We start from the raw sequence: 57,671 nt of genomic DNA, 5'->3' as shown, positions 1-57,671 counted from the left end.
TTTACGGAGAATACAATACCTCTGACAACAAGAACCCAGCAGGGAACAAAGTCGGTATTTACAGAGTGAATCGAGGCGGCGCCTACAACGATTTCGGAAAGCACCTTCGCTCCGCATACCGTTCCGCAACAAATCCTCTGGATCATGACCAGAATCTCGGTTTTAGAATTGCCCGAAACGATGAAAAGGGAACCGGAGTTGTAGAAACAAAATACGACGCGAAAATCGCTTCAATCACAATTCCAAAAAATCCAAAAATCCTGATTCCCTATTTCTCTTATTCCGGGAACACGGAAAGCGCCGCAAAATACATTTCAAAAGTTCTCAAGGCAAAGTTCGGCAAGGCAAACGTCGACCTTGTTGAAATCGAAATGGTCAAACCGTATCGCGGCGGAATTTACGAAGTCACCCAGAAAGACTTGAATGCAGAAGCCCGCCCGCCTCTTAAAACAAAAATCGCAGATATGAAAAAGTACAACGTGGTATTGCTCGGTTACCCCACCTGGTGGGCGACCTTACCCATGCCAGTGATGACATTTTTGGAGTCCTACGATTTTTCAGGAAAAACAATTATTAGTTTTTCTAGCCACGGAGGCACCCGTTACGGCGACAGCGTATCTGACTTAGGAAAGAAGGTGCAGAATTCTTACCTGGGTCTGCCTTTTGAATTTTTCTACGGCGGCGGAAGCGACCTGGAAAAACGCATTGACCAATGGTTAGCAAACAGCGGACTTTAACAGCAGACTTTAATGATGGCAAAAATTAAGCTGATAAAAATCATCCTGGACTGTTTCATGTACGGGGATTTCATCTTCCTCATGAGTCACGGGACTGTGCGTAATCTCGGGTTTCACGCATACGCCGGGATTGCACTTTTTATCTTGTTTATTGCCCATCATCTTTTGAACATCTGGTTTTATAAAACAACGTTCAAAGGAAAGTACACCGCCAAAAGAATTCTGCTGTCTGCCACAGACTGGATCTTATTTGCACTAATGATTCTAATGGCAGCAAGTTCCGTTTTTGCGACAGGTGCTGTTTTTGAATGGTCACCCATGCGCTTTAATCAAAGCTGGAGAACCATCCATTTGATGAGCACCAGCTGGGCTTATATGGTCATGAGTTTTCATCTCGCCTTGCACCTTCACGCTACACTTAAAAAGCTGAACAGCAAGGCAAAAACAAAAGCCAGCAAGATTCTTTTATACGCAGCCTACGTTCTTGCGATTCTTGCAGGATGTTTCGCGTTCTACGACACGCAAATTTACTACTACCTGTTCAACACCAACAACTGGAAAATGGCCGCCCCCAACATGGGCATCGCAATCCTGGAATATGTGGGGATCACCGCCGGGATTTGCGCCGCGGTGCAAATGCTGCGCCGCAATAAATTATCCCCTTAATCCATCTTCCAATTCCTTGATAGAAGGTAGACTGCTCTTGAAATCCTTCGGGTAAATCTTGGCCAGTTCAAATTCCGAAATGGCAATGGGATTGACTATTCCTTCCAAAGAATACTGCGCAAGAATTTCGTCCTTGTCCTTGCACACCAAAATACCAAGCGTGGGATTGTCTTCCGCGACCAAGTTCCATCATGAACATTTCAATATTCCTGAGCAGAGCATCTTTCAGTTCCCGCTCCTCAAAATCGCCACGAATTCCCACAAAATCAAAGCAATACGGGTCTCGAGTCAAATCACGAGCTAAATCCCCCTGCGCCTTGGGTAAAGTCGTGGTGAAGTTAGTAACGGCACGTCCCTCACGCTCATACAAGTCCGTATCAAGAAACATGAGCAACATGGAACGGGACCAGTTGTTTTCAATGGTCTTTTTTACAAAGAATAGAGCCTTTTTTGGAGATCCTTTGCAAGAATCAATAATAAAGCGATGATGCCCCCAAGGAATTTTCTTCAAATCGTCCACAAGTTGTGGACGATTTCGACCGTCCAAATCGTCCGCAAGCTGCGGACGATTTTGTCCATCCACAAAATCCTTGTACAAGTCGTAAAAATACACTGCATATTTCAGAGTCGTAGGTGAAAACCCCTTGGCATTTGGAATTTCACGGCGCAAATCGTCGCTAAGTTTTTTATAGAAACCGCTGCCATAAGTATTTTGGAATTGTTTCTGCTGGATATCGCGTCCCAGACTGTAGTAAAAACCAATCAGTTCGCCGTTGACGGCAATGGATGCCTTGATTTGCGACTGGGTATAACGCTTCTTGAGTTCGCAAACCCAAGAGGTGTAATCTTGTGGCAGAATATTGGGATTTTTTCTGGGCATAGTATCTCCTTTAAGTTTTTGAAAAAAACATAAGGTGAGTGCCGCGCAAGAATGTTTACATTCTGGCATGGTCGAACCGAAGTTTTTTATGAAAAAACAAAAAACACCTGAATTTTTATCAGGTGTTCAGGAGACATTTCGTAACGCTCGGGATGAAGTATAGAATCTGTCTAAAAATTGGCAAGGTGGGAAGTGTTAAAGATTTGTAATTTCTTGGAATTACGTTTCATTAAATTACACCTTACTAACAGCCTTTTCTCGACTCCTTACAATCTTTTTCATGTTCTGCGAAGCCCAGGTGATCAGCTCCTGGATGATGGGGAGCAGAGTTTCGCCACGCTTTGAGATGGAGTATTCTACGCGAGGGGGAACTTCGGGATAAGCGTGGCGATCGATAATTCCGTCAGCCTCAAGAGTCTTGAGGGTGGACGTGAGCATCTTTTGGGAAATGTCGGGAATGCTGCGCTGCAGTTGGTTAAAACGGCTCACATCCTGTTGCGAAAGCGTATAAAGAACCAGAATCGACCACTTGTCTCCTATGCGGCTTAATACGTTTCGAATGGGGCAATCCGGGAAGTTTTCATCTTTCAGAACAATCTTTGACATGGCTTTACTCACTTTTTGATACTTACTTTAAAAAAGTAATAAAAAATTTTTCAGAAAGCAACCGCGGAAATTTTCAGAATTTACCAATGGTTACCAAAAGGTAACTACGGCACTTTTTTGTGCCTTCTTGTTTTTTGAAAAACCTCTTTTTATCTTATTGGTGTCTTAAAGAGAGATACTCTCTAAAAGAGAGTTTAAACAAGTACAAAACTCATAACAAAAGGACTCAATATGAAGAACTATGCAGTAAAGAATTTCAACGGCTGGAATAATGTAGAAGGTAAGATTTTCCTTGGCCAGGAACTTGCAATGACCGGTGCAGAAGCCTCCTTGCAGCGCTTGGCCGCAGGTGAAGACGCTCCTTTCTATCACACTCACAAGACTCACGAAGAAATCTACGTGATTATTTCGGGCAAGGGCGAATACGAAGTGGATGGCGAAAAGTTCCTCGTCAGCGAAGGCAGCATTATTCGTGTGGCTCCTGCAGGCGTCCGTGCATTGCGCAACACCTCCGAAGCTGAAATGATTATGATGTGCATCCAGTACGAAGCAAAACCTATTACTAGCTTTATGGACGACGCAAACATCATTCCTATTGAGAAGTAGCTTGGAGAATTTTTATTTTATTTCCCATGATTAACATTCGTTCTGCAAAAATTGAAGATGCGTCCGCGCTGCTGGCTATCTACAAGCCCTATGTAGAAAACACCGCCATCACCTTCGAGTATGACGTGCCTACCGTAGAGGAATTTGCAGGACGAATTCAGAAGACTCTGGAAAAGTTCCCCTATCTTGTGATTGAACGAATCGCCGACGCGGATGGCGCGAAAGCCAACGCGGACTCAAACTGCGCCGCGCGCGAGCCCGCCTGCGAAATTCTTGGTTATTGTTACGCGGGCGTGTTCAAGCCACGCGCCGCCTACAACCACTGCGTAGAAACATCCATCTACATCAAGATGGGCGAACATGGCAAAGGTTACGGCCGCGCCCTCTATAGCGCATTGGAGCGCGAACTCAAAAACCATGGCATTCTTAACGCATACGCATGTATCGCATCGCCTAAAATTGAGGTGCCTCGCCTAGACAAGAGCAGCCAAAAGTTTCATGAGAAATTAGGCTACACGCTGGTAGGTACCTTCCACGATTGCGGTTACAAATTCGGGGAATGGTTCAACATGATTTGGATGGAAAAGATGCTTGGAGAACATCTCTAGATTTATTTCACACGCACAACGGATTGGCGGATAGCCTTTCCGTTTTTCATAACGCGCTTTAGATAACAGCCAGCCTGACGGGGAGTGGAACCAAGAACATTGCCGTTCATGTCAAAATACTGAATTGATGTTTTTGACATGTCCAAAATGCCCTGGTGCAGCAGAGCGATTGCTGAGGGAATGGTATCCGTGCCATCGCTTGAGCTACTAGAAGAATCATCCACAGGCACATCGTCACCCGCAATGGTTATGGCAATAACAAAGGTCACCTGCTTACTGCCGTAAACCAAGGCCTGCTTGACGGTAAACTTGTCACCCGCGTCCACCAGATTGGGCATATGGCCAACCTTCGTTGTCATGGTGCTTAAATCCACATTGGAGAAAACGATGCTGGGGCCATTCGTATTCCAGGCGGCAACAGTGCCCTTGGAATCAAACCAGTGGCCAGTCCCCTCGCCAGTGGTATTGCTGTTCAGAGAGCCATCAGGTTCTACGGCGTAGAAGCTAGCCTTCGTAGAAATTTCACTTTGCTTTAAGCCAAGAGATTCTGCGACTTTCGTACCCTGCAGGTCAACGACGACAGGAGTGTAATTATCGCTGATAGGCAATTGCACCGCGAGGCTTATGGATTCCTCGACTGCGCTCGGAATGACAGAAGAGGAGGAGTTCGGAATGATTGAAGAGGAAGAGTTCGAATTAACAGAGGAAGAAGAAGTCGCAGCGACGGAAGAGGAACTCTGCGCGACCACGGAACTTGACGATTCGACAGCAGTGCTTGAACAATCGCCACCGAGGCAGAAGCTTAACGCGCTTCCGCTAACGCTTACATCCGTAAATTTTAAACCAGTTTCTGCGCCGCTATACCAGCGGATTGCCGGATAGAGTGCATCAGAGAATGCATTATAGGATCCGCTAAAGAATGCGCCTGAGCGGCTTCCCGGAGAAGGCCACTGGTCATTTTCCGGATCGCTATTCTTGCCCTTGGAATCTGCATGGACGATTCGCAAGCCCAACTCATCTGCAGCAGAATTTCCATCGATGGAAAAATCATAATGCTGCATCAAGATGCCACTTCCCTTAAGGACCGCATCGCGGCCAGAGTTCTTCACGTAGGACCAAACCAAACCTTCCTTATCCGGCCGGCTGGGATTTTTAAAGCGATAGCACTTCTCCCCCGCTTCCGTAGAGACCTTGCCTAAGTCACTGGCGGATACATCTTCGAAGGGAATCCATCCCTGGTCCGCACGATAGAAATCGTTAATGGCTACTGGATTCCAGTCGTCGGCGCGGTTGCCCATGGTGCAGTAGTCACCATACCAATACAAGTCTGGCCAACCGAAAACCATGTGCCCATTTTCATGAACGAATACATAGATAGAGAATTTACCCGGCATGTCGGTCATCTGATGTTTCTGCAAAAGTACGCCATCGCGCCTTTCGTTGGACCAACCCGCATGAGGCCACAAGCCCTGTCCCCATGTTTGGCCGGCTCCCGCATACACAACGTTGATAGCTTCAGTCACACCGTCCTTGTCGTTATCATAGCGGGAGAAATCTACCTGAGAATCAAAGTACTCAAACACTTCTTTCATGAGCACATCGGAACCAGAATAACCATCCAGCCCTTCGTAATATGACTTGGGATATTTAGCGCGATACCAGCCAAAGACTTCGTTAGTGAAATCCAGCTGGCCATTGGAAACATCCAGATAATAATCGCGGACAGAGCCCTTGCAGCCATCCCGATTGAAACCTTCCTTATTCAGCCAATCAGAAATTTCATCAACTGTTACAGGAGCCTGCTGGTCGGAAAAATCCACCAGCATGGTAAGGCCATAGATTTTGCCCTTAGGTGCGGAATAGTGACTTTTTTCAGTGGCTGCGGGAGCTCGCAACATTCCCGGAGCTCGCAATGCGCCGCGAGTATTATCGAACTTTGTGATTGCGTCGCTAGGCCAAGCCTGCACACGCTTACCCTGATAAACAATATCAGCAAAAGAATTGCTGGCTAGAGCACATACCAAACCGCCAAAAAACATCTTTTTGAAAAAAGCCATACACACCTCTGCGTGTAATATATATCCAAAGAGGAAAGTGCGTTTGTAAAAAAATGGGGCAGGATTTTAAATGTCTAGGATTTAAAAGATTTTTTCTAGAATTTCTGGCAGTTCGTTCAAATTCTGGATTACAGCATCGGGATTTTCCGCAGTTCCGAATCCGTATGCGGCATGGATAAAGGGAATGCCGGCTGCGCGAGCGGCAGTTTCGTCACCAACGGTGTCCCCGATGTAGACGCTGTTTTGACATCCATTACGTTCCATAACAGCCTTGATGTTTTCGCCTTTACTTTTGCCAGTGCGGCCGGACATTTCGTAATCTTTGAAGCACTTCTGCAGGTTTTGACTTTCAAGGAAAGCTTCGATGTATCCGCAAGGGCAATTGCTGACGATGAACAATTCGTACTTTGCGGCCAGCTGTTCCATAAACGATTTTTCAAAAAACAAGGGTGCGCCGTGTTCTTTCAAGTAAGCGCAATGGGCTACCGCACATTGAGAGAAAATATCTGCACGACGTTCTTCAGCCATATCGGGAAAATAGATTCTGCCAATTTCCTGAAGGTTCTTGCCCATCACATTTCGAAGGTCATCCTCGGAAATCACCTTGCCGGTGTTATTCCTCTCAAACACTTGATTCCAGATGAGAGTCAAGGGAGCAACAGTATCCCAGAGGGTTCCATCCAGATCGAAAATAAGGGCGTTAGGCATAGTGCAAATTTAGGCTTTCTTCTTGTCCATCTTGGCAAAGATTCCCGCCAAAACGGTTCCGCTAATGGAATGGTAAGCGCAACTGATAGCGCAGGGAACAACGCAGAGAGCTGCTTCAGGATGTGCCGCAATATTTTCGGGATTGGCGAAGAAACCTGCAGCAAGAACCGTAGCCATACCTGCATTCTGCACGCCCACTTCAATAGCAATGGTACGCTTTTTTGCCGTAGTGAATTTCAGGCCGCGGCCAACACTATAACCTAGCACATAACCAAGCGCATTATGGCAGAACACCACCGCAAGCACCAGGAACAAAAGGCCCAAACCGTTTGCCAGCAAATGAGGGCGCACCGTCACGATAACGCCACCCACAATCAGAGCCAAACCAATGACGCTGACGGAGGGCATATTGGATTGAATTTCCTTGAAGGCCGCGCGCTTTCCAAAGAAGTAATTGCAAAGGAATCCGACCATGACGGGGCCGATAGTCACGTAAAGAATGTTCAGGAACATTCCCACCGCATTCACGTTAATGCTGGTATCCGCAAGCCACAAAACAAGCAGCGGAGTCATGATGGGCGCGAGCAAGGTACTCACCGTCGTCATACCCACGGAGAATGCCACGTCGCCCTTTGCCAAATAACTCATCACATTGCTGGAGACGCCGCCAGGGCAGCAGCCCACCAGAATAATACCTACGGCCAAATAAGGATCCAGCCCGAAAACCTTCGTCAAGACGAATGCCACCAACGGCATAATCGTATACTGGGCTAGAGCTCCCGCGCAAATATCCAAAGGACGCTTCGCCAGGTTCTTAAAATCTTCCACCCGTAAGGTCAAGCCCATGGAAAGCATGATAATTCCAAGAATCACGGAAGAAACATTTCCGCGGACCCAGCCAAATGCAGGCGGCAGGAAGAAGGCAACGACAGCACAGCCGATTACGAAGAGGGATGTGTAGGAAGAAAGAAAACGGGTTATGCCACGGATGATTTTAAGCATGTCCCAAATATAGGAAACTACAACTGCTGTCCAATTAGATTATAAATCTTCTCGTTTTTATAAAACCCAGAATTCACATCGTTACGGAGGATACTGCGACGCACCGGCTTGATGGATTCAGTGTCGGACTCACCAGCAGAAGCTCCCTCCCCACCTGCGGAAGGCTTTGCAGTCATAACAGCAATAGAATCCGTCGATACAACAAAGTTATCATAACGTACAAACACATCCTTGGTCGGAGCCCAGGTGGTATCGCTTCCACCGTGGAATGTGGAGAGATAGAACTCGTCAATTTTCTGGTTTGTAGAATCGCGCAAACGCAAAGTATCCAAGTCCAGGGAAAGTTCACCATCGAACCAACTCTGCACAACGCCGTTCTTATCGCCGGTTCCTTCTGTGGTTACAGAATTCAAAACCACGCGGGTCACCACGCGATGCCACTGCCCCGGCACAAACTGCTTTTGTTCCGCAGTTCCATTCAGGTTCCATAAGGCGTCATCGCCGTATGTTCCTGCCTGATCCACGAAATAGAGGTACTGCACCACATTGCCGTCCTTGCGCCACATGATGCGGGCGCTCCAGCCGTCACCTACCGAGGGGCGATTTCCGCCAGTGTAGCACTTGCCACCGCAAAGGCCTGGCAGCTTACCGCCTTTCACAAATTCAAAACCTTCTTCGAACTGAATGTCGTAAGCCACCCACATTTCCTCGGCGCTTACCTGGAGAGGTTGCTTCACTTGTCCCGCACAAGCTGGGATTCCTTCTTCGGACTTGTCGTTGGGCCCTACGCATCCCTTGGGATATTTCAGTTGCAGAACCATGCCATGTTCATCGCCATCACGTACAATTTTTGCATTCTCGCCATTGTTCTGTTCCATGGCATACCAACTGGACGCACCCTGACGCTTGGGAAAATCTTCCTTTGCCATGTCATTGGTATACTGGCCTTCTGCACGATTTTCAAAATCAACAGAAACCACCACGTCAGCAAAAGCAGACGATGCGAAAGCAACAATCAAAAGGGTAAGTTGGCGAACAAACTTCATAACACCTCGATGAACGAGTACCTTATTGAAAATACAACTTTTTTAGAAATAACGATTTACGCTGTTGTCTTTAGACAATTCCCAAGGATTACTCTTTCTTTAAAAGGTCACAAGGCCTTGTTCTTTTAAATGTACATTGACTTGACAGAGCCTTGCAATTAGTGTACATTTGTACATATGAAAGAAACCCGTCCTGAAGATAATTCCTTCTTGTTGTATAAAGACGAAAACGGCAAAACAAACGTTTCTGTCCGCTTTGCCGATGAAGATGTTTGGGTAACCCAGGTCCAGCTCGCCGAACTATACGAAACCACTCGTCAAAATGTAGGCCAGCATATTGAAAATATCTACAAAGACGAGGAATTACCCAAAGAGGCAACTATAAAGAAATTCTTTATAGTTCAAAAGGAAGGCTCTCGAGATGTCCGCAGGGAATTAGATCATTATAATCTCGACGTCATCATCGCCATCGGCTACAGGGTACAATCTCCCGTAGCAACTCGCTTTAGAAAATGGGCAACAACTCGTCTTCATGAATTCATCCAGAAAGGTTTTACCCTCGACGACGAACGCCTAAAGAATGGGCGTAATCGTTACTTCAAGGAACTTCTCCAGCGCATCCGTGACATTCGTTCTTCTGAACGTAATTTCTACCAGCAGGTGACAGACATTTACGCCACTGCCATAGATTACGATCCCCGAAAAAAGATTACGCTAGATTTCTTTGCCACCGTGCAAAACAAATTGCATTACGCAGTACACGAACACACTGCCGCAGAACTTATATACGAACGCGTTGATAGCGACAAGCCGTTTGTGGGCATGACAAACTTCAAGGGCAATTATGTAACCGAAGACGATGTAAAAATCGCCAAGAATTACTTGTCAGAAAAAGAACTGCAGCGCCTAAACCTGATGGTTTCTCAATTCCTGGATTTCGCAGAATTACAAGCCTTGGATGAAAAGCAAATGCGCATGCAGGACTGGATAGACGCACTCGATAATCAGATTGTCATGAGTCAGCGGCAGCTGCTCGAAGGGAACGGCAAGATTTCTCACGACGAGGCCATGGAAAAAGCCGAGCGCGAATATAAACTTTTCAAGCAGAAAGAACTCGAAAATTTGAAAAGCGACTTCGACAATTTCCTGGAACTTCGCGATAAGATTGCCACATATAAGGCAGATGCACACTGATACACCCAACTATTCGAAATTTCCGAATAGTTCAATATAATGGTGACGGGAGTTTACCTTAGATAGGTTTTTCGCTTTTTGATAACAATCTACGTTTATGTTATGGATACCATGGCTGACTGAGAAGCTGGATCAGGGCAAGTTTCTTCATATCTTGATTTAGTCCCTTAGGCAACGGACAGAGTAACCGTAATCCTTACTGCCGTAGCCACGGCTAACGAACTCGACGTTGTAGTGGAAGTACCAGGTGTACGCGTAGCCGCTATCGATCTCCGTAGAACTCCAGAAGCTCGCAAGGCTGCCGGCATTGCTGAAATCGCCACTGTCGTAGCGGTCGCCCGCAGGCAATACCCCGAAGCCGAAGGAATCAGTTCCGTTGCCGCTATCATTCCACCCACTGGTAGATTTGAGTTTTATATTAGCGGAGCCACCTACTGTAGAAATCAGGGTACCCCATTCGTCCTTGTTTGGCAGGAGCCAACCCTCGGGGCAGACCCCTCGCACAGTTCCGCTGGATTCACAGGTCGTACCAAAGCCATAGCCGCAGCCCTTGCCTGCGGTGCTAAATACTGCAGCGCTATCCATGGCTGCAGACCACAAATACAGGCGACCGTACTTGGCACAGGAATCGGCACTGTTGTTGTAGCAGAAGCTGGAGGAATCCAATCTTGATGTAGGTTCGTTGTAGGCGTAGTTCAAGTTTTGAGCCATCCATATCTGCTCGCCGATGGTCACTGTCTTGTAGACCTGGTTATCGCGAGTGTCCAAGAGCTCGCCGTAAGCAATGTCCGGATTCAAATGTTCTGTAGGTGCGTAGGTGCAGGTTTTGCCGGAGGGGCATTCCGTTGTATAAGGAATGAGTTGCACCACTTCGGAGGAACTGCTATTGACACTGGAGGAAGACTTCGCAACGGAGCTGCTGCTCTTCGCAGAACTGCTAGATTCCCGGTCGTGGCCGGGAATGACACTACTGGAGCAGCTAGAAGATTCGTCATCCTTGACGCTGGTGCCGGAATCGCCACCGCAAGCCCAAAAAGCCAGGGGGGCGCAGATCAACGGGAGCATCCAAAATAGTCTTGTACGCATAATATTCCTCCATAACTGTAACGGCATCCAATTTAGATAATCTATGCGCAATGGGTCTACAAAACAGAAAGTCTTTGCCACTTGACCAAACGAGTGCATTGGCTTGACAGAGCCTTATGTTTAGTGTATTTTTGTGCAGTAGATAAAAAAGGATTTTTTTTGCCCCGCGCACGTAACAAAGAAGACCTGCTGAAATTCGCTTCGGACAACTATAACAAACTGAAAGAGATTATCGTGGGAATGAGCGAGAACCAGCTGAACACGGAATTTGATTTTTCCGATATGGAAAAGTCCGAGGCGCATTGGAGCCGCGACAAAAACCTACGGGACATCTTGATTCATCTGTACGAATGGCACCAGCTGCTGCTCTCCTTTGTGAAGAACAACGCCAAATGCACCGATGCAAAGAATGCCATCCAGTTTCTGCCACCGGAATATTCCTGGAAGACCTACGGCGCTATGAACATCATGTTCTGGCAAAGAAACCAGTCGACCTCTCTTGATGTTGCAAAAAAGCAGCTGGAAAAAAGTCACGCGCAGGTCATGAAGCTTGCAGATAGTTTCTCCAACGAAGAACTGTTCACCAAGAAATATTTCAAGTGGACAGGCACAACGGATTTGGGAAGTTATTTCGTTAGCGCTTCCGCTAGTCATTATGACTGGGCCATCAAAAAGTTGAAACTTCACTGCAAAAAGGTGAAGTAAGGAATGCCTACATAGCAAAAGAGGAATTGCATGAAAACAATCTATGTATACGTGATGGATACCATGGCCGACTGGGAAGCAGGCAATGTCATGGCGGAGCTGAACTCCAAACGATTTTTCAAGGCTGGCGCCCCTGAGGTTGTCCTAAAAACAGTGAGTGCCACGAAGGACTCCATCAAGACAATGGGCGGACTCACAGTTACGCCGGACTGTGCATTAGACGAAATTGAAATCAGCAAGGACAATATGCTGATTTTGCCTGGTTCCGACGCATGGGCAGACCCGAAGAATTTTGCAATCGTCGGCAAGGCAAAGGATTTTCTGGACGCAGGCGCTGATGTTTGCGCCATTTGCGGAGCAACCGTGGCCCTATCAAGCGCTGGAATTTTGGACAACATCAAACATACCAGCAACGGCGTCGGCTTTTTAGATATGTTCTGCCCCACTTACAAGGGCAAGGAATTCTACGTGGATGAAGCGGCCGTCATGGCAACTGCACCTAACAACGCGCACCTCTTTACCGCCAGCGCGACAAGCGGGCTGCTTTGGGCAAAACTTATTATTGAACACCTTGGCGTTTTTGCTCCCGATGCACTCACTGCCTGGTACGAATACTTTAGCACCGGAAAAGCAGAAGCGTTCTTTGCATTGATGAACGCAGTACAAGCTAGTCGTGCATAGCAACCTCATATAGGTGAAACGCGCAGAATAATCATGCCTAAGCGTACCGGTGTAGCCAACTTGCCTTTGCATACGGGGACGGTTCCCCGTTGGCTTGCCGACCGTATGCGAGATTTAGGCAGGCTTATAGCCGAATCCATCGTGGAGAATTACGGCAAGAGGGAATTCCTGGTACGTTTAAGCGATCCGCTGTGGTTTCAATCCTTCGGTGCGGTCATGGGCATGGATTGGCATTCCTCGGGAATTACCACCAGCGTGATGTACGCATTGAAGCGTGGGCTGAACCCGATTGCACGCGACTTGGGGATTTACGTGTGCGGCGGCCGCGGAAAATTTTCGCGGGAAACACCCACGGAACTGCTGCAGATTGCGGATAAAACTGGCGTGGACGGATATTACCTGAAGCGCACCAGCTGTCTTTGCGCCAAGGTAGACAACACTGCGGTCCAAGACGGTTTCCAACTATACCAGCACAATTTTATAGTTACTGACGAAGGGGATTGGGCAGTTGTTCAGCAGGGCATGAACACCGATGCAAAACTGGCCCGACGTTATCACTGGTGTTCCTCCAACTTGCGATCTTTTGTGGAAGAGCCCCACGCAGGTGTGGTGGGCGAAAACCGCGGACAGATTCTGAATTTGACCCATCAAGACGCGCGCAATACGCGAAACTCCATTCTGGAATTGACTCACGAAAATCCCGACAGGATGATGCGCGAAATCCAGCAGATTGTGGCACCCAATTCTTCTGTGATTGTTTCACCGCAAATGGATTTGTTTGCGCCTATTATCGCAAATTCTTCTCGCGATTGCACTATGCCGAACCGCCATGATGTCCACGCAGAAGATGTGGACTTAAAACGCCTGGGTGGAGTTCTTGCAACCGCCTACGAATCCGACCCGAAAGATTTTGAAAGCCTTTTGCTTACGCCAGGACTTGGCCCCCGCACTTTGCAATCCTTGACTCTCGTCAGTGAAGTCATCAACGGAACGCCTTCCCGCTTCAGGGACCCTGCCCGCTATTCCTTCGCCCACGGCGGAAAAGATGGCCATCCCTTCCCTGTTCCTACATACGTTTATGACGAATCCATTCGCGTATTACAAGGCGCCATCGAGCACGCCAAAATTGGCGACCGCGAAAAAATGGATTGTCTCAACCGCCTTCACGCAACGCAATTAGCCATCGAAAGAGACTGCGAACCTCTCGCAGATTTCGAAAAAACACTTGAGCATGAAAAAGCCCACTCGCAAGAGTGGGGCGGCAAGACGGTTTAAAAAGCAGGCGCTAAATCAAATCCATCAATTCATAAAATACGTACAGCGTATTTCTTTTTTGTTGATTACTAAACACAAGATTAAATTCTACGAGCTTATCTAGCGCACGATTAATGGCGGTATTCGAAAGCCCCGTTTCTTTTGCAATGGACTTAGTAGTGTGTATAGGCATCTTGAAGAAGCATTCAAAGACTTGTTTAGCAATCTTTGACGAACACTTCTCATCAATCACCTGAGTACTACGAGCATACAATTTTTCAATCTTGGCGATATTTTCGCTATACTTGACACTTTGCTTATCCACGATATCCAGGAAGAACTTCACCCATTCATTCCAGGCCCCATTACTGCGGATATCGTTCAACAACTTGTAATACCTGTACTTTTCCTTTTCAATAGCCTCGCTCAAAAACAAATACAAGCGATCTATTTCATGAGTGTAAAAAAGGTACAGAACAATAATCATTCTGCCGATACGTCCGTTACCATCCTCAAATGGATGAATAGTTTCGAATTGCGCATGAATCAAAGCCGCATTCACAAGGTTACGTTGCTTAGGAGACGGATTGTTCATATAGCCAATAAGGTTATCCATCAGCTTCTTGACATTTGCCGGTGCAGGAGGCGTAAACGAAACATCCTTGGTCGCCTCATCCTTGATGTAATTTTGCTTTGTTCGATATCGGCCTGTATTTTCCGAAGTTTTGTGCACATCACCACTAAGCAAGATCCGATGCATTTCAAGAATCATTTCTTCACTGAATCTGCCATCACGAATCAAATAGGATACGCCTCTATTCAAGGCGTTGGTATAATTTTCCAAGTCCCTATTATTCGTGCTAGTCTCGTTCGCAGCCTTATTTTCTAAGGATTCCTCAAGGCTAGTGCAAGTACCCTCCATGCTGGTGGAATGAAAGTTTTCTTTCCAGAGCATAGAACGAGTGCAGGATTCCTCGGCAATAGACCTTTTCAAAGCCGTCAAATAAATACCCATATGAGACGTAGCATCAATAAGCTCGTCAAAGTATTCCCGCTTGTCCAGCTTTTCCAACGCAGACTCAATAAACTCGGCTTTAAAGGGCTCTTTCATAGTAAATACAAAAATACATTAAATTGTATTTTAAAGAAAGTGAACATATTTACACTCACTTTCCAATAAGGCAGGATTTATCCACATTCAAGTAATTAAAAACAGAAGACAACCCCTCAATAAAAGCAGGGTCTTTCATTTTTTTATCTAGGTACTTTTGCCTTTGTTCCTGCTGAATCTTCATCTGACGTTTTCTCGATGGTCCCGAGCCCCAGTCCGCACGTATTTTAAATTCACAATGAACAATGTGAGGACGTTCGTCTCCCTCCTCCCTAGAATATTCCGCAGCAGGATCATTATTCAGGATCAGGACAGCCAATGAGTCCTGGGTACCTGGTTCTAGAATAAAAATCTTCGGATAAACATAAAGACTACGATCCCCCGAAATAGTCATCATTACGTCCTTAACCAAAAGATAATCATATCCTGAAAATTGAAGGTGAACCATGTCGGCCTCTTTACCTGCAGGCACATCAAGGGCTTTGTATTTACTTTCACTCTCATACTTGTAAAAAAGACGATTGAGAACCTTTTTATAAAGGCCCTCCTCATCAATAATCTCAACGACCTTCAAATCACCAAATTCATGTACGGTTACAGATTCAGATAAAAAGTGGTCCAGAGCCAGATTTCTCCAGACCACCAATTCATAAGAAGCATAAACAACAACAATTGTAACTGCAATAATAGGGTATTTAATCCATCCCCAATTCATGAAAAAGCTCCCTCTGAATCCTTTGTATAAACGCTTTTTTTGCCACATCTACAAAAATCGGGTTCACCGTCGGAGTGATAGGAAAGAAAAAGTGCGAATTCACTTTATCCACAAAGTTCTTCCAGCTTCCGTACGAATGAACGAACAAGTTAAATCTACCAAATTTTTGATTACGGTAGTAATCGTTCATCGCCTCGTACGGCGACCGACCTCGTTTTATAAGATGGGCAACGTTGCGAGCATCAACATCTGCATAGAAATCTTTTGAGCCAAAACTTTGACTTAAGGAGTCGTCGTCTCCCCCAATGTATTTATTGGCTATGGCCCTAACACTATCCATCGGAATTTTGGCGATGTCTTGAATATATTGCAAGCGCCTCGCATACGTAAACATATCCCCAGCCCAGCTGGCCCATTCCGAAGGAATAATTGCATCATCGTTGGCATCATCCAGATACTTGCTTATGGCTGCGTTAAAATGCGGGACATCTAACACAATGCTTGTTCCAGGAAGCTGCATATTTTCAAATTTTCCTCCGCGGGAAAAACTAGATGGGTAAGAGGAATGTTTTAGACGTATATTATAATTCAATAACCTATTAGCAGCCCCCGAAGTCAGCATCCAACTAAGACCATCGTAGCCACCATAATCACGAAGAACCTTAAACAACTCCAAGCCCTTCTTCCGCTGCCAATCTTTTTCCCACGAATATACTACCGGCAATTTTTCCATTTCTTGAATGGATTGCAAATACTGGTCAAACACAGGCTTTTCCGGTACAGGGAGATAACGAGCCAACGAACAAGAAGGTGAAAGTCTTCCAACTCCTTGAGACGGACGAAACCCACTGACGTAAGTGACGTCACTTGGTACGGGAGAACTTGTTGAAGGAAATAAAGAACCATAATCTGCCATTGCAGACTCCTTTGCAAGCAAACCGGTGACTGCAATCGCCGGTTTGCTTTTTTAATGACAGAGCGAAGCACTCGCTCAAATGCAAATATAACATTTTTCCACAAAGAGTAAATACAATTTTTGCAAAAATTGTATTTACAAATTATTTTTTATCCAATTTTCAACGATTCAGCATCATTTCCAATCAAAATGAATGTAAAAGGCCCCAAAGAGTGGGGCGGCAAGACGGTTTAAGGAGTTACAGTTTAAACTTCACACCACCAGCGAACATGCCGGCCTGGCCTACGCCTAGTTCGCAGAAGAACGAAATATCGTCACCGAATTCAAATCCCAGCAAAGACGCGTGAAACATAAACGCAGTATCGTCATTAATTTCTAATGAGGAAGAACCCTTCTGATCACTTCCTAAGAAGAACATGGCACCTAATGCTATTTGAGAATAGAAGCGATAATCCGTTTTGTTAATCCAATTGAATTTACCCTTGGGCATCACAGTGATGGTGTGAATATCATGCCCATCCGCTATATAGGTGTAAGAAAGAATTCCACCTACTTCGAACAAATCCGTCAGTTCAAATCCATAAGCGATATTGAAGGAACTAGCTGATAGACGTCCCACTTTTTCATCCGGTTCTTCAACACCAAATATACTTGCAGCAGCTTTCCCGAAAGCAACAGACCAGCTATAGGCATTCATGACACCATAGCTTACGCTTATGCTATGCCCATCAGCAGCCCATAGACTCGCTGAAGCAAATAGCAAAACTAATAAGAACTTCTTCATTATTCATCCTTCACGCAGCGGACAGACAGCCCGAAGTCTTTTGCGTAAGGGTAAACGGAAACGTCCTTGCGGCCAGCCATCATGTGGACGCCGATAGCCTTTTTTGCGGCAGACTTCTGCGGTGCGGCAACGTTCTCGCCCTGCGCGGCTCCCGATAAACTTGCACCATCTTCCGTGGCACTCCACAAGTATGCGTACATGGTCTGGCGATCGAAGCGGCCGCGGTAATCGCGGAAGCCCGAGGGAGTCCCGTTGAAGCCGAAGTCATCGGAGCCGTTTCCGTAATGGCTCCAGCCCTCAGTAGATTTCAACTTGACGGCAGCGGAATCGCGACCGCCTACGTCTGCAAAAAGTTGTTCAAATTCTGCGGCAGTGGGCAGGTGCCAGCCAGCGGGGCACACGTCCTTCGCAACGTCCCAGTTATAGAAACGCCCGTACTTGCGGCAGTCATAATTAAAGCGAGTGTAGCACCAGCTTTCTTCGGCGGCGTAACTCAAGTTTTCAGCCATCCAAACCTGCGCGCCAATTCGTACAGTCTTGTATTCCTGATTATCGCGGGAATCTTTCAAGACGTCCTGCGCAAATACGTGCAGACACATCAGGAGGACCATAAAAAAAGATGTACGAAGTTTGAGCATCGTACATCAATATAAAAATTTACTTCAAACGGACGATTTGCTTGATACCGTCTGCGGATTGCAGCAGGTAAACGCCCTTGTCGTATCCAGCGGATTTAAGGCCAGTTTCGTAGGCGCCACCAGCCACATTCACAGATCCAAGAACCTTGCCCATCATATTGAACACGCGGTAATCCTTGAGAGCCGTAGAATTCAGCGCAACACCACGGGTAATTCCATCGCCGGTTTCAACAGAATCGACAGGAGGAACAGGATCAATCGGATCATCAGGCAGGGCAAACGTGATGTAGTCGATGTCCATCCAGCTGCCGGTAACAGTGAAGCGGAGGATGTGTTCGCCTTCTGTGAGGTTCACCTTGGCGGTCACTTTACTAAAGTCATCGTAATTATTTTCCCCTTCGTTCTTGGGCACTGCGATAGACTCGGTAATATCCTTGCCATCCATGGAGAGTTTAAAACTGGAGGTATTGTTTGCGGAAGCTACAGATGCATACATGTTGTATTCGCCAGTTTCAGCCACCTTCACGGTGTATTCCAGCCATTCGCCTTCCTGGTTGTAGCCCACCACAATCTTGTCGCCCTTCTGGTAAAGGTCAACGCCTGTATCCTTGCGGTAGTCGCTGTCGCCGTTGTTCTTAGAATCATTTTCCTTGTAGGAATCATTGCCACTGCCTACGCCCGGAATGTCGAAATCTTCCATTTCGATTTTACCCGGAATGGAGGCAGCCTCACCCTTAAACGGAGTCTGAGGTTCAGGCACAACAGGAGCGCGGTTAATGGCCTTGAGCATCTGTTCTGCATAACGCTTACCGATAGTCACATAGGCGTCATGGCCAAAGTGATAGCGATCCACTCCGTTACCTTCCAAACCTTCAGAAGATGCAAAGTAGGTATTGTCCATGGTGTTGGAAAGCTTGGAAACGCGATCGGAATAGCAGCAGCCCGTGCGCAGCAATTCGCCAGCGACAAAGGGAACGGAATCAGAGCTCATGCCCAGAGCGGAGAGGAAATCGTCGCGAGTCTTCTTGACGATTTTCGGCCAGTCGGAATAGCCGCCATCGGTTTCGCCCTGATGGAATATAATGCCCTTGATGACGCCCACTTCCTGGGCCTTCTTTGCCAAATCAATAATCGCCTGCGGAACATTTCCGCTGGGTTCATATTCCTTGGCATAATTCTGCAACCAGCTTTCCGCAGTGGAAAGATAGGAGGCGTACTGATCCTTGTCGAATAACTTGATGGAGGCGCCCCCCACAGCTACAGGCACGATACCGATAGTCACATCCGGCATGCTATCCGCCATGGTACGGCCAAACCAGTCCGCCACAGAAATGGTGTTGCCGCAGTTGAACAGGGACGGCACAGCGGGATAAACTTCGCCAAGAGTGTTGCGACCCTTACCGGAACACTTCTGGGAAGCGATGATCTTGAAACGGGGATGTTCCACCTTATCAGAAGCCTGAGCGTCTGCGGTGCCGCCCATATTGGATTGACCATAGGCCAGATAAATGTGGAAATTAGGATCGGGAGCGGCGCTAGCCACGGAAGCGGCAAGTCCCAGACCCGCGAGAATCGAGAAAAACTGTTTTTTCATATTATTACCCATACAACGTACCATAAGTATACCCCTTTTTAGGGCCAAATGTTCCATATATATGGATACTTCTTTTGACAATTTGTCAACGGGCTTTCGGTTGAACTAGGCGACCAATGATATCGTAAGCCCGGCCTTTACCTAATTTTAACGGATAACCCACATTTTTTCTCTGAACGGCAATTCTGGTAGGTTCCTCGGGAGCCATAGTTTCCAGCATTTTCAAAGCATAGCGTTTGCCAAATTCCACCACGGCATTTCGATTGAAATGGTATTCATCCTGCCCTTCTAGCCCCTCAGAAGAAACTACGTAAGCATTTCTCATAACGCGAGGAAGTCTATCAACTTGACCGGGATACGCAATACCGCTGCGCAAGAGTTGGCCTGCAATAAAGGGAACCGAATCCGCACTTAACCCCAGCGCCTCCAAAAGATCGTAACGAGTTTTTCGAACCGTCTCGAGCCAATCAGGATTCATCCCATCGGTTTCACCCTGATGGAAAATGAAACCCTTGATGACACCTAATTCCTGGGCTTTCTTGCCAAGATCCACGAGAAGCTGGGGTATATTTCCATCTTCTGCGTACAGCCTCACTCGCCTTTGGAAATCCTGATCTTCGGTGGGAATATAATCGGCGTACTGGTCCTTATCGAACAACTTAATGGAGGCGCCCCCTACAGCCACCGGGACAATCCCGATGGTCACATCAGGAAGACTATCCACCAGAGTGCGGCCAAACCAATCCGCAATGGATACACCATTGCCGCATTTAAACAAGCTCGGAATAGCAGGATACACGTCCCCAATCACGTCGCGATTAAGCCTACTGCATGTTTGGGTGGCAAACATCTTGAAGCGGGGATGTTCAATTTCATCTTCTTCTACGGGAGAACCGCAGCCTTCCATATTGGATTGGCCATAGGCAATATAGATGTGAAAATTCGGGTCAGGCTCAGCCCACACCGCAGACACAGCGGCAATCGCAGCGAAAACGATCAATTTCATCATCCTGACCATGCTTTAAATATACCTTAAAAAAAGTTTACGAACGTTGATTTTTATAATTACGCAGGATGAAAATACAAGTGTTGATCGATAACCTTAAATCCGCAGGGGAATCCTGTGAGGTTTTGCAGCCGGAATGGGGCCTCTCCGCTTTCATTGAGTTTAACGGCAAGAGGATCTTGCTGGATACTGGAGCCTCGGCTGCATTCGCAGCCAACGCAGGCGCCATGAAGGTAGACTTGTCCACTGTGGACGTTGGAGTGTTAAGTCACGCCCACTTCGATCATTCCAACGGGATGGAAAAATTCTTCGAGGCAAATTCCCACGCCCCATTTTATTTGCGGGAAAGCGCCGGCGAGAACTGTTACCACACACACAAGTTTTTGAAGTTCTTCACCTATCAGGAATACATCGGCATACGCCGCGGCTGGCTCAAGCGTTACGCAGGACGCATCAAGTTTGCAAGCGGCACCGCAGAAATCCTACCAGGCGTATTTCTAGTGGGTCATAATGATTTTGTTTTTAGTGCCGAGGACCGCGCAGAAATCGCAGCACGTAACGGGCTCTCCGTCAAAGTGAACGGCAAGTACCGTCCCGATAGTTTTAACCACGAGCAAAGTCTTGTATTTGACACTCCCCGCGGTTTATTCATCATGAACAGCTGCAGTCACGGTGGCGCAGACAACATCGTGAAGGAAATTGAAGTCGCATTTCCCGGCAAGAAGATTTACGCCATGTTGGGCGGGTTCCACTTGTACCGCACATCGGATTCTCAAGTGCGGGCCTTCGCAGAACGCCTCCGCGAATTAGACGTTCAAAAAATCTACACCGGCCACTGCACCGGCGATCACGCCTACGAAATTCTCCACGAAGTCCTAGGCGACCGCGCAGAGCAAATGTACACCGGCATGGAAATTGAGGTTTGAAAAAGGAAAAGAAATGAACAAAGAAAGTATCTCTCTCGACAATCTTGAAAATATCAAGGGTAACCCCAAGGCCCTTTTACCAATCGCAGTATTCCTGGTCCTTTATCTGGGCATGGGTATCACTTTTGAATATGTTCTAAAAGTGCCCATGGGATTCTACAACATCCCCATTGTGGCGGCTTTCTTGGTGGCCATCTTTGTGGCGTGCATCCAGAACCGCAAACTGAATTTCGACAAGAAGATGAACGTGATGGCAGGCGCCCTGGGCGATCGCAACATCTTCCTCATGATTTTGATTTTCCTGTGCGCCGGTATTTTCGCAGGCATCCTGGGGCGCTCTAGCGCAAGTGCCGCTGCTTACCTGCTTCTGGACTTTATCCCGTCGCAGTTTGCAGTGGTAGTCTTGTTCGTGGTGGCAGCCTTCGTTTCTACCGCCATGGGAACTTCCGTAGGCACTATCGCAGTGGTCTCCCCCATTGCTATTGAAGTGGCGGGTGCTGCAGGCTTCGGCATTCCCTTCTGCGTAGCTTCCGTCATTGGCGGCGCCATGTTCGGCGACAATCTTTCCTTTATTTCTGACACCACCATCGCGGCAACATCCACACAGGGCTGCGCCATGAAGGACAAATTCAAGGTGAACTTCTGGATCGCACTGCCTGCGGCCCTGGCAGCCATTGTGATCATCACCGCCATCTCTTTCGCGACGGACGCCCACGCGGTCGTTACCGGTGACTACAACTTGATCCAGCTGGTACCCTACGTTTTGGTTCTTGCATTGGCTCTGGCCGGCATCAATGTTTTTGCAGTTTTGCTGGTGGGCATCGTTGCCGCAGCCGTCATTATGGTGGGCAGCGGAAACCTGAATTTCGTGGGCCTGCTGGGAAACATCGGCAACGGTATTTCCGGCATGTACGAAACCATCATGGTAGCAGTTCTCGTAAGCGCCCTTTGCGGACTCATCCGAATTCACGGAGGCTTTGCCGCATTGCTGGATTTTATCCATAAGGTTTTCAAGGGCCATAAGAGCGGCCAGTTGGGCGTAGGCCTTCTGGTAAGCGCCATGGATATCGCCACCGCAAACAACACCGTAGCCATCGTTATGGCGGCTCCCATCGCCAAGCAGATGAGTGACGAGTACAGAATCTCTCCCCAAAAGACCGCTTCGCTCCTGGACATCTTCGGATGCATCGTGCAGGGCCTGCTCCCTTATGGCGCCCAAATGCTAGTGGCCCTCTCCGCAGTAGCTACCGCTGCAGCCGCTCAGGCCGCCGCCGGCGTCACCGTGCAAAACATCAGCGCCTTCGACATCATCCCCTACATGTTCTACCCATTCTTGCTCTTGATCAGCGTGCTGGGATTCATCGCCATTTCACCCAAGAGGAAGAAGAAGTAAGATAGAACGCAAACAATTGTTACAGTTTCACCCTGTTTTCAGTTCTTTTCGGTTCCAGGCCTCTGAAAAAAAGCGATTTTTACGGGGTTAAGTTTATACTTACGATGGGATTGGTGTGTTCGCACACTAATTAGAGGATGTTTGATGAAACACATTATTGGTTCGCTTACTTTGGCGACGTGCATGAGCGCATACGCTGCAAGCGTTGTTGGTCCCGTTAGTCAATACGGCCAGCTGATTACCGGCAAGAATTCCAGCGGCAAGGGCCAGATCTACGGCTCCTGCGAAGGTGTCAAGGACGGCAAGGAAGTTCAGGTCCGCGGCATGAGCCTATACTGGAGCCTGATTCCCGAAGCAGTTGAATACTGGAGCGCCGCAGGCGTTTCCACCATGGTGAAGGATATGAAGATCCAGATTGTCCGCGCAGCCATGGCAACGGGCGATGAATACTGGAATTCCTCCTGGGAAGGCCACAAACTGCAGGGCTACCAGAACGATCCCGATTTCCAGAAGAACTTGATGAATACTGTGGTGCAGGCCGCCATCGACAACGACATCTACGTGATTATCGACTGGCATTCCCATGTGGCACACACCCAGACTGCAAGCGCAAAGCAGTTCTTTGGTGAAATGGCCCAGAAGTGGGGCAAGTACGACAACGTGATTTTCGAAGTGTTCAACGAACCGCAGGATATTTCCTGGGACTTGATCAAGAACTATGCCAACGAAATCGTGGCCGAAATTCGCAAGTACTCCGACAATCTGATTCTGGTGGGAAACCGCAAGTGGGACCAGAATCCTAGCGACGCCATCGGCAGCGAAGTCACTGGCAGTAACGTTGCCTACACCATGCATTATTACGCAAATTCCCATTGCTACGAAGGCAGTCACAGCACCTTCGCCGACCACAACGGACAAACCTGGGATGAAGATTGCGAAGGCACCAAGACCGTCAAGGCCATGAACGCAGGTCTCTCCGTTTTCGTATCTGAATGGGGTACCGGCAATTCCGACGGTAAGGGAACTCCCGGTTCCAACAACGCGGGCTGGCAAACCTTCCTGAACACCCATAAGCTTTCCTGGGCAAACTGGAGCGCAAGCCACTTCGACGAAGGCACCGCAGCATTCGCTAACGGCTCTAACAAGAATGCTCTACAATATACCGCATCGGGCTCTCTAGTCAAGGGTTACTTGGCAAGCAATCCCACCAGCTACACCAAGTGCTCTACTACACCTTCTGTTAATCCGGGCAATGACACCAAGTCCTCTAGCTCTGTTCAGCAGCCCGCTTCTAGTAGCTCCGTGAACCCGGTTTCCTCCAGCAGCGCTGCGACAGTCTCTTCCAGCAGCCAGCAGCAAGCAAGCTCCAGCAATTCCGTGCAACCCGCCTCTTCCAATAGCCAGCAGAATGGATCTTGCGATGGTCAGTGCTACGACAAGTTTACTGGCAAGTGCGTTGCCTACTACAACGGGATCCAAGCTTCCGATGGCAGCAGCTATGCCTACGACAACACTTGCAAGCTGACCATCCACTATGACGCAGGTAACGGATTCTTCGATGGTCCGGGAATTACTCCCAGCTCCAGCTCTGCCGTTCCGGGCAACACTCCGGAATCCAGCAGCGCAACGCTCGCCTTGAAGGATGTTGCAAGTGCAAACTTCAACGTCAGTGTTCACGGCAAGATGCTGCAGATCTCAGGCGCCACCGCCAACGTGGATGTCTTTGACATGCAGGGTCGTCCCATGATGAGCCTCCGCAACATTAGCGGTACCGCATCTCTTGAAGCACTTTCCAATGGCAAGTACATCGTTCGAATCAAGGCAGGCTCCAAGAGCATGGTAAAGCACATCGCCTTGAAGTAAGCTTCAATTCCATCTTGGAATAATGATTTACGGCTCAACCTCTTGACCATAGCGGGTTTGAGCCGTATATTATACACATAGACCGGATGTAAACCGGAACGCAGGACCTGCGGGTCCCGCAGAGATAGAAACGAGTCGGCCCTCTTTGGAGCGCCGACCGTTTTTTTGTTTAAAGCTCTGCTAGGCGTAAACGTGCGCTTAGCAGAGCTTTAAAATATATATTTGAATTATCGGGGTTAGTTTATGAAAAAGTTCTACGTCAAATTTGCAATGTCTTGTGCATGTCTGTTCTGCTTTGTGGCGAACAGCAGTGCTCAACTTGTATTCCATCCAAGTCAAGTCTCGGAAGATTCGATTTCAAACTTTGGACATAATTCTGAAACGCCCTTTTATTTCGAAAAGAATCCCTTAATTGCCAAAGCGCAGAATGCAGGACTTGACGACATAATTGCAGACGTTGATACTGTAGGTGCAGAAAAATTTTATGTGGGGAAGGATTCCCTAACCATGTATTGTAAGACAACGGAGGTTCAGGGCCGCAAGGGGAAAAAGGATAAACGCCATTGCTGGATTCCAGATGCTCCCGAAGCTGTGCAAAAACCTGTGAAGATTTATAGCTGTACCGATGATTGCCCCATTACCGAGGCTAGCTGGGACCGTGAACAGAAAATGAAGGAACGTAAAAAGGATAAGCGGGATCCTCATGAAAAAGATATGGACCGGGAACGGAATGCTCTACCGAGACAATTTATTAATGTTTTGGAAACCACTATAGAAGTCCTTAATACAGTAGAAAAAATTACCACTCCTTTTGTGTATATGGGAACCGCCGTCTATGAAGCGGGTAAGTCCATCTACAAAGGTGTATCAAAATAGCAAGCTATATTCTAGCAGAGCTTTATTTAAAGAAGAGTCTTTTCGAATTCAGCCAGGAGCTTGCGGCCTTGCTCCCATTCGCCTAGATTTGACTTGGCGTTAATGTGGCCCAGGCAGCCTACGCTTTCGATGTGTGCGCCCCAGGCGTTGGCAAAGAACTTGGAACGCTCCATGGTCACAAAAGGATCGTCCTCGCTAGCGATCACCCAAGCGGGGACAGGCAACTTTTTCAAGGGCATGGGAGCGAAATTGTTGATAATCTCGATATTGTCCGCATCGCTGGGCGAAACCAGGAAGGCGCCCTTGATGAAATGAGCCTTGGGATTTGCAGCGGCACCTGTGCGTCCAAAAATTTCTGTGAGCCAGAGAACGGTGGTCACCACGCCCAGACTGTGGGAAATAAAAATGGTGTCGGATTCCAGCTTGGAAACAGCCTCGTCCAAAGTTTCAATCCATTCAGATTTCTGAGGGGCATCCCAATTGCGCTGGACAACACGGCTTGCATCTTCTAGGCTCTTTGCCCAGAAACTTTGCCAATGGGTGGGACCGGAATTATTTAAACCAGGGACAATCAGATGATGCATTTTTGCTAGATCCTTCGACTACGCTGCGCTCCGCTCAGGATGACATGCAGGATTATTTCTTCTTCTTTTTCTTGGCGGCCTTGACGTCGTTGAGGGCGGCTTTCAGAGCTTCTTTCTTGGCCTGTTCTTCTTCGGGAGTGGGCTTGGTGTCTTCCAGCAGGCGATCGGCCCACTCGTCCCAGAACTTGCAACGTTCACCATCAAGCTTCATCTTGGCGAACTTTACCGGTTCCGTTTCTACAGCCAGCGTGATAACAGATTCCTTGTAAGCCTGCGGCAGGCCAGAAACCTGGGACATACGCTGCTTGAGCTGAGCCACGGTAGCATCCAGAATATCAACGCTAAAGCGACGTTCGATGTAACGGCGGGCAATGACGCCAACACCCATAAAGTAGCTGGCTTGATCGCCCATTGCAAGATAATTCTTACCGCGGAGTTCCTTAAGGGCAAGAACCGCTTCTTCGTAAGGCGGCAACTGGGGAGCGGCACCCACCTTGCGGAATTTGTGATGAAGGAACATGCCCAGGAGAATAAGGATGATGGCGCCCAAAACGATGGAGGCTACAATCACCCACTGAGGCATGCGCGGATCATCCAGAGGATCTTCCACCTCGATAATGTCTTCTTCTTCGCCAGTGGTACGAGTGGCGACCTTCACGGCAACAGGATCCGTATTGGTGCGTACCGTGTCGGAGCCCACCACGGCAGTGACCTGCTGGGGCGCAATCATAAAGTCGCCGCTAATGAACGTATTGAGAGTTGCTTGCCAAACAAACTTCGCAGTCCCCTTGGGCATGCCTTCGGTAATACGGTCGTTGACGATTTCCTTTACTTCGAAGCTACCCAGGTTCCCCACGAAACTGGGCAGGTCCACAATGGCATCTTCCGGAGCAGTCACGGCGATTTCGTAATTGAAACGGTCACCGATAAAAACCTGGGCGTTGTCCACCTTGGCATTGACACTAACATCAAAGGCCCCAGCGGCGGAAACAAGAGCTAGAATTAAAAGGCAATAAATTTTCGTAAGGGAACAAAGTCTGTGAGACATAAAAACCTCTTTGCCCAAGGAATATACAAATTTCACCATCTAAAAATCTGTCCGCTTCGGCTATGCTCAGCGAACTTACTTGAGATGCAGTTTCTTCTGGCGGAGGGCGGCGGTGGGATGTTCGCGGTAGATTAAAGCGAAAAGCTTTGTGTGGGGGATTTCGCAAGCAGTCAGTTCCCGCAGGGCATTCTTCGCGATTTTCTTTTCCAGCTGGCGGAAAGCGTAGGTATCCGCTTCGTATTCCTGATTCCAGCAGAAGCCATGGAATAACATCCTGCCGGGAATGGCCACCACATGCAGCCACAGGAAGGCTTCCCAGAGGGGGCAGGCAAACTGGAAGGTGACGAATACAATCCAGCCTAAAGCCAGAAGGAGCAGCAACACCTTGAGGGTATTGCGTAAAGTGGCGTGATGGAGCTTCTGGTGGCCTTCTTCGTGAAGTTTCACGAAGTTGCCTACCACGGGCTCCCTGCGGTTTTCCGGCAGCGGGACCAAATCGTTTACCAGCGGGATGATTCGCAGGACCATCCAGAAACCACCACCCTGCTGTGTCAGGCGGCACTCTCTCACTTCCAGGACGATACGTCCCAGAACTTCAACCAAAAGCAAAAAAGATAACCAGACTATGGAATCCATCAGACGCTTTCAGGTTTAGCGCCCTTCGCTACGGAAGTAAGCTTACGGAACTTTTCTTCCACACGGGCCTTCTCCCATTCGGTAAAGCCCTTGTCAATAGGATGAGCGTCATCGTAGTCGTCAAAGATCTTGCGACCGCGATCGTTGTCCTTGTCCAGACCGTGGGACACACGTTCGAACCAGTCCTTTTCCAGCTGGCGGTAACGCTTGACCAGATCCTCAAAACTATCGGACAGCGGCACCACGCGAACCACATCCTTATTCAGTTCAGTAGTAATCAAGCGGCGCAGTTCCTTCACAGGCTGGGCAAGCAAGTTCACGTCGTTTACCACCATGGTGATAATACTTTCCAGCACGTAGCGTTCCAGATATTCGGAGTACGTGTGGAGCGCTTGCTGACGGACGCGTTCACGCAAGAAGTTTTCGCCCAGGCCGTCAATGTGTTCCTTGGTATACACGTCACGAATGGTTGCCACCTGCAGGCGGCAGTAGGCATCGTAAACACAACGCACGGTTTCAGGATTGAAGATGTTGAAGAACGTAGCAGGCACCACGCCCTTACCGCGGACAGAATACTTGTAGGCGTTGCGATCCAGAGCGTAAGCATTGCAGGCGTAATTCCACCCCGGTACAATTTCGTTCAGTCGAGCAGGAACGCCATTGAGCTGCGGGTCACCGGGGCGCACCAGAGAGAAGGGGAACTTCAAACGCTGGGGCATGGTGGTAACACCAGTTGCTATCAAGGTGAAGGGAGACTCGCGGTAGTTGGCAGGGAACTTGATGTTTACGCCCAGGCCAAAGAACATGGCCTGTCCCGGCATCACTTCCTGGTCCGGCATACGTCCCGTGTGGTTACTACCCACGTTGGCGCCATAACCCAGGTTGCCGCATCCTTCGGGCCACAGGGCTGCAATGAGCAGAGAGTGATGATGCATCTGGGTCATAGGTCCCATATAGGAACTGTTCACTTCACCTTCTTCAATATGACAGCAGGGTGCAATAACAGAAGACTTCACAATAGCCTTGCAGCAAACCTTGGTGCGGGTCATGAGGACAGAGCCCTGAACTTCTGCGCCGGTGTGAATCTTCACGCCCATCTGCACATTGGAATTTTCAAGAATCACGGAATCGTAGACATGGGTGGATTCTTCCAGAGAGCTCATGACCACAGAGTTACGAATCTTGGAGGCCCCCTCAATACGGGCATGGGCGCCAATCCAGCTGTTACGAATGATGTTGGTGTTGGATACTACCGCACCCTTCCCCACAATACCGAAGGGCAAGGCCATTTCATCGCGATAAATTTTCAGCTGTTCTGCAAAAGCATTCCCCACTTCAGCATCAGCCTTATGGAAAAGCTGGAGGTCCACCAACTCCGTAGTCAATTCCGGGAACACCAGGATGGAACGACCGCCCATCTCGTTACCCACGTTCATGGAGGTGCCAATCATGTAGTTGATCTTGCCGGAGCTCACCAGGGAACCTACGTTATGCACCACAGCGCCACAGCGAATCAGTTCGTTGGACAGCATGGATACACGATAGATAAGAGCGTTTTCCACAATGCTGTTGTGAACAAGACTTTCATAGATGCCGGTGGGATAAGACACGTCACCGGGCAGAAGCAAAGTACCGAAGAATCGGGGCAGGTAAACTTCACCTGCGAAAGTGGAGCGATGAATTCGATTAGCATCAAAATCCTGTTCCACAAAAACTCTGGACCATGATTCCGAACGGTTCCCATTCTTTTCAAGAACCTGGATTTCTTCGGCCGTCAGAGCACGATACTTGGAGGTCGCCGCCTTGATTGCCTTGAAATTTTCCACGGAGGCAGCCAAAACACTATTCTTCAATACTTTTTTCAACTTCAGCAGTCTTTGCATGCCTCAAAAATAGACTAAATTCTATGCGTATGAAAGAAATGCTTTTCAATTTGATAGGAAAAGGCAAGTATAATATTTCCATCTACACCGAGGAAATATTTGAAAGACGCTGCCAGGAAGAAATTATCCGCAGTGATGAGGACACCAGCTCCTTCGTGTACGTTGAGCTGGACTTTGAAGCCATCAAGAACGCCATGGGTTCCGAGGAAGACAACCTGAAATTCTGGAGCATCTTCCTGGCATCCCTGCACAAGAGCAACCGCGGTAGCGACATTATCGGATTCCTGGAAAACCAGGCCGGTATCGGCATGCTGCTGCTGGACTCCAAGATCGAGGGCTGGGAACGAGTCCGTGGACGTATTCTGCAGATGGCAAAGACCGAAGGCTTTGAAAAGGCCGACGACTTCCTGATGAATTCTATCAAGCCTATTCTCTACCCCGCCTGCATCCAGAATGCTGGACTCGGCGACTTGGTACAGCCCATTCTCTAAGATGGTCCAAAAAGTTCTGGTCATTGGATCGGTATATCCCCGCTTCCATGAGGATGCGGAAGTACCTTGGCTGCGCGCCTCCATCGCCCACCTGAAGAAAGCGGGCATTGATGTACAGGTTTTAGCCCCCACCTACAAGGGCTTAAAGAGCCACGTTATTGACGGCGTCCCCGTGAACCGTTTCCGCTATGCACCAGCAAGCTTGGAAATGCTCACTCACGAAGAAGGCGCCCCCAGCAAGATGGCCTCGAAGCCTTGGCTGCAGCTCCTGGCAATTCCCTACATCATCAACGGATTTTTCCAGTGCATCCGACTGTGCCGCAAGTGGAAGCCGGACGTCATTCACGCCCACTGGCCCTTCCCTCATGCATACATCGCATTAGGCGCCGCAAAACTTTTCCGAATTCCTCTGGTGCTGAATTTCCACGGAGCGGAACTGCTCCTGATTCGAAAGAAGAAATGGGTACGTCCCTTATTGAAATTCGCCATAGGTCAAGCGCAAGGGATTTTTGCGAACAGCAGTTTTACCGCAGGTAAGATCAAGGCCCTTCGCGACGTGAACGTAGAGTGGAGCCCCTATGGAACTACCCTAGGCAGTGATGCATCCATATGTCATCCTGAGCGTAGCGCAGCGGAGTCGAAAGCTTGTCCTGAGCTTGTCGAAGGAGATCTAGCATCGCGAATGCATCCGGTGAATGGCAAGTTCAAGATCCTCTTTGTAGGCCGTCACATCGAACGTAAGGGCATCTGCTATCTCATTGAAGCAGCCAAGTACCTGCCTGTCGATAAATTCGAGATCCGCATCGTTGGCGTGGGCGACCTGACGGAAGACCTGAAGAAACAGGCCCGCGAAGTCATGGCCTCCGACGAATTCGAAAATCCATGTCATCCCGAGCGGAGCGAAGCGGAGTCGAGGGAACTGGGTCCCTGCGAAATCATCTTTACGGGAAAGCTTTCTCCGGAAGAACTGGAAGCGGAATACAGGAACGCCAACGTCTTTACGCTGCCCGCCATTGTGGACCATAAGGGAGACACGGAAGGCTTGGGCGTTGTGCTCATTGAGGCTATGGAACTGAACCTCCCCATCGTGGCAAGTAACGTGGGCGGCATTCCCGACGTGGTCGTAGATGGTCAGTCCGGCATCCTGGTTCCCGAGAAGGATCCTAAGGCTTTAGCAGATGCATTCAAGCGTCTAGCTGATGACCCCGCCCTGGTGGAAAGCCTGCTGGCAGGTTCCCGCAAGAGAATTGCAGAATGCTTTACCTGGGACGGAATCATTGAACGTCAGATTGCAGTTTACAACAAAGTCTGCAAAAAATAAACCATCCGGATTTAGAAAAGGCTTCGCTGATGCGAAGCCTTTTTCAATACTAGCAGATACTACTGGCGGTATGTCATCTTCTTTTTCAGCTTACCGTTTTCGTGGTATTCGTTCCACAGGCCCACTCGCTTGCCCTGGACGTAATTGCCCTGAAGCTTCAGCTGACCATTGGGATAAAATTCCTCGTACTGTCCGTTAGGAAAACCTTCATCGAAAACCACATGGCTTTCCAGCTTGCCGTTTTCATAGTAGGTTTCCCAGTTGCCGTAAAGCTTGTTGTGTTTGCAGGAACCCTTGGACTTGATCTTGCCATTTTCGTAATAGGCTTCGGATACACCTTCACGAAGGCCGTGAATGTAGGCCAGCTTTTCCTTGGGATTTCCGTTGGGATAGAACACCTCGAAAATGCCCTCCAGAATACCTTCCACGTAATTGGCCTTGGCAGCCACCTTGCCGTTGGAGTAGTAAGTTTCCCACACGCCTTCGCGGGTGCCCTCATCCACATACTTGTGAGCGCGGCTAACGTCATTACTCTTGATGAAAATGGAAGAAATAGTATCCGCAATAGGTTCCATGTCTACGCCGATGGTATCCACAGCGGCAGTGTCTACAGGAGCGACCTTTGCATCCATAGTGGGAATCTTGGGTACATCATTATTCTTAATGCCCGGGGTAGACTTCTGGGGGCCAGCGCAGGCCACAAGGAACAACCCAGCAAGAGACAAGTGTACGAGAGGTAATAAAATTTTCTTCATGTGGTCGTCTCCTACAGTCCAAAGAATCCAAGAGATTTGTTAGGGGCGTAAGAGCCCTTGGAACGAACCTTGCCAGTGCTGTAGTAGGATTCGTAGGCACCTTCACGCTTGCCGTTCTTGTAGGTGCATTTTTCCTTCAGCTTGCCGGTGCTGTAATAAGCTTCGTAGGCGCCTTCCATACGACCATTCTGGAAACTGCCCTTGCTTTCCAGCTGGCCATTGTCGTAATAACTCTCCCAGATACCTTCTTCACGGTCGTCCTTGTAGGCGCCCTTCTTTTTCAGCTTGCCATTCTGGAAATATTCTTCGTACAGCCCCTCGCGAGAATCGCTACTGTAGGTGACCTTGGACTGTACATTTCCATTTTCATAGAAAAATTCAAACAGGCCCTGCTTGCGGCCATTGTCAAAGACGCCCTTACTCTGCTGCTTTCCATTCTTGTAGAAGGATTCGAACAGACCGTTCATCTTGTTGTCGGAATAGACGCCCTTATTTTCGATAGCGCCGTTGTCATAGTAAGTTTCCCAGATTCCTTCCTTGACTCCGGACTCGCGCCAGGAATCGCCTTCGGGAATGAGGGATTCTGCCTGACACCACGCAGCAAGAGCGAAGCATCCAGCAATAAGCAATTTTTTCATATTTTCTCCTATAGGAAAAGGGCGCCGATAACTGCGGCAAAGACAATCATCTTGATGGGGCCGATTTTTATTTTGCGATTTCCAACCGCAATACCCTTCGTCAGGGCAAAAGTCACGACGAACAACACCAGCCCCACAAGGAACTGCTTCGTCTGCGCAGGATCGCCACCCATGGGGCGGCCAAACAATTCCACAAAGGGATTGCCGAAATTTTCCGCATTCATCAGCACGAGGGTTGCGGCAAGCAACAGGCCCACTACCGCGGGGCGCAAGCCATCGAACACGGCGCGTACCTTAGGATGATCGGCGTACTTCATAAAGAAGCGGCTAATGAGAAGCATTAAAATGAGGGAGGGCAACACCAGAGAGAAGGTGGCCACCGCACTTCCCAAGATGCAAGTGAGCGGATCCGCGCCAGTATTCTGTAAAGCCGTGTAGCCGGCGTAAGTGGCGGAATTGATTCCGATGGGACCGGGGGTCATCTGGCTAATAGCCACAATGTCCGTGAAGTCTGCAGAACTCATCCAGGGATGCTTTACAACCACATCCTGCTGAATCAGGGAAAGCATGCCGTAGCCGCCCCCAAAGCCGAACAGCCCAATCTTAAAGAACGTAACGAATAGCTGGAAAAAGATCATTTTTCTTCCTCCACGCTTTCTTCAGCCTTACGTTGTTCATCCATGATCTTGGCCACTTCATGGGCCTTGCGAGTACCGCGGCGACCAACCAGATACCCCACAACACCCGCGGCAATGATAATGAGGACGGGAGAAACACCCAACAGCCAAATGAGCAAGGCGCTTACGATGGGAACCCAGAAGGTATAACGATTCAGTTTTGCCTTTTTCGCCAGGTTGAAAGTAGGTACCGCAATGAGGGCAACAACAGCAGGGCGAATGCCTCGGAATGCTGCTGCCACAATCTCGTTATCCTTAAACTGATGGAAGAACAATGCGATCAGCAAAATGATAATGAAGGAGGGCAGCGCCGTCCCCATACAGCACAAAACAGCGCCCCTCACTTTTCGCAGACGATAACCGATAAAGATGGAAATGTTAATGGCAAACACGCCGGGACAACTCTGGGCGACGGCCATCAGGTCCAGGAATTCTTCCTTCCCTACCCACTTCTTCTTCTCGATGATTTCCGCCTCGATCAGCGGAATCATGGCGTATCCACCACCAATAGTGAATAGCCCGATCTTAAAGAAGGTCAGGAACATGTCCAAGTAGACGTTCACTTGCTCAAATCCTTATTGGTCATAGCGCAGACGCAGGAATCACTCCACACGTTTTCTGCAGTTTCAATCATGTCGATGATAGCATACAGCGGAAGGATTACACCCATGACACCGATATTGGCGTTCATGCCCACCATCAGGGAGAGGGTCAGGAAATAGCAGCCCATGGGAACACCTGCGTTACCTACTGCGGAAAGTACAGAGATGAACACCCAGGTAATCATGGTGCCGAGGGTCAGTTCCACACCGCTATTCTGCATCACGAAAAGGCTGGTCACCAGAATGAAAGCAGCGCAACCGTTCATGTTGATGGTAGTGCAAATGGGGAGCACAAAGCGGGAAACTTCCGGATTCACCTTCAGGTTATCTTCGGCGGACTGCATGGTCACAGGAAGTGTGGCAGCGGAGCTCTTGGTGAAGAAAGCCATCATGACAGCGGGACTCATCTTCTTGAGAACGTGAATGGGATTCAGGCCGCGAGCCAGCAGGAACAGGGGCAGCACAATGAGGAACTGCACGGCGTTACCGCCCATGACCACCGCAAGATACTTACCCAGGGAGCCAACCACAACGCCGGCACTCACCTGTGCGGAAAGCTGGGCAGCGAAAGCCACAACGCCAAGGGGCAAAGCCCACACAAGAGCACGAATCAAGGTGAACAGCAATTCGCGAAGGCCAAGCACCACCTTCATGAGGGCATGCTTGTTTTCGGATTCCGGCATGAATGCAAGACCAAGGCCCACTGCGGCAGCCACCATCAAAATACCCAGCACATTACCGCTAAGGAAAGGCTGCACCACATTGTTGGGAACAACGCTCAAGAAGTGATCGTAGTAACTCATGGCGCTCAAGTTCTGAGGAACTTCGGCAGCGCCGCCACTGACCAGATCCATGGGCAAGTTTGCAGGACCGATAATCTTGTATAGGAGAAGACCCACAAATGCGGCCGCAAAGGTGGTCAGCAAGGTGTAAATGATGGTACGTCCAAAAATCCTGCCCGTATTCTTCTGCACGCCAAGAGCAGAAAGAGTAGTCATGAGGGCAAGTGCGATGGTAGGTACCGCCACAAACTGGAACAGGCGAGTATAAACAGAAGCAATGAAGTTAATCAGGTTCTGGAGACCTTCGGACTGAATCAGCCCCAAGAGGGCACCCACAATCAGGGCAACGATCCAGACAATGACCTGCGTTTTCTTAACGGACTTGACCTTCTTTGTTTCGGAATTTTGCGTCATGCTAACCTCGCTAATTTTGGGAGGAAATTTAGAAAGATTAGTTGACAGTTTACCCGACAATCCCGATAGAGATAAGAAGAAACAACCGAGGACCCTATGCCAATTACACTTGTCAGCCATTACACCTTGCGAAACATTCCCTGGGAAGTGCTCATTTCCAAATGTTTAAGCCCATGGTGCAAGCAGCTGGATCGCCAATGCCGATGGCCCCTTCTGGAAAGGGTCCGCAAATTCCTACAGGCCGATGGGCTATGCCAGCAACAACAATATGAATATTCGGAAGGAATCATCCGGAGCATTCTCAACCAGGAGCATACAGAGGAAATCCCTCTGGACTTCTTGGGACTGGACCGGAATTTCAATCAGAAGGACGGAAGCGTCGTCAACCTGAGATTCATGGCAACCCGTCTTCCGGAGGGGAACATCCAGGCGGATATATTCACGACGCTGGACCTTGCATACGGCGGTAAAATGGAGGGCACGTACCTTTCCCTCCACCACCAGCTTCAGGAATTCTCCACGGAAGATTCCGCCACATGTCCCAAGCTCCACTTTGGCGAAATTCCCCAGAGCGTCTACCTGAGAGGAGCCCGAGGCGCCCTGTGGGATCGAATTGCCAGGAACGAAACGAACCTAAGGATTTCCATCGTGGAACAATCCGTAGGGGAACAATCAACAAAAGAACAATTGCCGGAAGAACATTCCTTGCAGGAGCAATCCGCGGCGGACAATTCCACTTTGGAATGTTCCTCCGACCAATATCCCGCTATCCAACATTCGCCCACCGAATATTTCCCCAATGATTATTCACCCAATGAATATTCCGCAGGCGATTATTCCGCCAGCGATTATTCTAAACTGCAGGCCAGAATTAAAGAACTGGAAGAAAGTCTCGAGGAAACCCTCTGCGAGAACAACGCACTGTCCGACCGTCTGGAAGAATCCCAGCGCTTGAATCGTGAACAGCAAAATGGCAAAAAGACTCTCATCAAGTCCAATAACGAACTGAAGGACAAAATTGACCGTCTCAAGAAGCGCATGAAGCAGGCCGATAAGCGGGCCAACATGAATGCCGACGAAAAGTTCACCAAGTTCTGCGAAGATTTCGACAAGGAGAACGACGAACTTCGCGCCGCCTGCGCCAAGATCCAGGATGAGCGAGATTGCCTCCAGTTAAAACTGCAGGAAGCCGAGGGAAAGGTCATCTCCCTGAAGGGGCGCTTGGGCAAGGCAAGCAACGGCATGTCCGGCGGCCTCCTTACCGCCCCCAGCGAGAACGAGAAATTTGAAGATGAATTTGTGATTGCCATTTTCAGCGCAATCCACAAGGCCATCGAGAAAACGCCCAGCAAGAGCAATTCCTATGGCAATCGCTCCATCGACCTATGGACCGCCATCATCAAGGCAAATCCCGACGCAGAGCGCGCCTTCCAGAATTATAAGGAACTAAAGGCAGATCTCATGAACGCCATGAAGAGCAACGATCTGGAAAGAAACCTGGACCTGTTCGCCCCACTAGGGATGAAGTATTCCTCCCACACCAATAATCACTGGAAGTTCAATTTTGCAGACGGGGATCGTCGTTACAACGCCACCCACGCCTCTACCCCCAGCGAAACTTCCTCAGGCCCAAGCAACAGCGCCAAGGATCTAAAGAACGCATTTTTGTACCCGACTTAAAGTTTGCGCAAGACGGCTTAAGAACTTGAACCAGTGCTGATGCGGGATATCACGTATATCCGCATGAATTTCAGAATACGCGACCAGAGGCCTCCACAGCTTCAATTTGCTTTTGGGCGAATGTATCCGCTTCTGCATCCTTGAGTAAATCACGGCTAGCGTAGTCCACATTCTTTAGGAACATTTCTTTCTTGCCATGCAACAGAATGTGTCCTAGTTCGTGGAAGAAAGTGTACCAGAAACCACCATCCGTCTCGAAGCCATCGTGAAGCTGGATTACGGCGATATCCTTGTACCAGCGGGAGGCTCCATGAACCGGAGCGGTCTTGAAGTTTTCTACATAAAGCAACTTGATGTTCGCCTTGGCGCAGAGGGACTGCAACTTTTTCTTGGTCTTTAAAAACTCCGGAGCTTTTACTGACGGAGATTTTTGGGCAAGAGCGATAAACTCTGGAAGCATGTTCTTGATATTGGAGCGGACGGTCTTATCGGGAATCTCTTCCATCTGGATTTCGTCCGCCAATATTTCACCACGGCGAAGCCATACAGACATGGCATAGGGATCGCGAGATTCCGCCAATGAAATACGGAAAGCGACCTTCAGCTGCTGCTTATAGTAATAGTTCTCCCAGGCCTTGGATGAACATAAGGCGAAGAACTTGAACAAAGGCTGCACCTTGTCGGCTGGGGCCTGCAGGGCACTAATCCACTTGCGTTTTAACATGTCGGCCAGGGGAAAATTCTTCATCCATTCAAGGACGGACGGTAGACCCTTTTCTCGTTTTTTACCTGCTAAAAAATTGCTATAGCTATATTGTCTGCGCATCCAATACTCCGCAGAAATACCTGTAACGCATTCCAAGTCCATTGCGACGTCGAGAGACAATGAACATTTGCCCTTTAAAATTTCATTGATGGTTTTTGGAGTACGCCCAATACGAGAAGCCAAATCATTGGCGTCCATTTTCATTTCTTCAAGTTTCTCCGCCAAATCTTCTCCTGGCGGGTAAATAACTGCAGGTGCAAAATCTTTAATTATTTCAGACATACGGCCTCCTATTTGTGGTAATCCACTATTTCTAAAATTTCTGCACTGGTAATCTCAATCCATATTTTACCATCTGCATTTTCGCCGGCTCGAAACACTAGGCGATAAGGCTGATCCAAGTCACAAGCCCATTCGCTAGCGCGATTTCCTGTTAGTTCGTGAAAGTGACCAGGAAGCGAACGCAAACTTTCAAAATTTTCAGACTGCCGAATATTATCCAACCTTCGCCAAAACAACTTACTTCGAGATGCACCAAGTTTTCTTAAACCATAACTGGCATCTAATGCACATCTCTCTAGTTCTTTATCCTTGAAAGAAACTTCCAAGTCCCCCCTCCATCGTTGTATTTATTTTAAATATATAATAAATTTTCAACTAAAGCAAGAGGTTAATTAAATTATAATAAACATAAAGAGTTAATCAAAAAAAACTCTTTGCTATAAACAGGAAGAAAACTTAAAAACTTTTTAATGCCCTAGAGGACAGGAATTTGAACGTTGCTTAGCTTCCGATTTGTCTAGATTTTCCTGACATTCCCAATGAGTAATCTGATTAGCGCAAACTTCAGCAATGGTAGCATCACCGGAATCGTCTTCACAGGCATTCATGCACATCACCATCATTAAATACTCGTCTATAATTGGATATCTTTCACAACTTAATTTTTTTTGAACAACAGGAATCGCTACTGTGGCAACAGCAGCAGCAACAATCCCCACCTCTTTGGGATGATCCTGCACGAATTCCTTACTCTTGTTAAAGGCTGCTCTTCCTTTCTTTTTGATACTTCCCCACCATCCGGAATTTTGTTCCTCTTGAGAATAGTCTTCTTCATTTACCGTTTCTACAACTGGGTTCTCAGCTGGCTTTTCCTTGGGAATCAACGTAGTCCCTTCAGTCACCTTTCCTTCTTTTTCACCATCGAAGTCAGGAATTTCATAAACATCTTCCTGAGCAATAGCAACGGGTTCTTCACGAACAGAAGCGACGGAATCCATCTGAACCTCCTGCACGGAATCTACAGAATTTTCTGCCATAGGCAGGACTTCAGAATCCCCCTCGTCACCGCCATCACTTTCAACAACAACAGAAAGAATCGCTCTCAAGGAATCAATTTCAGAATGCAGTTTTTTCGTTTCGGAAAGCATGGAATCAATTTGTGCATTCTGATACGATGACTCCGATGTCTTTTTCGCTCTTTGCGCCTCAGATTCATTTGAAGTTATTCCGTCAAGGCAATCCGACAGTGTTTCCTTAAAATCCTTATTACAGGAGGTAAGTATTAGCAGAATAAATAATATGACCAAATTTTTCATCATACACCTTTAAAAATCAAACTCGTCTTTGCCATCGGCATCTTTTTTAGGCTTGTACCTACGATCTTCCAAAAACTTCTTGACCTCGCCAATAACGTTCATTCTAAAACGGCTAACAAATTCCAATCCTCTTCGCGTAATCAGAAGCTGCTCAGGATTACTCGAAGTCTGCTGAGAAAGGAACTTTTTGAGTTTCTTCAAAAATACAATGGCAGCCACTATTCTTTTCTGTTCTGGGAAATCAGTTTCCTTCTGCGCATCCGTCTTTGGAGGCTCTTTCCAATACTTGCGTTCAATGCAGTTGACGTAATTGAATTCTCCATCATCAGCTCTCTTCTTCTTTTCGCCATCCTTCGGATAAGTCTTGAAATATTCCTTTACCACATCGGAATACTTCTTATCGCGACCCTCCAACATTCGTGCAATATCGTCACGAAGGGACTGCCATATTTTAATATCGGCATCATCAGCCATAAAAATTCCCTTTTTTCGCACAAAAACGCCATTCACGTTTGACCCATTTTGACCCACGAGCTGGTTCTAAAATTGTTGTCATGAAGGGGCGATCCCCCTCAAGTAATAGAAAAACTCATCGCATTAGCGACACACCTTTGCCAAGCCACCGAGCTTGTGCAGCAGCTTGACATCACCGGTATTTGGGCTTTTTACAAAAATAACACCAAAACAATCATTTTCAAAATAAAAAAGGAGTCAAATATGACATATGTATCTGCAAACAAAGAAATCAACGATTTCTGCAACAATCTTCTGGCAACCAACTTGTGGATCATTGATCACAGGAGCAAGCACATCGTGCTTCGCCATATCGCCATAGGCGCCAACAAGATTATCCCCATTCCCTGTACACCTAGCGACATCAATGCTTTCAAGAATCTCAAACACAGGTACAAACGCTACCTGCGCGAGTACTTCAAACAAATCGGGCTGATCATCAATAAACAAATGAATATCCAATAAAGGAGCCACATTATGTGCACCACAAAGAATTACCTTCACGCTCTTGAAAAAGAAATCGAACTCCGTCTTAACGGATTCCAAACCTCCATCGCTGACGTAAACTTCATCAAACGGGACGAAAGAGGATTCATGTACGAATTGATTGAATCCGATCGCACAAACTCACCCTTTGAAGATATCGCCTACAACTTTAGCAATGCAACCCAATGTTATCAGGTTCCTGAAAGCGCCGTTCCCAAGGCGAAGCTCCTTCCAGAGAATATGCTGGTAGTCTGCGGCTTTGGCACACAGGTCACCCCAGACAACAACAAGAGATACTTTATCTGGCTGAGTGGAAAAGTTAAGGCTCAGCACCTTCTCTGCACGCCACCTAGCACCATCCAAATTGCTGCTGAAATTTCCGCCATGGAACACATCAGCAACGTCAAGGGAAACCTGAGCCTTCAGGCCCGTGGCGAAGTAGACAACTTTGAAGAACGTTACGCAATCCCTCGAGTAATTCCTAAAGCCCTCTCCAGTCTCCTCCAAGGCGAGGAACTGAACCTGCCTTCCTTTGAAACAAAGGAAATTCCAGAAGAGGAATACGTTATCCTCAAGGACAACAATCGCCCTGGCAATAGCGAACAACGTCAGTTTGTTTGCAACGCCCTTTCTACTCCCGATTTCACCATCAAGGTCGGCCCTCCAGGCTCAGGCAAGACCACTTCCGTCGTGGAACTGATTATTCAACTGGTAAAGCGCGGCAAGCGCATTCTGCTAGTGGCTTCTACCAACGTAGCCATCGACAATATTCTGGAAAAATTGAAGGATCATCTCGACAAGGTTTGCGTTAAGCGCTACGGCAAGACCGATAACGACAAAATCAGCACCGAAGCAAAGAAATTCATCACAAAGGATCCGTTCAAAAAAATGGAAGCCTATTCTTTGAAAAAACGTTTGCAAAATATCCCAGAGGATGAACGTTCCGCCATACAGAACAGCCTTCTTGATAATTGCAGTGTCAAAGACAATAAACTGCTCTATGAAATCATTGAAGAAAATGCCCCCATCGTGGCAGGTACCACTTTCGGAGCCGCCTTGGAAGAAATGAAGAAGCTGATGGCCAAAGGAGAAATAGAGCCGCCCTTTGATTACCTCATTCTTGATGAATCATCCAAGACAACCATCCAGGAATTCTTGGTTCCCGCCTGTCTTTGCAAGCACTGGATTGTGGTAGGCGATACTCAACAGCTTCCGCCTTACGTCAGCGATGACGATCTGGCAGAGAATCTGCAAATCTGCTATCCCGACGACAAGAGCAAGGAGAAGGAATATACGGTAGCCTCCGATTCTCTCCTGGCTGCTGCAGGCTGCAATTTCCGTCAGACAGTCCTGTTGGTGGAAAAGGAATCCGAGATGGATGCCTACTGGTACAGTAAATACGCAAAGAAGAACGACATTCTTTTTGCCGACGCCGATAAGATCGAAGAATACGAAAAGGTTCTTCCCTTCGCTACGATCATCGTTGGTTCCGTAGAGTCTTTCCGCAAGAATCGCCACCTGATTGCTCCGCGCATCACTACAGTGCGTCTCGCCCGCGACAAGGATACAGGACGCATCTTGCACGAAGAGGATATGCAGGAATGGGTAAGCATCGCCCGCTATAACCGCGAAAACCTTCTGGACCGTTTTGACGAAAACGACCCTAAGGAATGGCATGACGAAGTGGCATGGCGTTTGATCCGCATGTTTGAACAACGCGATAACGATGTGAACGTAGACCGTAGTACTTTGGCTCGCCTCAAGGACGAAATCAACGCCTTGATTCCTGTAGGGGATGCAGAAGCCTGCAAGAAGAGCATCCATGTCTTCGAACAGATTTACCTGCCTTCCTACATGGAATTGCTACTCCGCGGCTTCGGCGAATATAAGGATATTGCCCTCTTCCGCGGTATTCCCCAGAAGATGCTAGAGCAACGTTGCATCAAGCTGTCTTACCAGCACCGCAGCCACCCGGATATTGCTCAGATTGCCTCTGACGAATTCTACGACGGCAAGGCCATGCGTTCCGAACATATGGTCGGCAAGCGCGAATGGAATTACCATCGCTTTGGTGCATGCCACAATCACTGGGAAAACATCAAGGGACGATGCGATAACAAGAACCGTAACAAAGCCGAACAGAAGTGGATTCAACAGGAACTGGTGAAGTTCCGCGATTTCACAAAGGCCAAGCCCAAGAAAGGAGAAAGATGGACCGTCGCCGTTCTTTCCTTCTATAAGGAACAGGCTGATGCCCTAAAGAAGATATGCCAGACCGTTTTCAAGGGTTGCGAAAAGACTGTAGAGTACAGCGCAGGATCTGTTGATTCCTTCCAGGGTCACGAGGCAGATATCGTCTTCCTCAGCTACAGCAACCAGGTGCCCACCTGCTTTATCGGAGCCCCCAACCGCTTGAACGTGGCTATCACCCGCGCCCGCTACATGATGGTCCATGTTGGCAACTGGCGAGCCATGAGCAAGGGCCAAGGCGCCTTAGGACGCATTACCCAGAAACTGAAGAACGTAACCCACGGTCTTTAATCCATCACTTTTTTATAGGAGACTCGTTATGATTATCAACAATATCAACGATAACATCACCTACCGCCTGGTCAAGGGCGATATCCAGATGAAGCGTATGAATCCATGGATTCGTCCCTTCCTCCGCTACATTGAAAACCATCCCCATTGCAACGAAGTAGACATCTGCCGCGACTTGCTGTGCGATAACGGCAATGCCCGCAAGGCAGCCGTAAAGAACATCCTGTTCTTTTTCAAGCAGCAGGGCTTGCTAGCCTACGATTCTGTCAATGGCTACGAATTGACAAACAACGGCATGGCAGCCTTCGAATCCGGCAATATCTGGCAAGGAATGAAAGGCGCCTTCGCAATCACCTTGTGGACACCTAGCGCAGATTGCCCTCCGTTCATTCTTGACGTACAGCCCGTTCCCGAACACTGGTACGACTCAGGCAAGAACGGATTGGAGGATTTTCCCGAGGAATACGGCAACAACCTCTGCAATCTCACACTTTGTTCTAAATCCATCAAACTGGATGTTGTCAAGAGACTCTGCCGTCCCACCTACTTCAACACCGATTTCAAGGCCAAAGTAAACTCGAAGGGAGAAGTTAAGATCTCAGGAACCTCATCAGTAAATGGCTTCAACCCCTATGAAGTAGAGTTCAAGGTCAATCAGGATCTGCTGTCCGTCATCCTAGACGACACCGACGACGACGAATTCTAACCACTACCACAAACCCCTAAACACAAGGAGACATCTATGTCCAAGCAATCCAACCTCAACAATCACGCAAACCAGCTGAACTCCAACAAGGGCACCTCTGGCTTCAACAAGACCTACCTCGCCACCATGCGCAACCATGGCGAACAGCTGAATCCTACCAGCCCCAAGTTCCAGGGACGCAAAGGAAAATAGCCACCCACGCCCCAATTCCGCATTACAGGGAGATGCGGATACAAACGGTGTTGTCCGGTGACAAGGAAGACTGAAATTCGGTTAAAAATCACGCTCCTTGTCCGTTCCGGGCAACACTTACTTGCCTGTAAGAAAAAAATATTGACCACCAGTTAACATTTTCTTATATTTCTTTTTAATATAGCGGGAAACCGCGACCTTTTTAGAGCTTTGCTCACTATCTTCTAGACTGGAATCGGCAAAATTCACAAACGCAGAAGATAACCGGCAAACGCTCACGTCCCTTAGGGGCGTGGGTTGTTGTCGTTTATTTGCGCGTAATGGCTTTGCCGAGCCTCAGTCTGCAGATAACGATGGACGACTCCACGCCTTTTTCATTCCCTGAAAGTTGGTTTATCCATCCGAGGCTTTAAATCGGTAAAACTTTTAACAGGGATATTTATGAAAAAAATCCTACTCTTATTGGCTACAGCAAGTGCTGTTTATGCGAATGACTTTTGTCAGCAGTATTGCACTTCCTGCGCAGCAGACTCCAATGACCCTACCTGTGAAAAGGTGATCAGCGTATGCGGTTGTACACCAATCACGGAATCTAGTGAACCCGCTGAAGAAACAGAGCCTGTAATTGATACCACAGCCGCCACTACAGTCGTTGATTCCGTAAAAAACAATACAGTGGTTTCAGCCCCAGAAGCAGAAACTATTGAAAAAAACATTGCAGACACCACCACGAGCGCAGAACCTGTAGCAAGCACAGAAGTCCCTGCAAGTACTGAAGAGGCTGCATCCCCATCTGGCGCAGTTCCCCCAATCCGTTTCCGTATGGGCGCAGGCGCTGATTTCCGCATGTTCACACCCTATAAATTCGGCGATATCCGTCACCTCCAACGTCATGTCGGTTTTGGCGGTGGTCTCCATTTCGCAACGCGATGGGAAATCATGAAGTTCTTCGATTTTCAATCAGGTATCAATGCGGGAATTCAGGGTACCAACAACGATTTTGATGATAATTACGGAATCATACAGAGAGAAATAGACATCACCTTTATCACACTCTATGCAGAAATTCCACTTTCCGCACACGTTAAGTTACCCATTCATAAAAACTTCGTACCCTTCTTCAGTTACACATTCCTGATCAAGAAACCTGTATACGAATGGGGTCACTACGATATAGACTACAGCATAGACTATTCCCATAACGTCACCGACCATAGCCTAAGTCATTATGATGACGATGACTACTACAGTGGAGCATTTGCCGTAAACGATTGGGAATTTAGCCACAGTTTTGGCTTTGGCTTTGAAATTGCAGATCATTTCTCCATTGAAGCATCCTTCGCATTCTTCAGCTTCGATTCCGGCACCAACGGCATTCACGAGTATGAAGACGATGATGCAAACTTCCGCATCAACCTTGACTACTTCTTCTAAGGAGATTATTATGCTTAAGAAAATCCTTTTCACAAGTTTATTTTTTTTGAGTGCAGTCCTTTTCTGTAGCTGCGCTGACAATAGTCCCGTTGCAACCATTAGCGATGATTATGATAATCGTACCGAAGATGCCTACGATCACGTAAAATACATATCCTCCAGTAGTTCCGCCAAGAGAAGTTCCAGCAGCCACTATAACTATGATGACTACTACTCCAGTTCTAGCATCAGCTCCAGCAGCCATTACTCCAGCTCCAGTGTTCTAGAATTTGACTACCTAACGACTTCAAAAACACTGAACTTCACCTTGACATACTACGAACAGACTTCCACTAACTGGGATGCTTCCAGTAATTCCTATAGCGATGGAGATCCTAAAATTTCCTTCGTCATCCATTTTATTCAATCCAATGGTACCGAGACATCTTTCTCCACCAAGAATGACATTGACAAGAAATGGTTCTACAAGGAAGACATCAACAAATGGGAAGGCAGATTATCTTTTGTCACCAGTGTTCCAGCCTTGACGGATACCATCAAGGTATGCCCTACTGTTGTAGATGTAGATATTATGTTCGATGACGACAAGTCCTCTGGTTACTGCTACTACACAGCACATATAGGCCGTAATCTTAAGGATCGAGAAATCGTAAAGCAAGAAGACTATCAAGCAGAAGACTACCGTCTGAAATGGGAATGGTACCTCTACTAGTACAAACTAATCTTTACAAAAAGCAACTATAGTTTGCAAAATGAAGGCAGGGTCCGAAAAGGCCTTGCCTTTTGCTTTATACAAACTAAATTTTAGGATTACACATTTATTGAGAGACAACATGGGAATCCAGATGAAAAAAGTTTGCTTTTTTATATGCGTCCTTGCGATGCTCGGGGCTACGGCGTTATTTACCGCCTGCGGCAGCGACGATGTTTCAAGCAATCCTAGCGAGGCATATGACCTCGAGGGCAAAATATATTTCGCCTTTCCCATCACCTCCATAGACAAGAAGAATCATCAGTTTTCAATGGATTTCTGGTTTAGCGAGGATGCCTGCATCTACCGAGATTCCAAGGTTCTCTGGGACACGCTCATCTATTCAGCCAACCTATTGTTTGACTACAGCATTGAAAATCATCGTCTAGCGCTAGAAAATGAGTATGTCCATTTTAATCCTGCCTGGAGCGAAAAAAACAAGTCTCTTCTTGGCGTTTGGAATCTTGATGAGGAGGAAAATGTCCAATATATTATCACGCAAGACACTTTCTATTACGCAGGCACAAAGACGGAAAACCCGAAAGAGGAAATTATCCCGGAACCGGTAGAAACTCCTATTGTGCTAGGCGAGTCCTACTTCATGTATGACATGTACCGCTGTGTCCAATATGACCGAATATGCTATTTTGACCAATGGCACTTCTCCAAGAAAGGCCCAAATTCACTCCATGAATTTCGCATTGACGTTCATGATTCCACCAGCAATTCCATGTCCTTTACCCATGAGGGTCAGGAATTCTTCATCAACGTTTTGCATGTCCAGGATGATTCCCTCAACAACGGGAAGGCTTACTATTCAGCAATTACGGTTATTGACCAGGACACTTGTTTCTACGAATATACCCGATCAAACGTAACAGAAGATTTGTGCAAGGAAGAAAACCTGAAGTACCTAATGGGGTACTCCAGAGACGATGAAGATGCAGAGCTGGAAGATATCAAGGGCGATATCGTAATGTTTGAATACATGAAAAATTCCATTGAGGAATTTCAGAAATGCATCTATAATCACACCAAAAAACAGTAGCTCAAAATCATCACGAGGTTTTTATGGAACGGGCATTCTCCTTGCCTGCGGTTAACTTTGACGTACCCAGGGCATTCAACATTCTTTACTGCGAGGAAAAACTTCCCTATACTTTTCACTTTGAATTTCCGCTAAGCTGCATTGATTCCATAAGAGAAGTCGTGGATAAGGTGAGCAATACATGGGGCCATCGGTATATATTGGAAGAACGAAAACCCGAGAATTGGAATCAATGGCTGTCAGAGCTCATCCATTACGGTACCGATACCTCAGGAATATGGAGATACTCCTTCAATATCGGCAACACTGAATTTGAAACTTTTGAGATGCATCGGAGAAACCCGTCCATCAACGTTTCCGGCTTTCTAAAAAAACTCAAGGGGAAAACCACCTGCAATGTGTACATCACCTTGTTCGATCCTCCAGAGATTTTTTTTGACATCTGGAAAGGAAAAATGTCCACAGAGGTTTTCGAGGTTCTGCCTTTATTTGAGTTATTCAGAGACCTGAATGATGCAACACCCCTAAAGCCCACTATTTCTCCTGGGAGGTTTCGATACATTCTTCCAGCCGTTCTTCCGATTTGGCTGTTTCGCTCCATAATATTCAGGTCTTCAGAACCGATTCACGTTCCAAGCTATATGTATAGCGATCCAAATGCCTCCTGGAAAATGAATTTGGTGAGTAAAGACGGAAATCAAGCGAACGACACGAAAATTGTGAAGGAGACCATCAAGACTTCCAGGGGGACGTTCAACATTACCCGCCCAGCAACGAAAAAGGAAATCAAGGAGCAGAAAAAGGCGGCAAAACTAGTAAAGCAGGAAAAACTGCAGAACCGTCTGGACCGTCAAAAGGTTGACTTGGAAAAGCTAAAGGATGAACTGGAGAAAACCCAGAAGGCGCTTTCCCTGGCAACAGAATCCAGCAAGGTGGCTGCTAACCGCCAGAAAAAAGAGCTGGAACAAATCAACCGAAAGTTGAATCAGCTCAGGCGCAGTAAGGATAGCGAGCTGGCATTGAAAGATGCCGAAATTGATGAAATCCAGAAAATCGCAGACGAAATTATTGCCGCGGAGGATTCCACAAAGCAGCAACTCCAGAATGCCAGCTGGCAGATTGAGAACTTGAATGCCCAGGTGCAGGGGCTTCGACAGCAAAAGTCTACAAGCGGTATAATCGCCCTTCCCTCGGAGCAGGAAAAATTCCCTGGAGAATTCGAGGTGGCCATCATGAGCGCCATTCATTTTGCGTTTGACAACGCCCCCATCAAGGCGAATTCCTACAGCCAGCGTAGCCGCGACATCTGGAAATCATTCATCCAGACAAACTCTGACGCCGAAACCGCCTATAGGAATTACAAAGCGAATGTTTCCACACTTCTCGCAACCATCAAGAAAAACAACTTCTGGAAAAATCATTCCCAGCTTGCTCCGCTAGGAATGACTTGTACCTTGCATACCAACAACCATGGCAAAATCAGGTTTTCCGATGGGGATGGACGTTACTCCAGCGTTGTGGCAAGTACCCCTAGCGAAACTGCTTCGGGGCCTGCCAACTTCGCGGACGAACTGAAGAACGCATTTTTCTATTACTAGACTTCAATCGTCACGCGGCTGATCTTGCGTTCGTCCTTTTTCACGCGAACGATCTTGTCGATCTTCTTTTCAAGTTCGTTCACATGGCTGATGATGCCCACCAGGCGGTGATCACCTGCAAGATTCTGCAACACGTTGATTGCAGACTTCAAGGCTTCTTCGTCCAGGGAGCCGAAACCTTCGTCCACGAACATGGTATCCAGCTGGACGCCACCTGCAGAACTCTGCACTTCATCGGCAAGGCCTAAGGCAAGGGAGAGCGAAGCAAGGAAGCTTTCGCCACCGCTCAGGGTCTTAACCTCGCGCTGCTTACCGCTGGCGTGGTCAATGACGTTCAAGTCAAGGCCTGTCTGGGCCCTGTTATTGGACGCTTCCATACGGCGGACAAGTTCATACTGGCCGTTAGACAGCAGATGGAAACGCTTGTTGGCGTGACGGATAATGCGATCGAAATAAGACGTCTGCACGTAGGTTTCCAGCATGAGCTTTTCGCGTCCGCTCAGGCCGCCGTTTGCCGTATCCGCAAGGTTGTTGAGCCACTGCAATTTCTTGCTGTCAGTACCCAGCTGGGCGGCGATTGCCTGAATGGAAAAGAGGGTATCCTTGTTCCTCTTGACACGACCCGATGCAAGATTCCATACATCAGTCTTCTGGGTCTGAGTCGCCTTGAGAGTTGCGTTGGCAACCTTCAGAGTTTCCAGGTCATATTCAGGAACACCTTCCAGAGACTTGCCCAAAGCATCGATCTGGCCCTTCAAAGTCTTGACATCGCCTTCGCAGGTATTATATGCGGAGGTGGCATCCTTCAGCGCCTTGTTGGAAGCATCCAGAGTGGCCTGCAACTTCTTGATCTCGGCAGAAGCTGCATCCTTGCTTTCGAAGGCAAGATCCTTCAACTTTTCCTTGATGGACTTGTCCAGAGCTTCGATTTCCTTGGCCACAGCAATATTACTGCGGTTCAATTCCTCGTTGGCAGTGCGCAAATCTTCCAGGCTCTTTTCCTGGGCGGGAATTCCGGTTTCCTTATTTTCCAATTCCAGCTTGCGATTGGCCTTCTGGATTTCGGCCTTCAGTTCTTCATTCAAGGCTGCCAGGGCATCACGATTTTTCTGGAATTCCTCGTTCCCGCGGGCCTTGGCATCTTCAATGGCGCATTCCCCAAAGAGCTTGTCCAGTTCTTCCTGAAGAGTTTCCTTCAGGCTAACGCAAATACCCTTCTGCTGGACAGCAATGCCGTTCTTGTCATTGCGGGACTTTTCCGCAACAGACACCTGATTCTTCAGGGTTTCCAGTTCCGCCTGAGTGGGGGCTTCTTCGGACTTGCAAGCCTTATGGGGATGGTGAGTGGAGCCGCAGACAGGACATTCACAGCCATCGTTCAATGCATCCGCAAGGATACCCGCCTGTTCATTCAGGAAGGCACGATTCTTACGTTCGTATTCTTCGTGAAGGGTGGAATAATCCCTTTCCGCATCCAAGTATTCCTTCTGGGCGGCCTCCAGCTTAAGCACTTCGTCATTGTACTTTTTCTGCTGTTTGCCCACGTTCTGGATATCGGTCTGACGGTTGTTCAGTTCCTTGATTTCACCTTCCAGCCTGGCCTTGTTTTCGCCGGCGTTGGAAAGAGATTCCAGTTCCTTCTTCAAGCCCTGAAGTTCAGCACTTTTCTTTTCAAAAGTTGCTGTGCCCGCTTCCAACTTGCTCTTGCCATTCTGCAGAGCAGTTGTCTTATTCTTCAAGTCCACACGGGACTGTTCCAATCCATCGTACTGCGGCAGGGAATTATTGATGGTGGTAATCTGTTCCTGCAGCTTATCACGTTCAGGCTGTTTCTGTTCCTGAGCAATCTTGGCTTCAGACTTTTCCTTCAGTTCCGCTTCCTTGAGGGGAAGCTGATCCTGAGCCTTTTTCAAACTTTCGCGGTTCTTTACCGCTTCACTAGCCTTACCCAGTTCCTGATCCTGTTTAGAAATCTGAACCTTGAGTCCATCCAGCTCATCGTGCAGTTTTCCAACCACGCTTTCGTCTTCAGTAACCAAAACCTGCAGCAAGTTACAGACTTCATTCCAGTCAGAAGTCTTGCACTCACCTGCAAGGACTTTCTGTGCGGCCACATCCGCAGCATGAGCAGAATCTTCTGCACACTGAATGTTCCCTACGTAAGTGCAAGCAGTACGCAGCTGATTTTCGCATGCTTTGCCAAACTTGGAAGCTTCCTCGCTCAACTTTTTCTGGAGCTTTTCAAAATTACCCGTCTTGAAAATCTTGCGGAAGGTTTCCCTACGGTCCTTCGTTTCTTCAAGAAGAATCTTCATGAAATCGCCCTGGGCAATCATGGCAATCTGGGAGAACTGATCCCGATCCAAGCCACCCATGACTTCTTCCACCGCCTTGGAAACTTCCCCTTCCTTAGACACGCTGCGGCTAGTTTCGGAAACCTTGCCGTTCCCATCCGGATAGTAGAATGTGACGGAAGCCTTTTCTTCGGTCATGCCACCACCACGCTTTGCAGGACGATCGTACGCCGGATTACGGCAAATACAATATTCCTTGCCATCGTAGGTGAACGTCAGTTCCACCTTGGTAGGCGTTTCAGGTGCCGCATGGGTGCAACGGAAAAGCTTAGCATCATCGCGGTTATCACCGCTGGCCTTTCCAAACAGCGCATAAGTCACTGCGTCAAAAATGGTGGTCTTACCAGCACCAGTATCACCGCTGATCAAATAGAGACCATGGGTACCCAGCTTTTCAAAATCAATGACCGTGCGTTCGGCATAAGGGCCAAAACCCGTAACTACAAGCTTCAACGGACGCATTAGTGTTCACCCTCCCAAATGGAATCAATCAGGTCCTTCACGAATTCACTTTCTTCCTGGTTCAATTCGCGATTGTTCATCTCCTTAAAGAAATCACCGAAAATTTCTGCCGGACGTTTCTTGTCCACGTTTTCGAAATCCAGGTTGGCCATACTTTGGGTGCGGGAATTATTGTAATTCAACGCCATCAGTTTCGGATAGTATCCGCGAAGTTTTGCGGCCGCATCCGTCACGTCATTTTCGTCGGTGAGCACCACATACACATAGTCATCCAGGCTCTTGCCTTCACGTTCCTGGGCACTGCGGAATTCTGCAGAGACAAGTTCCGCAAAAGGACCCTCAATCTTGCGGACATCGCGCATGGGCTTCAGGGGAATTTCACGAATCTTGAGATCCGCATTTCCATCAGTTCCAACTGCACCCAGTTCCACTACGGTCAGGGACTTTTCGTGAGAAGCCTCGGACAAAGAATACTTCAGGGGTGTTCCGCTATAACGTACGCGACCCACGCCCGCTTCGTTCTTCGCCACATTCTGGGGGCGATGAATATGGCCCAATGCCACATAGTCAAAGCCATCGAAAGCATAGGCTTCCACATTATCCAGGCCACCTACGAATTCTTCGGAACCGTTTTCGTCCACCTGGGCACCCGTTACAAACTGATGGGCCAGAAGCACATTGCGGCGACCCGGAACGCGATTCATCTTGCTTACAGCCATCTGAATGGCGCTGGTGTAATCCGTAATCTTTTCACGTTCGGCATCAGCCACTTCCCCGTTACCGAGGCACGCACGAATGTTCGCGGGACGCACAAAGGGAAGCATCCACACGTCCACTTCGCCTGCATCATCCTTCAGGGTGACAGGAGTAAAACTACCATTATATACAGGGGACATGTACACCCCCTGATCCTGCATAAGGCGACCGCCAAATGCAATACGTTCTGCGGAATCATGGTTGCCGCTCAGGACAAAAACCTTGGTTCCCGTCTTGGAAAGCTTTACCAGGAAATCGTCCAAGGCTTCCACCGCATCGGCGCTGGGCACGGACTTATCGTAAACATCGCCAGCAATGAGAACCGCATCCGGCTTTTCCTCATTGACAGCTTTGATCATCTGGTCCAGAATGTACTTCTGGTCCTCCAGCATGGAATGCTCGCAAACGCGCTTTCCAATGTGCAAATCTGCAGTATGAATAAATTTCATGTATATCTCCAGGCTGGTGTTTTTTCAGCCTACAAATATAGTATCGTAACCTTGACACCCAAGTGTCAAAACTTTTGGCAAATTATTTCAAAATTTTTCCGATGGGGAATTTGCGGATTTCGTCCAGGGAGTTTACCGCAGCCCCACGGAACTTTTCTTCCAGCTTGTCCCGCAGCTGTTCCAGCAAGCGATAGCGGCGCTTAAAATGCAGCGGGTCCGACCACTGGTGATTTCCCTTCAAGCTGATTTTCCCATCATATAATAACTTCAGGGCCAGAAGTTCCGTCAGGTCATGACCCCGCAAAAAGGAGAAGGTGGCCCCACGATTTTTAGAAAGCTGCTCGCGGATACCTGCCGCAATCCCAATCAAGGCGGGCACATGTTCGCCATACTCATCCAGGACGAATTCGTTCACGAGGGACTCGTCCACAGCGTCACCGGCGGGGCAGAAGAGGGTCTTGCCATTCACCAGCTTGAAGACATCCATAAAGCAGACGCAGAATTTTGCGCCCGGCGTAATTCCCGCCGCGGAACCATCCTGCGCAACACCCGATTTTCCATCAGCGGCCACATCCTGCGATTCATCCTGAAGATCGTCAGGATCACTAGCCTTTTCCTTCCGGCGGTGGCACAGTATAGAAGTTCCCTCGGGCAGTCCATTCACTTCCCGTACCAAGATATTGGCCACCCGGTAGGAGCCCATCAGCAGGCCAATTTTCAAAATCTTATTGCGGATGGAACTGATGACTTTCTCATCGTCATAATATTCCCTCATGACGATTCGATAGGCGTCCGTCAAAAACAGGCAGGATTCCAGATCGTTAAAGCCCCGATGCCCATTCAAGTCGTAAAGCTGATAGAAGAAGCAATCATCTTCCACGATGGCGCTACCCCGATCCATCAGGGTATCCACCACATTCTCGAAGTCCATATCCGCACAGAAGAAGGACGTGCCCTCATTCGTAGGCAGTTTCCTGTGCTGATCGTACTTGGACAGAACACCCTTTTTCTTGTTGGCGATTTCCACAGCCCACTTGCTGCCATCCTTCAGGTAGCTCTTGAAGAACTTGATATCGTCGGAACCTTCTACAAACAGGGTGCGGCGAACAACCGGATTTGAACGATAGTCGTTACCATCGTTACGCATCCTCGCGTTATTCACGCCATAGTACGGGCTATTTTCCTCGTACTCCTGTAGAGATTCCCATTCTGCCACTTACGACTTCTTTACCATCTTTGCAAGTTCCACAGTCTTGTCCCAGTGATCCCCGATAAAGGCGGGAGAGTGGGTTGCAATAAGGAACTGCCTTTTTGCATTGCGCCCTTCACGAAGTTCGTTCTGGATTTTAAAGAGCACCTCGGAGAAATCCTCCTGCCATCTGGGGTGGAAGGAAATTTCCGGTTCGTCCATCATGACCAACGCTTCACCATCTTCCGTACTAAACAGCAGGCGGCCCAGAAGCACAATCAGGTGCTGTTCACCAGAAGACAAGGCGTCCAGAGGAATCACCGTGTGAGTCACGGAGCTGCGGACTTCCAGCATCCCTTCCCAGGAATGTCTGGACAAGTCAATCTTCACTTCCTTCAAGTCCAGCAAGCTGCGAAGAGCCGCACTGAAAATCTTCAACTTGCGTACCAGCGGCGTGAACACAGTCATCTTTGCCTTCACATCATCCAGATAATTGTCGAACACAATCAAGGCAGAATTATCGTTTGTCTCGATCATCTTGTTCATACGGTTACCCGGCGTAATACCAAATTCGATACAGCCCGTTTCCAGTCGACGGATAGAATTGATCTTGGTGGTGATACGGCTACGCAATTCCTCGGTGGTAGGCTTCTCCTGGCTATCCAGGGACTGAACCACACGAGTCACGAAGTCCGATTCCAGTTCGCGGGCAGTACGCAGCTGTTCATTGACACAGCGGATTTTCGCCGTACGCATGTCGGAACTGATACTGAAAATCTTCAGCATATGGGCACTCTGGTTTGTGCCCTGGGGACCATCCGCAGGGCGATTCCTGAAGCGAGCCATGCCCCCGTAGTTACGTTCACTCTGCTCGTTGTACAGGCGGTTGGTACTGATGTAGTTCACCGCAAAATTCAGCTTCCTTACCACCACGCCCACCCAGGGGAACATCTTGCGGAACATGATGCTGTACCTACGGAAGACCTTGGCCAAATCCAGGACTTCACTATCCGTCTTGTCCATCCAAAGCCTGCACATTCCGTTTGCACCGGTGGACTGGTAGATCGGTTCCAGGGAAGGAATGGTTCCCACCACTTCGTTAATGACCTTCTGAATATCATCATCCGTAAAAGTCGCCGTAAAGTCATCTACGGAGTAGGAACACTGATAATGCTGTTCATTATCCATATCCGTAGCGGTCCCCACCAGCTCCGGAGAGAGGACACTTTCCAGCACAGTCTTTTCAATCAGGACCTTGGTTTCCTTCGGCCTCAAATCCGGTTCAGCCGGGACCTCCGATTCCATTTCGTAACCTTGGCGAACTTCATCCTCCATGGTCCCCTTGAAGTTCATCTCGATACGCTTGAAAACCAAATCTGCAAAGAAGCAGAAATTGCCTACGGCAGCAGCGCGGATAATCTTCAGGATGGTGGATTTTCCAAATCCGTTGGGAGCAGTCAAAATGGTAAAGCCGTCGTTCTTCTCGAAATTGATTTCGTAGTCGAAAGTGCCAAACAGCCCGTCAATCTTAATGGAAGCAAGTCTTTTCATGGTAACAAATCTAACTTTAAATAAAACAAAATTGACAAATTATTCTATTTATGAACCCATAGGTTTTTAACCGCCAGTATTTATATATTCCGAGGGCAAAATGAATCTTGATGCATCTGTAATACCCAGCTACTATAGCCGCCTTGTCATGGCCAAGAACCAGGGACACTTCAAGATTGCTAAGGCCCTTCTGGAACTGATCGCAGGCTCCTCCGTAGAAGACGCAAGCTCCGCCGAAGGCCGCAAGGCTCTGGAAAAGATCAACCAGGCCAAGGGTCACGCCGCCACTATCGACGCAGGCGTTGAATCCGCTGCAGAAGTCCCCGCAGGTGAAGCCGCCGACTGGCAGAGCTACGTTCTGGAAAACCCGCCCTATAGCCGCAAGCTTGCTCTGGCCCTGGCCACCTACTTCGTTAAGGCAAGCCTTCTGGACACCGCCTACGAAATGTACCTCTCCGCCAGCGAACTGGACGAAGACGGCAGCACCACAGAAGAACTCTCCGCAATTGCAGCCGCAGAATCCGGCAACATGGCCAACGAATTTGGAACAAAGTGCGAAGCCGCCGGTGATTACGCCAAGGCTGCCAACTGGTTCAAGAAGGCAAAGGACGCAGGCCACGCCGAAGCCGATGCAGCCCTGGCCCGCATGCAGTCCTTCCACGGCGTCACCCGCTATCTGGCCCCCTGGCTGGAAATCGCCAAGAAGACCGGCCGTAAGGAACTGGCAGAAGCAATTACCGCCATGGCAGCCAACGCAAAGGCAGGCAGCCTGGATGCCGTCACCATCGGCGAATCCGTGGTGCCCCCCTGCTACGAAGAAGTGGACTTCTGGGAAGCAGAACTGGATGCCTACCACAAGTTCTCTGGTGACGATAGCATTGCCTACGGTACCGCCATTATCGCCATCGGCAAGATTCTGGAACGTGCCAAGATGTACAACCTGGCCCTTCGATGGTTCAAGAAGGCCGTGGAATTCAACAAGGCCGCCAACGACGATGCTCGTCGCATGCTCCCCCTCAAGAGCAAGTCCGCCCCCATGCGCGAAGCCGAAGACATCTACGACACCGCCAGCCCCATTCCCGCCCTCTGGAAGATCTAAGGTCGCCGAGCACAGCCGAGGCGTAAAGCATCATCCTGAGCAATTTATTACGTCATCCTGAGCGTAGTCGAAGGATCTCAATCCGTCAGTCCTCTGGCGGATTTTTTCATTTCCATTTGACACTTTCCATTTGCTAAACGATAAATGTATAGTAAGGCAAATGAATGCCACAAGGAGAAAATGCAATATGGAACAGAAAATCCAAGATGAAAATCCCCTGATGCGTAATCCGGAATACCGACGCCTGTATAATGAAAAGAACAAGCTGGTAAAGCAGATGAACTCCATCCAGCTTCGTATGGACAAGTACGCCTACGCTCTCAGCGATAAGGATATGCAGCAACTCCAGCAGCGCCTAGATGTCATCGCCAACCGTCTGGCAGATCTAAATGACCAGATGGCCGATATCGAAGAAGCAGGCTCTAAGCCCGCAAGCACCCACTGGGTAGGCCATGCCTCCCAGGAACTGAAGCAGGCCAGCCGCCAAGCCGCCCGCTAATACAACTGCCAGTGCACCCCCTGCATAACGCAAAAAGCGACAGCACCAAGCTGCCGCTTTTTCGTTCACAGCGTCGAACGCAACGATCGCCCCGAAATTCCCTGACACCCACCCGATACCTCCCGACGGTTTTCCGTCCAGTGCCAAGCAGGACGAGGCGCAAGGCCAGAAATTCTTTGACATCAGCCCGATGCCTCCCGACGGTTTTCCGTCCAGTGCCGAGCAGGGCAAGGCGTGCGCCAAACATTCTCCAGACGCAAGCCCGATACGTTTCCGTCGGATGGCCGAGGGATGCGAGGCGCGGGTGCCGCAGCCGTACACCCGTACGGCAAGGGACGCACCCGCAACGAAGCAGGCCGACGTGCCAGCCGGCGGAAAACAAAAAGAGCCCCCTAGGCTTTAGGCCAAGGGGGCTCGTGAATCCAGCGGCGACCTACTCTCCCGGACCCGTAGGCCAGGTACCATCGGCGATGCAGGGCTTAACTGCCGTGTTCGGAATGGGAACGGGTG

General features: G+C 48.4%; 56 protein-coding genes, 1 rRNA gene and 1 pseudogene (1 of these 58 running past the window's edge). 25 read left to right on the top strand and 33 right to left on the bottom strand.

The window, feature by feature from the left end:
* A protein-coding gene (locus tag BUB59_RS08010) for a flavodoxin (RefSeq protein ID WP_073228248.1) crosses the window boundary here: on the top strand, positions 1–737 show its 3' portion. Its footprint begins 646 nt before the window's first position; only the last 737 of its 1,383 coding nucleotides appear in the window; the start codon falls outside the window, past its left edge; it ends in the stop codon at positions 735–737.
* Between the two features lie 12 nt (positions 738–749).
* On the top strand, positions 750–1,403 hold the full coding sequence (locus BUB59_RS08005) for a DUF4405 domain-containing protein (RefSeq protein WP_073228245.1): 654 nt from the start codon (positions 750–752) through the stop codon (positions 1,401–1,403).
* Here the strand turns inward: BUB59_RS08005 and BUB59_RS08000 are convergent.
* Positions 1,392–2,283: pseudogene (locus tag BUB59_RS08000) on the bottom strand (PDDEXK nuclease domain-containing protein). The gene BUB59_RS08005 and the pseudogene BUB59_RS08000 overlap by 12 nt on opposite strands.
* A gap of 234 nt (positions 2,284–2,517) precedes the next feature.
* Entirely contained in the window at positions 2,518–2,889 is a 372-nt protein-coding gene (locus tag BUB59_RS07995) for a winged helix-turn-helix transcriptional regulator (RefSeq protein ID WP_073228242.1), read from the bottom strand.
* A 231-nt stretch (positions 2,890–3,120) separates the two neighbouring features.
* Here BUB59_RS07995 and BUB59_RS07990 point away from each other — a divergent pair, with 231 nt between their 5' ends.
* Together BUB59_RS07990 and BUB59_RS07985 are read left to right on the top strand one after the other, a co-directional pair.
* Complete coding sequence (locus tag BUB59_RS07990; protein ID WP_073228238.1) at positions 3,121–3,495, top strand: cupin domain-containing protein; 375 nt, start codon at positions 3,121–3,123, stop codon at positions 3,493–3,495.
* A gap of 26 nt (positions 3,496–3,521) precedes the next feature.
* On the top strand, positions 3,522–4,103 hold the full coding sequence (locus tag BUB59_RS07985; protein ID WP_073228235.1) for a GNAT family N-acetyltransferase: 582 nt from the start codon (positions 3,522–3,524) through the stop codon (positions 4,101–4,103).
* 2 nt (positions 4,104–4,105) lie between these two features.
* On the opposite strand, the gene BUB59_RS07980 is transcribed toward BUB59_RS07985, so the two are convergent.
* The 4 genes from BUB59_RS07980 to BUB59_RS07965 form a co-directional block, all read right to left on the bottom strand.
* Positions 4,106–6,160 (bottom strand): M6 family metalloprotease domain-containing protein, encoded by a 2,055-nt coding sequence (locus BUB59_RS07980; RefSeq protein WP_073228231.1) that lies wholly within the window; start codon positions 6,158–6,160, stop codon positions 4,106–4,108.
* An 81-nt stretch (positions 6,161–6,241) separates the two neighbouring features.
* Entirely contained in the window at positions 6,242–6,868 is a 627-nt protein-coding gene (locus BUB59_RS07975; RefSeq protein WP_073228228.1) for an HAD family hydrolase, read from the bottom strand.
* 9 nt (positions 6,869–6,877) lie between these two features.
* Complete coding sequence (locus tag BUB59_RS07970; RefSeq protein WP_073228225.1) at positions 6,878–7,870, bottom strand: bile acid:sodium symporter family protein; 993 nt, start codon at positions 7,868–7,870, stop codon at positions 6,878–6,880.
* Between the two features lie 17 nt (positions 7,871–7,887).
* Positions 7,888–8,916: a polysaccharide lyase gene (locus BUB59_RS07965; protein ID WP_073228222.1), complete on the bottom strand. Its 1,029-nt coding sequence runs from the start codon at positions 8,914–8,916 to the stop codon at positions 7,888–7,890.
* Between the two features lie 177 nt (positions 8,917–9,093).
* Here BUB59_RS07965 and BUB59_RS07960 point away from each other — a divergent pair, with 177 nt between their 5' ends.
* Positions 9,094–10,110, top strand: a complete 1,017-nt coding sequence (locus tag BUB59_RS07960; protein WP_073228219.1) for a virulence RhuM family protein — start codon at positions 9,094–9,096, stop codon at positions 10,108–10,110.
* Between the two features lie 159 nt (positions 10,111–10,269).
* Here BUB59_RS07960 and BUB59_RS07955 read toward each other — a convergent pair whose 3' ends face one another.
* Positions 10,270–11,196 (bottom strand): fibrobacter succinogenes major paralogous domain-containing protein, encoded by a 927-nt coding sequence (locus BUB59_RS07955; protein ID WP_159433348.1) that lies wholly within the window; start codon positions 11,194–11,196, stop codon positions 10,270–10,272.
* 159 nt (positions 11,197–11,355) lie between these two features.
* Between BUB59_RS07955 and BUB59_RS07950 the strand changes: the two genes are divergently transcribed.
* The 3 genes from BUB59_RS07950 to BUB59_RS07940 are packed head-to-tail and all read left to right on the top strand — an operon-like array spanning position 11,356 to position 13,857.
* On the top strand, positions 11,356–11,901 hold the full coding sequence (locus tag BUB59_RS07950) for a ClbS/DfsB family four-helix bundle protein (RefSeq protein WP_073228212.1): 546 nt from the start codon (positions 11,356–11,358) through the stop codon (positions 11,899–11,901).
* A 30-nt stretch (positions 11,902–11,931) separates the two neighbouring features.
* Positions 11,932–12,582, top strand: a complete 651-nt coding sequence (locus BUB59_RS07945; protein WP_073228208.1) for a DJ-1/PfpI family protein — start codon at positions 11,932–11,934, stop codon at positions 12,580–12,582.
* A gap of 33 nt (positions 12,583–12,615) precedes the next feature.
* Positions 12,616–13,857: a DUF763 domain-containing protein gene (locus BUB59_RS07940; RefSeq protein ID WP_073228205.1), complete on the top strand. Its 1,242-nt coding sequence runs from the start codon at positions 12,616–12,618 to the stop codon at positions 13,855–13,857.
* Between the two features lie 10 nt (positions 13,858–13,867).
* On the opposite strand, the gene BUB59_RS07935 is transcribed toward BUB59_RS07940, so the two are convergent.
* The 7 genes from BUB59_RS07935 to BUB59_RS07905 form a co-directional block, all read right to left on the bottom strand.
* The gene (locus BUB59_RS07935) at positions 13,868–14,947 is read right to left on the bottom strand and encodes a Fic family protein (RefSeq protein ID WP_073228201.1); all 1,080 of its coding nucleotides are present in this window, start codon (positions 14,945–14,947) and stop codon (positions 13,868–13,870) included.
* 55 nt (positions 14,948–15,002) lie between these two features.
* Positions 15,003–15,662, bottom strand: coding sequence for a hypothetical protein (locus tag BUB59_RS07930; protein WP_073228198.1), 660 nt, complete (start codon positions 15,660–15,662; stop codon positions 15,003–15,005).
* Positions 15,643–16,578: a hypothetical protein gene (locus BUB59_RS07925; protein WP_143160288.1), complete on the bottom strand. Its 936-nt coding sequence runs from the start codon at positions 16,576–16,578 to the stop codon at positions 15,643–15,645. The genes BUB59_RS07930 and BUB59_RS07925 overlap by 20 nt, the downstream gene beginning before the upstream one ends.
* A 238-nt stretch (positions 16,579–16,816) precedes the next feature.
* Positions 16,817–17,362 (bottom strand): hypothetical protein, encoded by a 546-nt coding sequence (locus tag BUB59_RS07920; protein WP_073228192.1) that lies wholly within the window; start codon positions 17,360–17,362, stop codon positions 16,817–16,819.
* On the bottom strand, positions 17,362–17,973 hold the full coding sequence (locus tag BUB59_RS07915; protein ID WP_159433347.1) for a fibrobacter succinogenes major paralogous domain-containing protein: 612 nt from the start codon (positions 17,971–17,973) through the stop codon (positions 17,362–17,364). The genes BUB59_RS07920 and BUB59_RS07915 overlap by 1 nt, the downstream gene beginning before the upstream one ends.
* Before the next feature lie 46 nt (positions 17,974–18,019).
* A complete protein-coding gene (locus BUB59_RS07910) occupies positions 18,020–19,594 on the bottom strand; it encodes a sialate O-acetylesterase (protein ID WP_234979997.1) in 1,575 nt (524 codons plus the stop codon).
* 85 nt (positions 19,595–19,679) lie between these two features.
* Entirely contained in the window at positions 19,680–20,612 is a 933-nt protein-coding gene (locus BUB59_RS07905) for a sialate O-acetylesterase (protein ID WP_234979996.1), read from the bottom strand.
* A gap of 56 nt (positions 20,613–20,668) precedes the next feature.
* Between BUB59_RS07905 and BUB59_RS07900 the strand changes: the two genes are divergently transcribed.
* The 4 genes from BUB59_RS07900 to BUB59_RS07885 all read left to right on the top strand — a co-directional run bounded on the left by BUB59_RS07900 (position 20,669) and on the right by BUB59_RS07885 (position 25,658).
* Positions 20,669–21,526, top strand: a complete 858-nt coding sequence (locus tag BUB59_RS07900; RefSeq protein ID WP_073228179.1) for an MBL fold metallo-hydrolase — start codon at positions 20,669–20,671, stop codon at positions 21,524–21,526.
* A gap of 13 nt (positions 21,527–21,539) precedes the next feature.
* Positions 21,540–22,919 (top strand): Na+/H+ antiporter NhaC family protein, encoded by a 1,380-nt coding sequence (locus BUB59_RS07895; RefSeq protein ID WP_073228176.1) that lies wholly within the window; start codon positions 21,540–21,542, stop codon positions 22,917–22,919.
* Between the two features lie 144 nt (positions 22,920–23,063).
* Positions 23,064–24,782 (top strand): cellulase family glycosylhydrolase, encoded by a 1,719-nt coding sequence (locus BUB59_RS07890; protein ID WP_083540236.1) that lies wholly within the window; start codon positions 23,064–23,066, stop codon positions 24,780–24,782.
* A gap of 243 nt (positions 24,783–25,025) precedes the next feature.
* Positions 25,026–25,658, top strand: a complete 633-nt coding sequence (locus tag BUB59_RS07885; RefSeq protein ID WP_073228169.1) for a hypothetical protein — start codon at positions 25,026–25,028, stop codon at positions 25,656–25,658.
* Between the two features lie 26 nt (positions 25,659–25,684).
* Here the strand turns inward: BUB59_RS07885 and BUB59_RS07880 are convergent, their stop codons facing one another.
* The 4 genes from BUB59_RS07880 to BUB59_RS07865 all read right to left on the bottom strand — a co-directional run bounded on the left by BUB59_RS07880 (position 25,685) and on the right by BUB59_RS07865 (position 29,809).
* Positions 25,685–26,242 carry an RBBP9/YdeN family alpha/beta hydrolase gene (locus BUB59_RS07880; protein WP_073228166.1) on the bottom strand — a complete coding sequence of 186 codons (558 nt, stop codon included), beginning with the start codon at positions 26,240–26,242 and terminating at the stop codon, positions 25,685–25,687.
* Positions 26,243–26,294: 52 nt separating this feature from the next.
* Complete coding sequence (locus tag BUB59_RS07875; RefSeq protein ID WP_073228162.1) at positions 26,295–27,290, bottom strand: hypothetical protein; 996 nt, start codon at positions 27,288–27,290, stop codon at positions 26,295–26,297.
* A 75-nt stretch (positions 27,291–27,365) separates the two neighbouring features.
* On the bottom strand, positions 27,366–27,893 hold the full coding sequence (locus BUB59_RS07870) for a M48 family metalloprotease (protein ID WP_143160286.1): 528 nt from the start codon (positions 27,891–27,893) through the stop codon (positions 27,366–27,368).
* Between the two features lie 32 nt (positions 27,894–27,925).
* Positions 27,926–29,809 carry a DUF4954 family protein gene (locus tag BUB59_RS07865; RefSeq protein WP_073228155.1) on the bottom strand — a complete coding sequence of 628 codons (1,884 nt, stop codon included), beginning with the start codon at positions 29,807–29,809 and terminating at the stop codon, positions 27,926–27,928.
* Positions 29,810–29,838: 29 nt separating this feature from the next.
* Between BUB59_RS07865 and BUB59_RS07860 the strand changes: the two genes are divergently transcribed.
* Entirely contained in the window at positions 29,839–30,300 is a 462-nt protein-coding gene (locus BUB59_RS07860) for a hypothetical protein (protein WP_073228386.1), read from the top strand.
* A 1-nt stretch (position 30,301) separates the two neighbouring features.
* Entirely contained in the window at positions 30,302–31,621 is a 1,320-nt protein-coding gene (locus BUB59_RS07855; RefSeq protein WP_073228152.1) for a glycosyltransferase, read from the top strand.
* 59 nt (positions 31,622–31,680) lie between these two features.
* Here BUB59_RS07855 and BUB59_RS07850 read toward each other — a convergent pair whose 3' ends face one another.
* Genes BUB59_RS07850 through BUB59_RS07830 form a run of 5 tightly spaced genes read right to left on the bottom strand, consistent with a single transcriptional unit; the run spans position 31,681 to position 35,489 of the window.
* A complete protein-coding gene (locus BUB59_RS07850) occupies positions 31,681–32,376 on the bottom strand; it encodes a toxin-antitoxin system YwqK family antitoxin (protein WP_083540235.1) in 696 nt (231 codons plus the stop codon).
* Between the two features lie 11 nt (positions 32,377–32,387).
* A complete protein-coding gene (locus BUB59_RS07845; RefSeq protein WP_073228144.1) occupies positions 32,388–33,014 on the bottom strand; it encodes a toxin-antitoxin system YwqK family antitoxin in 627 nt (208 codons plus the stop codon).
* 8 nt (positions 33,015–33,022) lie between these two features.
* Positions 33,023–33,652, bottom strand: a complete 630-nt coding sequence (locus BUB59_RS07840) for a chromate transporter (RefSeq protein ID WP_073228141.1) — start codon at positions 33,650–33,652, stop codon at positions 33,023–33,025.
* On the bottom strand, positions 33,649–34,236 hold the full coding sequence (locus tag BUB59_RS07835; protein WP_369806268.1) for a chromate transporter: 588 nt from the start codon (positions 34,234–34,236) through the stop codon (positions 33,649–33,651). Before BUB59_RS07835 ends, BUB59_RS07840 begins: the two co-directional genes overlap by 4 nt.
* A 14-nt stretch (positions 34,237–34,250) precedes the next feature.
* Entirely contained in the window at positions 34,251–35,489 is a 1,239-nt protein-coding gene (locus tag BUB59_RS07830) for a dicarboxylate/amino acid:cation symporter (protein ID WP_073228139.1), read from the bottom strand.
* A 96-nt stretch (positions 35,490–35,585) separates the two neighbouring features.
* On the opposite strand from BUB59_RS07830, the gene BUB59_RS07825 reads away from it, so the two are divergent.
* Positions 35,586–37,169, top strand: coding sequence for a hypothetical protein (locus BUB59_RS07825; protein WP_143160285.1), 1,584 nt, complete (start codon positions 35,586–35,588; stop codon positions 37,167–37,169).
* A gap of 70 nt (positions 37,170–37,239) precedes the next feature.
* On the opposite strand, the gene BUB59_RS07820 is transcribed toward BUB59_RS07825, so the two are convergent.
* From BUB59_RS07820 to BUB59_RS07805, 4 genes are all read right to left on the bottom strand, one after another.
* Positions 37,240–38,217 carry a helix-turn-helix domain-containing protein gene (locus tag BUB59_RS07820; RefSeq protein WP_073228133.1) on the bottom strand — a complete coding sequence of 326 codons (978 nt, stop codon included), beginning with the start codon at positions 38,215–38,217 and terminating at the stop codon, positions 37,240–37,242.
* A gap of 8 nt (positions 38,218–38,225) precedes the next feature.
* On the bottom strand, positions 38,226–38,543 hold the full coding sequence (locus tag BUB59_RS07815) for a type II toxin-antitoxin system RelE/ParE family toxin (RefSeq protein WP_073228129.1): 318 nt from the start codon (positions 38,541–38,543) through the stop codon (positions 38,226–38,228).
* A gap of 141 nt (positions 38,544–38,684) precedes the next feature.
* Positions 38,685–39,536: a hypothetical protein gene (locus BUB59_RS07810; protein ID WP_143160284.1), complete on the bottom strand. Its 852-nt coding sequence runs from the start codon at positions 39,534–39,536 to the stop codon at positions 38,685–38,687.
* 6 nt (positions 39,537–39,542) lie between these two features.
* On the bottom strand, positions 39,543–40,007 hold the full coding sequence (locus BUB59_RS07805; protein WP_073228122.1) for a hypothetical protein: 465 nt from the start codon (positions 40,005–40,007) through the stop codon (positions 39,543–39,545).
* A gap of 243 nt (positions 40,008–40,250) precedes the next feature.
* Between BUB59_RS07805 and BUB59_RS07800 the strand changes: the two genes are divergently transcribed.
* From BUB59_RS07800 to BUB59_RS15185, 4 genes are read left to right on the top strand one after another with little or no spacing between them, the layout of a single operon-like run.
* A complete protein-coding gene (locus BUB59_RS07800) occupies positions 40,251–40,511 on the top strand; it encodes a hypothetical protein (protein ID WP_073228383.1) in 261 nt (86 codons plus the stop codon).
* A 12-nt stretch (positions 40,512–40,523) separates the two neighbouring features.
* Positions 40,524–43,073, top strand: a complete 2,550-nt coding sequence (locus tag BUB59_RS07795; protein ID WP_073228120.1) for an AAA domain-containing protein — start codon at positions 40,524–40,526, stop codon at positions 43,071–43,073.
* A gap of 28 nt (positions 43,074–43,101) precedes the next feature.
* Positions 43,102–43,779, top strand: a complete 678-nt coding sequence (locus BUB59_RS07790) for a hypothetical protein (RefSeq protein WP_073228117.1) — start codon at positions 43,102–43,104, stop codon at positions 43,777–43,779.
* 36 nt (positions 43,780–43,815) lie between these two features.
* Positions 43,816–43,971 carry an alpha-amylase gene (locus tag BUB59_RS15185; RefSeq protein WP_143160283.1) on the top strand — a complete coding sequence of 52 codons (156 nt, stop codon included), beginning with the start codon at positions 43,816–43,818 and terminating at the stop codon, positions 43,969–43,971.
* 117 nt (positions 43,972–44,088) lie between these two features.
* Here the strand turns inward: BUB59_RS15185 and BUB59_RS15705 are convergent, their stop codons facing one another.
* Complete coding sequence (locus BUB59_RS15705; RefSeq protein ID WP_255370637.1) at positions 44,089–44,220, bottom strand: hypothetical protein; 132 nt, start codon at positions 44,218–44,220, stop codon at positions 44,089–44,091.
* A gap of 192 nt (positions 44,221–44,412) precedes the next feature.
* On the opposite strand from BUB59_RS15705, the gene BUB59_RS07785 reads away from it, so the two are divergent.
* From BUB59_RS07785 to BUB59_RS07760, 4 genes are all read left to right on the top strand, one after another.
* Positions 44,413–45,405 (top strand): porin family protein, encoded by a 993-nt coding sequence (locus tag BUB59_RS07785; protein ID WP_083540233.1) that lies wholly within the window; start codon positions 44,413–44,415, stop codon positions 45,403–45,405.
* A gap of 10 nt (positions 45,406–45,415) precedes the next feature.
* Positions 45,416–46,117, top strand: a complete 702-nt coding sequence (locus BUB59_RS07780; protein WP_073228110.1) for a hypothetical protein — start codon at positions 45,416–45,418, stop codon at positions 46,115–46,117.
* 169 nt (positions 46,118–46,286) lie between these two features.
* On the top strand, positions 46,287–47,204 hold the full coding sequence (locus BUB59_RS07770; RefSeq protein ID WP_143160282.1) for a hypothetical protein: 918 nt from the start codon (positions 46,287–46,289) through the stop codon (positions 47,202–47,204).
* 671 nt (positions 47,205–47,875) lie between these two features.
* Complete coding sequence (locus BUB59_RS07760; RefSeq protein WP_143160281.1) at positions 47,876–48,802, top strand: hypothetical protein; 927 nt, start codon at positions 47,876–47,878, stop codon at positions 48,800–48,802.
* On the opposite strand, the gene BUB59_RS07755 is transcribed toward BUB59_RS07760, so the two are convergent.
* The 4 genes from BUB59_RS07755 to BUB59_RS07740 all read right to left on the bottom strand — a co-directional run bounded on the left by BUB59_RS07755 (position 48,799) and on the right by BUB59_RS07740 (position 55,563).
* Complete coding sequence (locus BUB59_RS07755) at positions 48,799–51,618, bottom strand: AAA family ATPase (RefSeq protein WP_073228096.1); 2,820 nt, start codon at positions 51,616–51,618, stop codon at positions 48,799–48,801. The genes BUB59_RS07760 and BUB59_RS07755 overlap by 4 nt on opposite strands.
* On the bottom strand, positions 51,618–52,823 hold the full coding sequence (locus BUB59_RS07750) for an exonuclease SbcCD subunit D (RefSeq protein ID WP_073228093.1): 1,206 nt from the start codon (positions 52,821–52,823) through the stop codon (positions 51,618–51,620). The genes BUB59_RS07755 and BUB59_RS07750 overlap by 1 nt, the downstream gene beginning before the upstream one ends.
* Before the next feature lie 82 nt (positions 52,824–52,905).
* Positions 52,906–54,039 carry a hypothetical protein gene (locus BUB59_RS07745; protein WP_073228090.1) on the bottom strand — a complete coding sequence of 378 codons (1,134 nt, stop codon included), beginning with the start codon at positions 54,037–54,039 and terminating at the stop codon, positions 52,906–52,908.
* The gene (locus BUB59_RS07740) at positions 54,040–55,563 is read right to left on the bottom strand and encodes an AAA family ATPase (protein ID WP_073228087.1); all 1,524 of its coding nucleotides are present in this window, start codon (positions 55,561–55,563) and stop codon (positions 54,040–54,042) included. It lies immediately after the preceding gene.
* Between the two features lie 100 nt (positions 55,564–55,663).
* Here BUB59_RS07740 and BUB59_RS07735 point away from each other — a divergent pair, with 100 nt between their 5' ends.
* Together BUB59_RS07735 and BUB59_RS07730 are read left to right on the top strand one after the other, a co-directional pair.
* Positions 55,664–56,662 (top strand): hypothetical protein, encoded by a 999-nt coding sequence (locus BUB59_RS07735; protein ID WP_073228084.1) that lies wholly within the window; start codon positions 55,664–55,666, stop codon positions 56,660–56,662.
* 187 nt (positions 56,663–56,849) lie between these two features.
* A complete protein-coding gene (locus BUB59_RS07730; RefSeq protein ID WP_073228081.1) occupies positions 56,850–57,161 on the top strand; it encodes a hypothetical protein in 312 nt (103 codons plus the stop codon).
* Between the two features lie 420 nt (positions 57,162–57,581).
* Here the strand turns inward: BUB59_RS07730 and rrf are convergent.
* A 5S ribosomal RNA gene (gene rrf, locus BUB59_RS07720) occupies positions 57,582–57,671 on the bottom strand; the annotation flags it as partial.

It is taken from the genome of Fibrobacter sp. UWEL, assembly GCF_900142535.1.
Lineage (GTDB): Bacteria > Fibrobacterota > Fibrobacteria > Fibrobacterales > Fibrobacteraceae > Fibrobacter.
This window is presented reverse-complemented; position numbering and strand designations above follow the sequence as displayed.

Bases quoted from the DNA above. Each gene is read 5' to 3' on its own strand.
- BUB59_RS07780 (WP_073228110.1), top strand. From the start codon at position 45,416: ATGCTTAAGAAAATCCTTTTCACAAGTTTATTTTTTTTGAGTGCAGTC.
- BUB59_RS07985 (WP_073228235.1), top strand. From the start codon at position 3,522: ATGATTAACATTCGTTCTGCAAAAATTGAAGATGCGTCCGCGCTGCTG.
- BUB59_RS07830 (WP_073228139.1), bottom strand. From the start codon at position 35,489: ATGACGCAAAATTCCGAAACAAAGAAGGTCAAGTCCGTTAAGAAAACG.
- BUB59_RS07890 (WP_083540236.1), top strand. From the start codon at position 23,064: ATGAAACACATTATTGGTTCGCTTACTTTGGCGACGTGCATGAGCGCA.
- BUB59_RS07995 (WP_073228242.1), bottom strand. From the start codon at position 2,889: ATGTCAAAGATTGTTCTGAAAGATGAAAACTTCCCGGATTGCCCCATT.
- BUB59_RS07960 (WP_073228219.1), top strand. From the start codon at position 9,094: ATGAAAGAAACCCGTCCTGAAGATAATTCCTTCTTGTTGTATAAAGAC.
- BUB59_RS07800 (WP_073228383.1), top strand. From the start codon at position 40,251: ATGACATATGTATCTGCAAACAAAGAAATCAACGATTTCTGCAACAAT.
- BUB59_RS07735 (WP_073228084.1), top strand. From the start codon at position 55,664: ATGAATCTTGATGCATCTGTAATACCCAGCTACTATAGCCGCCTTGTC.
- BUB59_RS07855 (WP_073228152.1), top strand. From the start codon at position 30,302: ATGGTCCAAAAAGTTCTGGTCATTGGATCGGTATATCCCCGCTTCCAT.
- BUB59_RS07825 (WP_143160285.1), top strand. From the start codon at position 35,586: ATGCCAATTACACTTGTCAGCCATTACACCTTGCGAAACATTCCCTGG.
- BUB59_RS07920 (WP_073228192.1), bottom strand. From the start codon at position 17,362: ATGAAGAAGTTCTTATTAGTTTTGCTATTTGCTTCAGCGAGTCTATGG.
- BUB59_RS07900 (WP_073228179.1), top strand. From the start codon at position 20,669: ATGAAAATACAAGTGTTGATCGATAACCTTAAATCCGCAGGGGAATCC.
- BUB59_RS07860 (WP_073228386.1), top strand. From the start codon at position 29,839: ATGAAAGAAATGCTTTTCAATTTGATAGGAAAAGGCAAGTATAATATT.
- BUB59_RS07820 (WP_073228133.1), bottom strand. From the start codon at position 38,217: ATGTCTGAAATAATTAAAGATTTTGCACCTGCAGTTATTTACCCGCCA.
- BUB59_RS07770 (WP_143160282.1), top strand. From the start codon at position 46,287: ATGCTCGGGGCTACGGCGTTATTTACCGCCTGCGGCAGCGACGATGTT.
- BUB59_RS07805 (WP_073228122.1), bottom strand. From the start codon at position 40,007: ATGGCTGATGATGCCGATATTAAAATATGGCAGTCCCTTCGTGACGAT.
- BUB59_RS07895 (WP_073228176.1), top strand. From the start codon at position 21,540: ATGAACAAAGAAAGTATCTCTCTCGACAATCTTGAAAATATCAAGGGT.
- BUB59_RS07850 (WP_083540235.1), bottom strand. From the start codon at position 32,376: ATGAAGAAAATTTTATTACCTCTCGTACACTTGTCTCTTGCTGGGTTG.
- BUB59_RS07750 (WP_073228093.1), bottom strand. From the start codon at position 52,823: ATGAAATTTATTCATACTGCAGATTTGCACATTGGAAAGCGCGTTTGC.
- BUB59_RS07970 (WP_073228225.1), bottom strand. From the start codon at position 7,870: ATGCTTAAAATCATCCGTGGCATAACCCGTTTTCTTTCTTCCTACACA.
- BUB59_RS07760 (WP_143160281.1), top strand. From the start codon at position 47,876: ATGAATTTGGTGAGTAAAGACGGAAATCAAGCGAACGACACGAAAATT.
- BUB59_RS07840 (WP_073228141.1), bottom strand. From the start codon at position 33,652: ATGATCTTTTTCCAGCTATTCGTTACGTTCTTTAAGATTGGGCTGTTC.
- BUB59_RS07795 (WP_073228120.1), top strand. From the start codon at position 40,524: ATGTGCACCACAAAGAATTACCTTCACGCTCTTGAAAAAGAAATCGAA.
- BUB59_RS07885 (WP_073228169.1), top strand. From the start codon at position 25,026: ATGAAAAAGTTCTACGTCAAATTTGCAATGTCTTGTGCATGTCTGTTC.
- BUB59_RS07990 (WP_073228238.1), top strand. From the start codon at position 3,121: ATGAAGAACTATGCAGTAAAGAATTTCAACGGCTGGAATAATGTAGAA.
- BUB59_RS07980 (WP_073228231.1), bottom strand. From the start codon at position 6,160: ATGGCTTTTTTCAAAAAGATGTTTTTTGGCGGTTTGGTATGTGCTCTA.
- BUB59_RS07785 (WP_083540233.1), top strand. From the start codon at position 44,413: ATGAAAAAAATCCTACTCTTATTGGCTACAGCAAGTGCTGTTTATGCG.
- BUB59_RS07790 (WP_073228117.1), top strand. From the start codon at position 43,102: ATGATTATCAACAATATCAACGATAACATCACCTACCGCCTGGTCAAG.
- BUB59_RS07915 (WP_159433347.1), bottom strand. From the start codon at position 17,973: ATGGTCCTCCTGATGTGTCTGCACGTATTTGCGCAGGACGTCTTGAAA.
- BUB59_RS07810 (WP_143160284.1), bottom strand. From the start codon at position 39,536: ATGATGAAAAATTTGGTCATATTATTTATTCTGCTAATACTTACCTCC.
- BUB59_RS07965 (WP_073228222.1), bottom strand. From the start codon at position 8,916: ATGAAGTTTGTTCGCCAACTTACCCTTTTGATTGTTGCTTTCGCATCG.
- BUB59_RS07845 (WP_073228144.1), bottom strand. From the start codon at position 33,014: ATGAAAAAATTGCTTATTGCTGGATGCTTCGCTCTTGCTGCGTGGTGT.
- BUB59_RS07865 (WP_073228155.1), bottom strand. From the start codon at position 29,809: ATGCAAAGACTGCTGAAGTTGAAAAAAGTATTGAAGAATAGTGTTTTG.
- BUB59_RS07730 (WP_073228081.1), top strand. From the start codon at position 56,850: ATGGAACAGAAAATCCAAGATGAAAATCCCCTGATGCGTAATCCGGAA.
- BUB59_RS07910 (WP_234979997.1), bottom strand. From the start codon at position 19,594: ATGAAAAAACAGTTTTTCTCGATTCTCGCGGGTCTGGGACTTGCCGCT.
- BUB59_RS07935 (WP_073228201.1), bottom strand. From the start codon at position 14,947: ATGAAAGAGCCCTTTAAAGCCGAGTTTATTGAGTCTGCGTTGGAAAAG.
- BUB59_RS07835 (WP_369806268.1), bottom strand. From the start codon at position 34,236: ATGTTCCTGACCTTCTTTAAGATCGGGCTATTCACTATTGGTGGTGGA.
- BUB59_RS07955 (WP_159433348.1), bottom strand. From the start codon at position 11,196: ATGCGTACAAGACTATTTTGGATGCTCCCGTTGATCTGCGCCCCCCTG.
- BUB59_RS07740 (WP_073228087.1), bottom strand. From the start codon at position 55,563: ATGAAAAGACTTGCTTCCATTAAGATTGACGGGCTGTTTGGCACTTTC.
- BUB59_RS07975 (WP_073228228.1), bottom strand. From the start codon at position 6,868: ATGCCTAACGCCCTTATTTTCGATCTGGATGGAACCCTCTGGGATACT.
- BUB59_RS07880 (WP_073228166.1), bottom strand. From the start codon at position 26,242: ATGCATCATCTGATTGTCCCTGGTTTAAATAATTCCGGTCCCACCCAT.
- BUB59_RS07875 (WP_073228162.1), bottom strand. From the start codon at position 27,290: ATGTCTCACAGACTTTGTTCCCTTACGAAAATTTATTGCCTTTTAATT.
- BUB59_RS07945 (WP_073228208.1), top strand. From the start codon at position 11,932: ATGAAAACAATCTATGTATACGTGATGGATACCATGGCCGACTGGGAA.
- BUB59_RS07940 (WP_073228205.1), top strand. From the start codon at position 12,616: ATGCCTAAGCGTACCGGTGTAGCCAACTTGCCTTTGCATACGGGGACG.
- BUB59_RS07930 (WP_073228198.1), bottom strand. From the start codon at position 15,662: ATGAATTGGGGATGGATTAAATACCCTATTATTGCAGTTACAATTGTT.
- BUB59_RS15185 (WP_143160283.1), top strand. From the start codon at position 43,816: ATGTCCAAGCAATCCAACCTCAACAATCACGCAAACCAGCTGAACTCC.
- BUB59_RS07905 (WP_234979996.1), bottom strand. From the start codon at position 20,612: ATGGTCAGGATGATGAAATTGATCGTTTTCGCTGCGATTGCCGCTGTG.
- BUB59_RS08005 (WP_073228245.1), top strand. From the start codon at position 750: ATGATGGCAAAAATTAAGCTGATAAAAATCATCCTGGACTGTTTCATG.
- BUB59_RS07755 (WP_073228096.1), bottom strand. From the start codon at position 51,618: ATGCGTCCGTTGAAGCTTGTAGTTACGGGTTTTGGCCCTTATGCCGAA.
- BUB59_RS07925 (WP_143160288.1), bottom strand. From the start codon at position 16,578: ATGGCAGATTATGGTTCTTTATTTCCTTCAACAAGTTCTCCCGTACCA.